Source organism: Trinickia sp. Z7, from assembly GCF_056498045.1.
Window position 1 is genome coordinate 57672 of record NZ_JAUEQW010000013.1, and the last position, 57352, is coordinate 115023.

At 63.1% G+C, this 57352-nt stretch carries 52 protein-coding genes (2 of these 52 only partly in view); 26 read left to right on the forward strand and 26 right to left on the reverse strand.

The window, feature by feature from the left end; genetic code table 11:
- The 3 genes from QQS38_RS20140 to QQS38_RS20150 form a co-directional block, all read right to left on the reverse strand.
- Positions 1–148, reverse strand: the 5' end (the start) of a protein-coding gene (locus QQS38_RS20140) for a hypothetical protein (RefSeq protein WP_479647115.1). Its footprint begins 392 nt before the window's first position; the window shows 148 of its 540 coding nt (coding positions 1–148); the start codon lies at positions 146–148; its stop codon lies beyond the left edge, outside the window.
- 214 nt (positions 149–362) lie between these two features.
- Positions 363–848, reverse strand: coding sequence for a nuclear transport factor 2 family protein (locus QQS38_RS20145; protein ID WP_479647116.1), 486 nt, complete (start codon positions 846–848; stop codon positions 363–365).
- 38 nt (positions 849–886) lie between these two features.
- Entirely contained in the window at positions 887–1567 is a 681-nt protein-coding gene (locus tag QQS38_RS20150) for a TetR/AcrR family transcriptional regulator (RefSeq protein WP_479647117.1), read from the reverse strand.
- Positions 1568–1709: 142 nt separating this feature from the next.
- On the opposite strand from QQS38_RS20150, the gene QQS38_RS20155 reads away from it, so the two are divergent.
- Positions 1710–2375, forward strand: a complete 666-nt coding sequence (locus QQS38_RS20155) for a YceI family protein (RefSeq protein WP_479647118.1) — start codon at positions 1710–1712, stop codon at positions 2373–2375.
- Between the two features lie 111 nt (positions 2376–2486).
- Here the strand turns inward: QQS38_RS20155 and tdh are convergent, their stop codons facing one another.
- Positions 2487–3515, reverse strand: a complete 1029-nt coding sequence (tdh, locus tag QQS38_RS20160; protein ID WP_479647119.1) for an L-threonine 3-dehydrogenase — start codon at positions 3513–3515, stop codon at positions 2487–2489.
- Between the two features lie 13 nt (positions 3516–3528).
- On the reverse strand, positions 3529–4728 hold the full coding sequence (locus tag QQS38_RS20165) for a glycine C-acetyltransferase (RefSeq protein WP_479647120.1): 1200 nt from the start codon (positions 4726–4728) through the stop codon (positions 3529–3531).
- A 158-nt stretch (positions 4729–4886) separates the two neighbouring features.
- On the opposite strand from QQS38_RS20165, the gene QQS38_RS20170 reads away from it, so the two are divergent.
- Together QQS38_RS20170 and QQS38_RS20175 are read left to right on the forward strand one after the other, a co-directional pair.
- Positions 4887–5501, forward strand: a complete 615-nt coding sequence (locus tag QQS38_RS20170; protein ID WP_479647121.1) for a helix-turn-helix domain-containing protein — start codon at positions 4887–4889, stop codon at positions 5499–5501.
- 84 nt (positions 5502–5585) lie between these two features.
- A complete protein-coding gene (locus tag QQS38_RS20175; protein WP_479647122.1) occupies positions 5586–5960 on the forward strand; it encodes a DUF2471 family protein in 375 nt (124 codons plus the stop codon).
- A gap of 103 nt (positions 5961–6063) precedes the next feature.
- Here QQS38_RS20175 and QQS38_RS20180 read toward each other — a convergent pair whose 3' ends face one another.
- Positions 6064–7269, reverse strand: a complete 1206-nt coding sequence (locus QQS38_RS20180; RefSeq protein ID WP_479647123.1) for a DNA-binding protein — start codon at positions 7267–7269, stop codon at positions 6064–6066.
- Between the two features lie 1820 nt (positions 7270–9089).
- Here QQS38_RS20180 and QQS38_RS20185 point away from each other — a divergent pair.
- Complete coding sequence (locus tag QQS38_RS20185) at positions 9090–10448, forward strand: RepB family plasmid replication initiator protein (RefSeq protein ID WP_479647124.1); 1359 nt, start codon at positions 9090–9092, stop codon at positions 10446–10448.
- A 63-nt stretch (positions 10449–10511) separates the two neighbouring features.
- Here QQS38_RS20185 and QQS38_RS20190 read toward each other — a convergent pair whose 3' ends face one another.
- A complete protein-coding gene (locus QQS38_RS20190; RefSeq protein ID WP_479647125.1) occupies positions 10512–11573 on the reverse strand; it encodes a ParB/RepB/Spo0J family partition protein in 1062 nt (353 codons plus the stop codon).
- Between the two features lie 24 nt (positions 11574–11597).
- The gene (gene parA, locus QQS38_RS20195) at positions 11598–12260 is read right to left on the reverse strand and encodes a ParA family partition ATPase (protein ID WP_479647126.1); all 663 of its coding nucleotides are present in this window, start codon (positions 12258–12260) and stop codon (positions 11598–11600) included.
- Between the two features lie 962 nt (positions 12261–13222).
- Here parA and arsC point away from each other — a divergent pair.
- Positions 13223–13582, forward strand: a complete 360-nt coding sequence (gene arsC, locus QQS38_RS20200) for an arsenate reductase (glutaredoxin) (protein WP_479647127.1) — start codon at positions 13223–13225, stop codon at positions 13580–13582.
- A gap of 175 nt (positions 13583–13757) precedes the next feature.
- On the opposite strand, the gene QQS38_RS20205 is transcribed toward arsC, so the two are convergent.
- The 4 genes from QQS38_RS20205 to QQS38_RS20220 form a co-directional block, all read right to left on the reverse strand.
- Positions 13758–14117: a DoxX family protein gene (locus tag QQS38_RS20205; protein WP_479647128.1), complete on the reverse strand. Its 360-nt coding sequence runs from the start codon at positions 14115–14117 to the stop codon at positions 13758–13760.
- Between the two features lie 88 nt (positions 14118–14205).
- Positions 14206–14967 (reverse strand): HvfC/BufC family peptide modification chaperone, encoded by a 762-nt coding sequence (locus tag QQS38_RS20210; RefSeq protein WP_479647129.1) that lies wholly within the window; start codon positions 14965–14967, stop codon positions 14206–14208.
- Positions 14961–15827 (reverse strand): MNIO family bufferin maturase, encoded by an 867-nt coding sequence (gene bufB, locus QQS38_RS20215; protein WP_479647130.1) that lies wholly within the window; start codon positions 15825–15827, stop codon positions 14961–14963. Before bufB ends, QQS38_RS20210 begins: the two co-directional genes overlap by 7 nt.
- Before the next feature lie 101 nt (positions 15828–15928).
- Complete coding sequence (locus tag QQS38_RS20220) at positions 15929–16174, reverse strand: BufA1 family periplasmic bufferin-type metallophore (protein WP_479647131.1); 246 nt, start codon at positions 16172–16174, stop codon at positions 15929–15931.
- 471 nt (positions 16175–16645) lie between these two features.
- Between QQS38_RS20220 and QQS38_RS20225 the strand changes: the two genes are divergently transcribed.
- The gene (locus tag QQS38_RS20225) at positions 16646–17203 is read left to right on the forward strand and encodes an NADPH-dependent FMN reductase (protein ID WP_479647132.1); all 558 of its coding nucleotides are present in this window, start codon (positions 16646–16648) and stop codon (positions 17201–17203) included.
- Between the two features lie 4 nt (positions 17204–17207).
- Here the strand turns inward: QQS38_RS20225 and QQS38_RS20230 are convergent, their stop codons facing one another.
- From QQS38_RS20230 to QQS38_RS20240, 3 genes are all read right to left on the reverse strand, one after another.
- Complete coding sequence (locus QQS38_RS20230) at positions 17208–17963, reverse strand: hypothetical protein (protein WP_479647133.1); 756 nt, start codon at positions 17961–17963, stop codon at positions 17208–17210.
- A 56-nt stretch (positions 17964–18019) separates the two neighbouring features.
- A complete protein-coding gene (locus tag QQS38_RS20235) occupies positions 18020–20284 on the reverse strand; it encodes an ATP-binding protein (protein ID WP_479647134.1) in 2265 nt (754 codons plus the stop codon).
- A 199-nt stretch (positions 20285–20483) separates the two neighbouring features.
- Positions 20484–20771: a hypothetical protein gene (locus QQS38_RS20240; RefSeq protein ID WP_479647135.1), complete on the reverse strand. Its 288-nt coding sequence runs from the start codon at positions 20769–20771 to the stop codon at positions 20484–20486.
- 10 nt (positions 20772–20781) lie between these two features.
- On the opposite strand from QQS38_RS20240, the gene QQS38_RS20245 reads away from it, so the two are divergent.
- The 6 genes from QQS38_RS20245 (at position 20782) to QQS38_RS20270 (ending at position 26659) form a co-directional block, all read left to right on the forward strand.
- Positions 20782–21150: a response regulator gene (locus tag QQS38_RS20245; protein WP_479647136.1), complete on the forward strand. Its 369-nt coding sequence runs from the start codon at positions 20782–20784 to the stop codon at positions 21148–21150.
- Complete coding sequence (locus tag QQS38_RS20250; RefSeq protein WP_479647137.1) at positions 21143–21766, forward strand: chemotaxis protein CheC; 624 nt, start codon at positions 21143–21145, stop codon at positions 21764–21766. The genes QQS38_RS20245 and QQS38_RS20250 overlap by 8 nt, the downstream gene beginning before the upstream one ends.
- 8 nt (positions 21767–21774) lie before the next feature.
- Positions 21775–22704: a sensor domain-containing diguanylate cyclase gene (locus QQS38_RS20255; RefSeq protein WP_479647138.1), complete on the forward strand. Its 930-nt coding sequence runs from the start codon at positions 21775–21777 to the stop codon at positions 22702–22704.
- 277 nt (positions 22705–22981) lie between these two features.
- Positions 22982–23830 (forward strand): presqualene diphosphate synthase HpnD, encoded by an 849-nt coding sequence (hpnD, locus tag QQS38_RS20260; protein WP_479647139.1) that lies wholly within the window; start codon positions 22982–22984, stop codon positions 23828–23830.
- 136 nt (positions 23831–23966) lie between these two features.
- A complete protein-coding gene (gene shc / locus QQS38_RS20265) occupies positions 23967–25961 on the forward strand; it encodes a squalene--hopene cyclase (protein ID WP_479647140.1) in 1995 nt (664 codons plus the stop codon).
- Positions 25961–26659 (forward strand): phosphorylase, encoded by a 699-nt coding sequence (locus QQS38_RS20270; RefSeq protein ID WP_479647141.1) that lies wholly within the window; start codon positions 25961–25963, stop codon positions 26657–26659. The genes shc and QQS38_RS20270 overlap by 1 nt, the downstream gene beginning before the upstream one ends.
- Before the next feature lie 54 nt (positions 26660–26713).
- Here the strand turns inward: QQS38_RS20270 and QQS38_RS20275 are convergent, their stop codons facing one another.
- From QQS38_RS20275 to QQS38_RS20290, 4 genes are all read right to left on the reverse strand, one after another.
- Entirely contained in the window at positions 26714–26977 is a 264-nt protein-coding gene (locus QQS38_RS20275; RefSeq protein ID WP_479647142.1) for a PAAR domain-containing protein, read from the reverse strand.
- Positions 26978–27080: 103 nt separating this feature from the next.
- On the reverse strand, positions 27081–27458 hold the full coding sequence (locus QQS38_RS20280; RefSeq protein ID WP_479647143.1) for a lysozyme inhibitor LprI family protein: 378 nt from the start codon (positions 27456–27458) through the stop codon (positions 27081–27083).
- A gap of 51 nt (positions 27459–27509) precedes the next feature.
- Positions 27510–28199 (reverse strand): N-acetylmuramoyl-L-alanine amidase family protein, encoded by a 690-nt coding sequence (locus tag QQS38_RS20285; RefSeq protein ID WP_479647144.1) that lies wholly within the window; start codon positions 28197–28199, stop codon positions 27510–27512.
- A 284-nt stretch (positions 28200–28483) separates the two neighbouring features.
- Positions 28484–29701, reverse strand: a complete 1218-nt coding sequence (locus QQS38_RS20290; RefSeq protein ID WP_479647145.1) for a branched-chain amino acid ABC transporter substrate-binding protein — start codon at positions 29699–29701, stop codon at positions 28484–28486.
- 989 nt (positions 29702–30690) lie between these two features.
- On the opposite strand from QQS38_RS20290, the gene QQS38_RS20295 reads away from it, so the two are divergent.
- From QQS38_RS20295 to QQS38_RS20325, 7 genes are all read left to right on the forward strand, one after another.
- A complete protein-coding gene (locus QQS38_RS20295) occupies positions 30691–32883 on the forward strand; it encodes a beta-glucosidase (RefSeq protein ID WP_479647146.1) in 2193 nt (730 codons plus the stop codon).
- A gap of 328 nt (positions 32884–33211) precedes the next feature.
- Complete coding sequence (locus QQS38_RS20300; RefSeq protein WP_277429438.1) at positions 33212–33634, forward strand: rubrerythrin family protein; 423 nt, start codon at positions 33212–33214, stop codon at positions 33632–33634.
- A 127-nt stretch (positions 33635–33761) separates the two neighbouring features.
- A complete protein-coding gene (locus QQS38_RS20305; RefSeq protein ID WP_479647147.1) occupies positions 33762–35099 on the forward strand; it encodes a heterodisulfide reductase-related iron-sulfur binding cluster in 1338 nt (445 codons plus the stop codon).
- 33 nt (positions 35100–35132) lie between these two features.
- Positions 35133–35714, forward strand: coding sequence for a DUF3501 family protein (locus tag QQS38_RS20310; protein ID WP_479647148.1), 582 nt, complete (start codon positions 35133–35135; stop codon positions 35712–35714).
- 455 nt (positions 35715–36169) lie between these two features.
- Positions 36170–37210, forward strand: coding sequence for a transposase (locus tag QQS38_RS20315; protein ID WP_479647149.1), 1041 nt, complete (start codon positions 36170–36172; stop codon positions 37208–37210).
- A 569-nt stretch (positions 37211–37779) separates the two neighbouring features.
- On the forward strand, positions 37780–39207 hold the full coding sequence (locus QQS38_RS20320) for a UDP-glucose dehydrogenase family protein (protein ID WP_479647150.1): 1428 nt from the start codon (positions 37780–37782) through the stop codon (positions 39205–39207).
- Positions 39208–39345: 138 nt separating this feature from the next.
- Positions 39346–40947, forward strand: a complete 1602-nt coding sequence (locus QQS38_RS20325) for a peptide chain release factor 3 (RefSeq protein ID WP_479647151.1) — start codon at positions 39346–39348, stop codon at positions 40945–40947.
- Positions 40948–40993: 46 nt separating this feature from the next.
- Here the strand turns inward: QQS38_RS20325 and QQS38_RS20330 are convergent, their stop codons facing one another.
- A complete protein-coding gene (locus QQS38_RS20330; protein WP_479647152.1) occupies positions 40994–41893 on the reverse strand; it encodes a LysR family transcriptional regulator in 900 nt (299 codons plus the stop codon).
- 103 nt (positions 41894–41996) lie between these two features.
- Here QQS38_RS20330 and QQS38_RS20335 point away from each other — a divergent pair, with 103 nt between their 5' ends.
- Positions 41997–42986 (forward strand): zinc-dependent alcohol dehydrogenase family protein, encoded by a 990-nt coding sequence (locus tag QQS38_RS20335; protein ID WP_479647153.1) that lies wholly within the window; start codon positions 41997–41999, stop codon positions 42984–42986.
- 54 nt (positions 42987–43040) lie between these two features.
- Here the strand turns inward: QQS38_RS20335 and QQS38_RS20340 are convergent, their stop codons facing one another.
- From QQS38_RS20340 to QQS38_RS20350, 3 genes are read right to left on the reverse strand one after another with little or no spacing between them, the layout of a single operon-like run.
- On the reverse strand, positions 43041–44585 hold the full coding sequence (locus tag QQS38_RS20340) for an efflux transporter outer membrane subunit (RefSeq protein WP_479647154.1): 1545 nt from the start codon (positions 44583–44585) through the stop codon (positions 43041–43043).
- On the reverse strand, positions 44578–46755 hold the full coding sequence (locus QQS38_RS20345; RefSeq protein ID WP_479647155.1) for an ABC transporter permease: 2178 nt from the start codon (positions 46753–46755) through the stop codon (positions 44578–44580). The genes QQS38_RS20340 and QQS38_RS20345 overlap by 8 nt, the downstream gene beginning before the upstream one ends.
- A 16-nt stretch (positions 46756–46771) precedes the next feature.
- The gene (locus tag QQS38_RS20350) at positions 46772–47983 is read right to left on the reverse strand and encodes an efflux RND transporter periplasmic adaptor subunit (RefSeq protein WP_479647156.1); all 1212 of its coding nucleotides are present in this window, start codon (positions 47981–47983) and stop codon (positions 46772–46774) included.
- Positions 47984–48139: 156 nt separating this feature from the next.
- Here QQS38_RS20350 and QQS38_RS20355 point away from each other — a divergent pair, with 156 nt between their 5' ends.
- The 6 genes from QQS38_RS20355 to QQS38_RS20380 all read left to right on the forward strand — a co-directional run bounded on the left by QQS38_RS20355 (position 48140) and on the right by QQS38_RS20380 (position 55967).
- Positions 48140–49174: an HlyD family secretion protein gene (locus tag QQS38_RS20355; RefSeq protein ID WP_479647157.1), complete on the forward strand. Its 1035-nt coding sequence runs from the start codon at positions 48140–48142 to the stop codon at positions 49172–49174.
- Complete coding sequence (locus QQS38_RS20360) at positions 49171–50097, forward strand: ABC transporter ATP-binding protein (protein ID WP_479647158.1); 927 nt, start codon at positions 49171–49173, stop codon at positions 50095–50097. Before QQS38_RS20355 ends, QQS38_RS20360 begins: the two co-directional genes overlap by 4 nt.
- Positions 50094–51155 carry an ABC transporter ATP-binding protein gene (locus QQS38_RS20365; RefSeq protein ID WP_479647159.1) on the forward strand — a complete coding sequence of 354 codons (1062 nt, stop codon included), beginning with the start codon at positions 50094–50096 and terminating at the stop codon, positions 51153–51155. Before QQS38_RS20360 ends, QQS38_RS20365 begins: the two co-directional genes overlap by 4 nt.
- Positions 51152–52288 (forward strand): ABC transporter permease, encoded by a 1137-nt coding sequence (locus QQS38_RS20370; protein ID WP_479647160.1) that lies wholly within the window; start codon positions 51152–51154, stop codon positions 52286–52288. Before QQS38_RS20365 ends, QQS38_RS20370 begins: the two co-directional genes overlap by 4 nt.
- Before the next feature lie 53 nt (positions 52289–52341).
- Complete coding sequence (locus tag QQS38_RS20375) at positions 52342–53472, forward strand: ABC transporter permease (RefSeq protein WP_479647161.1); 1131 nt, start codon at positions 52342–52344, stop codon at positions 53470–53472.
- A 104-nt stretch (positions 53473–53576) separates the two neighbouring features.
- Complete coding sequence (locus tag QQS38_RS20380) at positions 53577–55967, forward strand: bifunctional acetate--CoA ligase family protein/GNAT family N-acetyltransferase (protein WP_479647162.1); 2391 nt, start codon at positions 53577–53579, stop codon at positions 55965–55967.
- Positions 55968–56066: 99 nt separating this feature from the next.
- Here QQS38_RS20380 and QQS38_RS20385 read toward each other — a convergent pair whose 3' ends face one another.
- From QQS38_RS20385 to QQS38_RS20395, 3 genes are all read right to left on the reverse strand, one after another.
- The gene (locus QQS38_RS20385) at positions 56067–56609 is read right to left on the reverse strand and encodes a hypothetical protein (RefSeq protein WP_479647163.1); all 543 of its coding nucleotides are present in this window, start codon (positions 56607–56609) and stop codon (positions 56067–56069) included.
- Positions 56610–56718: 109 nt separating this feature from the next.
- Positions 56719–57102: a VOC family protein gene (locus QQS38_RS20390; protein WP_479647164.1), complete on the reverse strand. Its 384-nt coding sequence runs from the start codon at positions 57100–57102 to the stop codon at positions 56719–56721.
- Between the two features lie 74 nt (positions 57103–57176).
- Positions 57177–57352 carry the final stretch of a PaaI family thioesterase gene (locus tag QQS38_RS20395; protein ID WP_479647165.1) on the reverse strand. 295 nt of this gene lie beyond the right edge of the window, so 176 of the gene's 471 nt are visible here — the last part of the coding sequence; its start codon lies off the right edge, out of view — the gene reads right to left on this strand; its stop codon occupies positions 57177–57179.

The window sequence follows — 57352 nt, forward strand, 5'->3', positions numbered from 1 at the left end:
CGTCGACCCAAACGCCGCCGCCGCACCAATCGGCCGCGCGTGCTTGCGTCGACCCGATCGCCAAAGCCGCCACGCTCGTGGCAACCGCCAACGCCGCCTTAACCGTGCGCAAGCCCAGCCAGCGCACTGCCGTCATCCTCGAACGCATGCCCGCTCCGTTCGCCGGCTGCCCGCCGGCACTGGTTTTCGTTCATCTGTCACGCGGCGTTCGCCGCTCGTCGCGCACTGTACTACAGCACCTGGCGTCTGTGATGAATCGAAGAGAACTGGAGTGGAGCAGGCGGCGGCCGACGGGCATTGGGATCGGCATCTCGGTCTTTCGGCTCGATCCGGACTTGACCGAGGCGGCGGTTACGCGACAGTCAAAGCCCCAAATCCGACAGCCCCGGATGATCGTCCGGCCTGCGCCCGAGCGGCCAGCGATACAAGCGGTCGCTTTCGCGAATCGGCAAATCGTTGATGCATGCGAAGCGACGCTCCATCAGCCCATGCTCGTCGAACTCCCAATTCTCATTGCCATACGAGCGAAACCAATTGCCCGAATCGTCGTGCCACTCGTAGGCGAAGCGCACGGCAATGCGATTGCCGTCATGCGCCCAGAGCTCTTTGATGAGCCGATAGTCGAGTTCTTTCGCCCACTTGCGGCGCAAGAAGGCGACGATTTCGGCGCGGCCGGTCACGAACTCGGCGCGATTGCGCCAAACGCTCATGGGCGTATAAGCCAGCGCGACGCGCTCGGGATCGCGCGTGTTCCAGCCGTCTTCGGCGGCGCGCACTTTTTGCGCCGCAGTTTCGCGCGTGAAAGGCGGCAACGGCGGCCGCGCTTCATTGACACCGGCATCGGACATCGGATTCTCCTAGGAAGGGGCGATTCACGTTATTCACGTTACGTGGACAAAGATGCGCGCTTCACCTTGGAAGCGCGCGTTCGCTGCTGCATAGCCGCCTGTTCGAGCAAACGCTGCGCAGCCGCTTGCGCGTCGCGCGCCGCATCCGCCGAGCCGCTGACGAGCGCGACGCCGATGGCGCCATCGACGAGCACGAGCCACTGACGAGCGAGCGCGGCCGAAGAACGTGCGCTCATGCCATGCTCGGCCGCAAACGCATCGCAGCGCTGCGCGACGAATCTCAAGAGCGCCGCCTTGTGTTCGCGCGCCACCACACGGATTGGATCGTCGGGCGCGGCGATTTCGCCCGCCGCGTTGAGAAACGCACAGCCGTGAAAGCCCGGCGACGCAAACCAGGCGCGCAGCAGATCGAACATGCCGAGCAACTGTGCGCGCGGCGTCCTGCCGATACGCAGCGTGCCATCGACGAACCAGTCCATCCACCGGCCGTGCCGCCGCGAGAGCGCCGCGGCGACGAGCGCGTCTTTCGATTCGAAGTAGGAATAAAAGCTCTTGCGCGTCGCCTGCGCGGCCCGAACGATGGCGTCGACGCCAGTCGCATGGATACCGCCCGCGTAAATCAGGGCTTCAGCCGCATCGAGCAACCGCTCGCGCGGACCCGCCTGCGCCGCGTCCAAATGCTGCTCCATCGGTTCGGGACTTTGAATGCGCGTAGTCATAGCCGCAAAGGTAGAACGATCATTCTCCTTTGTCAACGAGTCGTGAAGCGCTAAGCTATCGGCCAAAGGTGAGAACTTACGGGAAGGATCGCGAAGGCGCGGCCGGAACGTTTTGGACAACGCGAGAAAGGAACCGACAACGATGAGAACGCAAGTGATGCGCACCGCGCTATGTTCGGCGCTCACGGTGCTAGCCGTTGCAGCCGGTGCGCTGTCGATCTCCGCATGCACGCCGCTGCGAGTAGTCACGCATACGGTCGCGACCAACGAGGCTCAGGTGCCCGTCGGCGCGTATGCGATGGATGCCGATCATTGGAGCATCACGTTCGACGTCGAGCATTTGCAGTACTCACGCTTCGTGATGCGGTTCGACCGCGCGCACGCGATGCTCGATTGGAAGCCCGGAGGACTCGAGGCCAGCACTGTCGACGTGACGATCGACGCGGCTAGCGTGGACACGAAGGTACCGTTGCTCGACAAGATGGTCAAAGGGCCGGACATGTTCGACGCCACGGCTTTTCCGACGCTGCATTTCGTCGGCAAACGATTTGTTCGAACGGGCTCGGCGCAGGGCAAACTCGAAGGCGAGCTCACGATTCGCAACGTGACGCGTCCGATCACGCTCGACGTCACGTTCAACGGCTACAGCCGCAATCCATTGACGAAGGCCGATACCCTCGGCTTCTCGGCGCAAGGCGTGTTCAGCCGCGCTCAGTTCGGATTGGCGACTTGGTACCCTGCCGTCGGCAACGACGTGCATGTGCACGTCGAAGCGGAATTCGAGCGTTCGGAGAAGACAGGGGGATAGCACGCGCCAACCATGTCCACCGGCGAACGGTGGACGAACATGCTTAGGCTTCCTAACGAGCGCCGCGGGCGGCTGCGCGCACTACGCATGAACGCGCGCCCAACCGTTGCATCAGACGGTCCAGTCCAAGATAACCTTGCCGCTTTCGCCCGAAAGCATCGTCGCGAAGGCTTGCTCGTAATCGTCGACGGCGAAGTGGTGGGTGAGGATCGGCGAAAGATCGAGTCCGCTTTGCAACATCGCGACCATCTTGTACCAAGTCTCGAACATCTCGCGACCATAGATGCCCTTGATCTCGAGCCCTTTGAAGATGACCTGATTCCAGTCGATCGCCGTCTGCGCCGGCGGTATCCCGAGCAGGGCCACTTTGCCGCCGTGGTTCATCGCCTCGAGCATGCCCGTGAACGCGCTGGGCACCCCGGACATTTCCAGGCCGACATCGAAGCCTTCAGTCATGTGCAGATCGCTCATCACATCTTTGAGCGACTCTTTCGAAATGTTCACCGCACGCGTGGCGCCCATCTTGCGAGCGAGGCCCAGCCGGTACTCGTTCACATCGGTGACGACGATGTTGCGAGCCCCCACGTGTCGCGCAATAGCCACCGCCATGATCCCGATCGGCCCCGCGCCGGTAATGAGCACATCCTCGCCCACCAGGTTGAACGAAAGCGCCGTATGCGTGGCATTGCCGAACGGATCGAAGATCGCGGCGAGATCGTCGGAAATCTCATCGGGAATCTTGAACGCGTTGAAGGCCGGAATCACGAGGTACTCGGCAAAGGCGCCCTCGCGATTGACGCCGACGCCCACCGTATTGCGGCACAGGTGCCTGCGTCCCGCCCGACAATTGCGGCAGAAGCCGCAGGTGATGTGGCCTTCGCCCGAGACGCGATCGCCGATTGCGAAGCCGCGCACTTCTTGCCCCATCTCGACGATTTCGCCCACGTACTCATGCCCCACATGCATCGGCACGGGAATCGTCTTTTGCGCCCAATCGTCCCACTTCCAAATGTGGATGTCGGTACCGCAGATGGCCGTGCGCTTGATGCGGATCAGGACGTCGTTGTGGCCCACTTCGGGTTTTTTCACTTGCGTCAGCGTCAAGCCCGGCGCGCGTTCGAGTTTCGCGAGCGCTTTCATTGGCGAGGTCTCCTTAAACGATGCCCAGCGAGCGGCCCACGCGCGTGAAGGCATTCACCGCGCGATCGATATGTTCGGGTGCGTGCGCCGCGCTCATCTGGGTACGGATGCGCGCGCGTCCTTTCGGAACCACGGGGTACGAGAACCCGGTTACGTAGACCCCTTCCTTCAGCAACGCATCGGCCATGCGCGATGCGACCGACGCATCGCCCAGCATGACCGGAATGATGGGATGTTGTCCCGGCACGAGCGTGAATCCGGCCGCGCTCATCGCCTCCCGAAAATGCTCACCATTGGCCCGAACCTGCCGGCGCAGACGGTCGCCTTCCTCGCTGGCCAGCAGTTCGAGCACGCGCAAAGAGGCAGCGGCGATGCTCGGCGTGAGCGTGTTCGAGAATAGGTACGGCCGCGAACGCTGCCGCAACAGTTCGACGATTTCGCGGCGGGCCGCGACATAGCCGCCCGATGCGCCGCCGAGCGCTTTGCCCAGCGTGCCGGTGATGATGTCGACGCGGCCTTCCACGCCGCAAAACTCGGGTGTGCCGCGCCCATGCTCGCCAATGAAGCCGACGGCGTGCGAATCGTCGACCATCACGAGCGCGCCGTAACGGTCAGCCAAATCGCAAATGCCCGCGAGATTGGCAATGATCCCGTCCATCGAGAATACGCCGTCGGTCGCGATGAGCTTGAAGCGCGCACCGGCGGCATCGGCCTCGCGCAGCTTCGCCTCGAGATCGACCAGATCGTTGTTCTTGTAGCGGTAGCGCTTCGCCTTCGACAATCGGATCCCGTCGATGATGCTCGCATGATTGAGTTCATCGCTGATGATCGCATCGGTCTCGTCGGTCAGCGTTTCGAACAGCCCGCCGTTGGCATCGAAACAACTCGAATACAAGATGCAGTCTTCGGTGCGCAAGAACGCGGACAACTCACGCTCGAGATCTTTATGGACCGTCTGCGTGCCGCAGATGAAGCGCACCGACGCCATGCCGAAACCGTCTTGGTCCAGCCCTTCTTTCGCCGCGGCAATGAGGCGAGCGTCGTTGGCCAGCCCCAGATAGTTGTTGGCGCAGAAATTGAGAACGTCTTCGCCTCCCGCCAGGCGCACTTGCGCCGATTGCGGGCTTGCGATGACGCGTTCGGATTTGTAAAAGCCGTCGGCGCGGATCTGATCGATCGTGCCGCGCAAATGGGCGAGAAAGGTGTCGCGCATGGGTTCGCTCCTGGCGGAAGGGGCGCCGCTCGCCCCTGATGGCGGGCGATGAGGCCGTCTATAGCTGTTATAGTCGGTTGTCCGGTCACACCGAACAAATTCCAGTTTTTCGAACTCAGGTTCGATATAGCGAACAACTTTAAGCGATCCGAATTTAAATGGCAAGCTCCGCGACCCGGCGCACGGCGTCTCCGCCTGCGTCAACCACGCCCGCGCCGGCCTTGGCGCCGCCGCGCGTCGGCGAGCAAATTCAGCGGCTACGCATGGAGCGGAAATTGACGCTCGACGACCTTTCGCGTGCGGCGGGCGTATCGAAATCGATGCTGTCTGAAATCGAGCGCGACAAAGCGAATCCGACCATTGCCGTGGCCTGGCGGCTGACCAATGCGCTCGGGGTGAGTCTCGACCAATTGTTCGCTTCTCAGCGGGCGCACGAAACGATCGCCGTCAGCGGGCCGCACGACATCCCGACGCTCGATGGGCACGATGCAAAGTATCAGCTGCGCGTTTGGGGCCCCATTGAACTGGCAGGAAGGTTCGAATGGTATGAAGTGACGTTGCAGCCCGGGGGCGCGCTCGTGTCCAATGCGCACGAGCCCGGCACCCGCGAGCATTTGACGGTGCTCGGCGGATCGATCGAAGTCGAGGCCGATGGGGAGAAAAAACGCCTCAAAGCGGGCGATACCGCGCGCTATCAAGCCGACGTGCCGCACGCCATACGCAACGCCGGCAAGAACGAGGCAAAAGCACTGTTGATCGTCATCCACGGCTAGCCGGGCAGCGGCGTACCGCCAACTGGGCGCACCGGGCAAAGTACTGTATATTTCCACAGTATCTCGATATCCCGGAGAGCGGCTATGACCGAACGCGATCTCGCCGCGCTGACCTTTCAGGGCGCGGCGCGCGACCTCGAACACATCGTCCGTCATATCGCGGCGCGCTATATCGTGCAAGGCGTGCCGCTGAGTTGGCGCTTGCTGCACGCAATCGAAGCGGAAGCGCTGGCGGACCTCGGCTTTGCGGGTCGACACGATCCTTTCGTGCTCGACCTATTCAAACGCCCAGAGCACATGATCTACCCGGAAACGGACGATCCGGCCACGTTCGGTAAATCGAACGCGTTGCCTGCCGCGTTCGCCTTCGCCGTTGCGGCTTACGAAGAAGCGCAGGCGGAACAAACGGCGCAAACGCCGCTCAGGCAAAGCCGCGGCCGAAGGCCCCGCCCGGTATGAAGGGGAAAATGCTCCCGCAAGGACTCACCTATCGCATCCCGAATTTCCTCACCATAGGCCGAATGAGGCGGGCGCATCCACGGATCGTCGGAAAATCAACCGCTTACGCGGGCGAATCGGTGCGCTGCGGGCTCATGAACTGTGTCACGGCTTCCAGGCGCGACGCCGTCGCCCCGGACGAATGCTCGCATTCCGGGCACGACAACTCGTATCCCTCGCCGTCTCGCGCCAGTTCGGGTTCGCCGTCGGCGCATTTGGGGCAATGAGACGGAAGCTCGATATAGGCGTCCAACGCAGTGCCGAGCGAAGCGAAGTCGGCGTCCGAAAAACGCCCGGCTTGCGCCCACGCGCGAATGAGGCCGGTCACTTCGGGGGAAAGCGCGCCGCGCTCTCGAACTGCCGCAAGTTCTCGCGTTAGTGCATCGATTTCGTCGGACTGCTCGCGGGTTTGGGCTTCGAGCCGGTCGCCGCGGCTTTTGGCGGCGCTCAATTGCTGAATGAAATCGAACTCTTTGCGGCTTGCGTCGCGAATGCCGGCTTGGTAGGTGCTTGCCATGCTGCGCAAGGAATCGAGCTCGACGAGCATCGGCTTGACGCGGCGCTCGGCTTCCGCGATTGCGTCCTTGATTTGGTTGGCGTAATGCTCCGTACTGTGGCGCAACTCTTGATGCAGGGCCTCGATGCGTTCGCGCAACGAGGCGTTCGTCGCCTGTTCGGTTTCGAGACGTTGCTCGAGCCGGGACTTTTCCCCTTCCAGTCGCGCGAGCGTCGCTCGCAAAACATCGTCCTCGCTCACTCGTAGCGCAGCCGACGCGTCGATCTGCGCTTCCAGTTCACGCACGCGAGCAAGCGCGGTCTCTGCGCGCGTCTCCGCGCGTTGCCAGGCATCGTGCGCGGTTTCCTGCCGAATCTGTGCTTCGCGCAATGTATTGGTGGCTCGATCGAGCGCCTCCGCTGCGTGCTGGCGTTCCTCGTCGAACGCCTGCCCGGCTGCCGACACAGCGTGTTCGTATAATGCGCCGAGCAACTCGCCGGCTTTTTCCTCCAACGACGGCGGAATGGCACCGCCTCCGACGCGCACGCGCGATGCGTCGCGAATGCGCTCCCAGAAATGATCGATATCCTTGGGGATGTCGCTGGCGCTGCCAGTTTGGGTCAGTTCACGGACAGCGGCGCTCGACGGCCGGATCCCGAGGTCGAAAAACAGCCGCTTGCAGGCGTGCAGCGACAATTCCCGGCGATGGGCGCCGGCTGCTCGCAGCGATTCGAGCTCTTGCCGGATGGCGTTGCGTTCGTCATCGATCTTCATTGGACAGCTCGCTCGGGTTGAAGGTGTACCAATAATAACGGAACACGTATTAAAAGGTACGATTTTGATCATACCAAGCGTCGCTGTGCTGATTGGCGTCGATAAGCGTCTTAGCTGGCCTGTGGGCAGTAGCCTTGCTCGGTTATTCCGTGAAACAAAGCAAGGAATATCTGCTAAGTTGTTGATATTTAATTGAATTACGGATCTTTCCCTTTATCGCGCCTTGTTTCACGGGACGGAACCGTTTTTGGAGCGACGTATGTCTCCAGGCTCACAGACATCGTCTTGAGAGTCATTGAAGTAAACACCCTTGAACCCTTGTTAAAAACGTTAACGCCACGGCAAACCCTTACCAGCAAAGGCTTTCGCGGCGGTTCAGTGAAGCTTTACGGGAGACGAGGTGAGCCGTGACGGGAGCAATCCGTGATGGGGTTCGGGGACGTGAGTGAGCCGGAGCAGGAAGCAATGTGAGGGGATTCGGGGGGTGCCGTCCAGCTCGGAATCGGGCCAGTGAGGTTTTACGGGAGGCGCCGGGCCTGCGAGTTAGGCAGGCTGGTGATGGATGCAACTCGACTCATCGAGTGAAGGTGAGACTTTTCGGGGCATGTCCAAAGGGGGAAATCGACCGCCGATTTAACCCCTGAGAGGGGGTGGGTGAGATGCTGCGGGACAAATAGCGTTCGAGAAGTGAGCCTTTACGGGAAAACCCGGCCTTTTGGACGTATGCTCGGACCAAAGGTGAGCTTTCTCGGGACCTGGCGCCGTCGTGGAGCGGTGATGGTGACCGGCAAGCGACCTCGCTGCGCCGGAAATGACATTGAGGTGAGATTTTGCGGGAGCATCGGTCGCCACGTATCGCCTCGGCCGAAGCGAAGCGCCGTCGGCCTCAGTGGTGAGCTTTTTCGGGACTGCGATATCCCGTCAAAACTCGGTGCCGCGTGAAGTTAGTCGCCACTTCGCGCGAGAGGTAGGCTGGAACTGTGTGGTGAGATAGCTCTGAATTCCTGGAAATCCGCCAAAGGTGAGTGTTTGCGGGGGTGGGTGGGACTTGCGCGCCGGCGTGTCTGCAAACGCGAGTCGAAGGATAAGGTGAGTGTCTGCGGGACCCATGCGCTACTCCTGGGGCGCGACGAGAGGCGAGGCTAAGTATCGGATCTGCATAGGAAATATCTTACCGAGTCGGTTCAGGTGAGGTTTTGCGGGAGCAGTGACGGGCCGCGGCGTTGACCGGTTTGCACGGTGCCTTATCGCCCCTTAGGTGAGCATTTTCGGGAATCGACTGCCTCCGGGGGGCGCTGGGCCACCCGCGCAATCGGCAAGTACACGGCCTTTCCGCTAGATGAAAGGTGAGCTTGTTCGGGAGCTTGCGCGCGAAGAGTTTCCCCGCAATGTCCTTCTGCTTGCGAGTTGCCTGTGCGCGCCCCGCTCTCGACGTGGGTTCGTGGCCCGAGGGAAGCCATTTGCGTGAGCCGAGCGACGCTTCAGACGCCCTTGCGCGCCGTGCAGGGAGTCGAGCCGACGATCGTCGGTCGTTCACGCAATCTCCGTCGCCAAATTACGACAATCTCGATGGTGAGCCGATACAGGATCGGTCGCTGGGTCTACCCAGCCGAGTGCCAAAGAGCCCAATTCTCGTGGATGCCTATCCGGCAAAGAACCGAAGCGCGCGCCGGATTTACTCACGGGTGAGGCGTTACGGGAGCAGAGCGAGGTGAGTCGCCGTCGAGAACGGCTTTTCACCGCGAAGGGTGAGAGTGTGGGTGTAGACGCCCATCACCGCACTCTGTATCCTGTCGGAAAATTTCCTTCACGACCGATGCATGGCAACGAAGCGCGCGAAGAAAACCGATGTGGTGAGTCCAAGCTCCGCTGAATTGCGAAAGGCCGTCGAAGCGATCGCCATTCAGCCCAAGAGCGGTAAGATCACGCTCCTTACTCGAAAGCTGTTCAACGTGTTGCTGGCCGTTGCGCAGCAGGCGGACGAATCCGGCGACACCTACCGTGCTTTGTTGTCGGACATCGTCGCCAATTCTGCTTTCGATTCCAACGATACGGCCCTGGTGAAAGAGCACCTGCGGCGGATGGTGTCCGTGCAAGTCGAGTGGAGCCAAGGGACGTCCAGCCAAAAGCCGGGCCGCAAATGGGGCATCTCGACGCTGATCGCGGATGCCGAAATTCTAGAAGATCCCGCCACGCGGCGGGTTTGGGTGGAGTTTTCGTTTGCGCCGAAGATCAAGAAAAAGCTGCTCGATCCCGTGCAGTACGCGCGCCTGAGCTTGCAGTTTCAGAGTCAGCTGCGCAGCAGCGCTGGGCTGGCGTTGTACGAGATCTGCGTGCGTTATCTCACCAATCCCAGTCACCTGACGATGCGCGAGTCGTGGGCATGGTGGCGACCGATCCTTTCAGGCACGCCGGACACCGAGGCGGGTGACGAGGCAAAGCGCGAATACAAATATTTCAAGCGAGACTATCTGCGGCCTGCCATTGCGGAAGTGAACGCCGTGACCAACATCTTCGTGGAACTCATCGAGCACCGCGAAGGCCGGCGCGTCGCGGAGATTCAATTCCGCGTGACCGAACGCAAGCAGCCGATGCTGGCGTTGGACGAGCATCCGAACGTCTTCGACAGCACGCTGATCGACCGGATGGTCAAGATCGGCATTCCGCTGAAGGAGGCGCAGACCCTGTACGCCGATAGCGAGGAGAACCGCATCCGCGCTGCTTTGCAAATGACCGAGCAGCGCATGCGCAGCGCCTCGCTGCCGCCCGTTCGCAGCGCTCCTGCGCTCTTCAAGGACGCGCTCAAGAAGGGCTATGCCCCGCCCGTGGACCTGGTCGAGCAGCCGCCTAGCGGGACGGTGAAGGGGCTGTCGGGTACCGTGCCGGCCGACGAGCTCAAAGCGCGGTTGCTGGACGAATACGCCGCGTACCGTCGGAAAGAAGCGCGTTCGCTCTACGAAGAGCAAGGCGAGTCGGAACAGGAACTCGCGAGGCAATCGTTCGAAGAGGATATGCTGCCGCAGTTGGGCTCTCACCTACGCGAAGACTGGCGTCGTCGCGGCCTGAGTTCCAAGCTCGGTGAGACGGCGTTCTTCGATTGGCTGGCACGCAAAACCTGGGGCGAACCCACCGACGGCGATCTGCTCGCCTTCACGCTCAGCCATTCGCGGGCCGCCTGAGCGCGGCATAGCCCGGGCGCCCGCCTGCGGGTCTTCGCGGTGCTTGGGCGCTATCGCCCAGGCTCAGCTCGATTGCAATATCTGTTCGATCCGCCGCAGAATGTCGTCGCGCTTGTCACGAGACAAGCCGCGCAGTCGCAACTCGAGCCTGTCGTCGCCGTAGGATTTGAGATCCCCCACCGCGACACCGTCGAGTTTGATTTCCATTCGCTGCGCGTAGCGCTGGCGCATCGCCGGCTTCGCATCGTCCTGCGGATTCGCCCGGCCCTTGACGATATCGGCGACTTGCCGTGTGCTCAAATCGTCCGCAACGATGCGGTTGATCAAGCGCAGCGTCGCATCGACCCCGCGAGCGGAGTGATAGCGGCCTACCTGATATGCCATGTTCGAGCCGAAGCGATCGGGACGCGCGACCATTTCCTGCATGATCGATTCGGGAAGCTTGGCAAGCGATAGCGCCACGGCCACCGTGGATTCGTCGAGTCCCAAGTGCTCGGCCAATTCTTTCTGACTTTGGAAGTGCTTTTCGTCCAGGAAGCGCCGCCAGACGATCGCGTTATCAAACACGGTTTGCGAATCGCGTTGAACGTTCAGATCGTAGCCGAGCTTATAGCTTTCAATTCCGACCGGAAGATCGACGACGACTGCCTTGACGGTGTCCTTGTTCGCTTCCTTCAATGCGCGCACGCGCCGGCCGCCATCGCTGACGAAATACGAGCCCGGATTGGCGTAATCGGGAATGACGTGGATAGCTTGCTGCTGGCCCTGCTTTGCGAGATTAACTGCGAGTTCGGCGATCGATGCCTTTAGATAAAAGTGCCGTGGATTGAATGGGCTGGGCTTGATCGCCCGCAAATCGAGTTCGATCACCTGCCCGGGGTTGTAGTTGTTCGAGAGACGCCATGCGCGATAGTCGTTCGATTCGTTTGCATGGTGAGCGTCGGTCGACGACGTGACGGAATGAAGAACCGCCTCGCCCCGCCCCGGCGTAGTCTTGACCGATGCCCTCGTGTCGCCCTGTACGATGTCGTCTATCGCGTTAAGCCGATCGAGGGCCGTGCGCTTCTCGCTGCTAGTGGTATCGGGGCGCGCCTGGAAGCCTTTTGCCAACTGGGAGGGTTTCATTGGGGGTCCTTTATGCGCATAAAGTCAGGGGAGCATCGAGGCGATTTCGGCCGCGCACGCTCGGATCTCGGCCGCGGCGAGTTTTGCGCCACGGTCATTCATTTGCAGCACCGTTTGACCGAGCGCCATTGCCTGTTTGTACGCTTCACGCGTCGGAATCTGGGTTTTGAGGAGAGGAAACCCGAGGTCCTCGAGCGCACGTTTGAGTTCACGGGTCAGCATGCGCTTCTCTTCGGTCTTGTTCAGTAAGAAGACCGCGCGGAGATCCTCGTTCATCACTTGGGCCTGTTGCACGAGTTTCACCAGGCCGACGCTCGACCAATAGTCCGCGGGAGACGAAGAGGTTGGGATCACGGCGATAGAAGCCGCCAAGAGGACAACGCCCGACACTTTTTCGGTAATCGAAGGCGGGCAGTCAACTACGATCACGTCGTAGTCACCGATGAATTTCTTGATCTCGCGATGAATTTGGCCGCCGGCTTCGGAAAGGTTGACGACAGGAAAAGGAATACCTGAGTCGCCGTCTGCCGAGGCACTCGCCCAGTGGATCAAGGTGTTCTGCCCATCGGCGTCGACCACGAGGACGCGCTTGCCCTTTTCATGGAAAGCAGCGCCAAGATGCATCGCGATGGTGCTCTTGCCCACCCCGCCCTTCTGTTGAGTTACCGCGACGATTTCGGCTGCCAATTTTTTTAGCTCCTTAACAGATCGACGAATTCTACCTTGTAAATTTAGGAATTCAATGTTTTCGTCGTTGGCGCGCCACGAACTGGCCATTTGGACAAGGTTTATGCGCATAAAGCGGGTGAGACCGGGTCAGCCGGTTTATGAAGTTTGTCGCCTGTTGTTAAACGGATGCGACGATAAAGGGTTTAGCTGATGGGGTTCTAGGGTTGCTTAGAGGGGTGGTCGATTTGCTGAGAAGACGTCACGCGCTGACAGATGCGACATTCGGTGAAGTGCGCCGCGTCCCTTGATCTGTCGCCCGTCTCCTATTTGACTGGTGTGTGGTTCGGTAGCGTGTCGCGAATCCCCTGGCTCGAGGAATCGGCAGCCTGCGAGCCAGCCAGCACGAGCGGAGCGTGGTGCGGCCACTCGATGGCGCGAGTAATCGGTGAGAGTGCGGTCGCCGCGAAAGGCGAAAGCGAACAGGTAAGTTGCGCTCCGCAAAGCGCTCGTTGCAGCCGGTCGGTGACGCAGCGTCGTTTGTATCCGAGGACCCACATGGCGACCGGGCCGATTGGCCCGGAAGATCGATTCTGCCCACCGCTGCCGGGATGCCAGCGGTTTATGCGCATAAACCGTGGCGCACCGCTGTCGCCGACCGACCTGGTTGGGACAGAACGTCTGTGCGAATACCGCCAATCGCGGGCAGGGAAAATGGGAGGGGCGGCCGATGCAAACAAGCACCGATCGACGCCGCCTTGCGGTCGCCCCGGGCTGCGGCGCATGTACCATCCAGTCGAGATTAGCCGCTAGGAACCTGGAAGGGTCACCGCGACCTTCTCGCGGATATCTCTCTCGCACTATCGTTTCGCGAAACCACTCGCCGATACTCGGCTTGTAGCCGCTCGCGTCCGGCGCAGTCTGGGCCCGTAACGGCCTGCGCCCGTAAAATAACGGCCTCTCAGTGAACAGGCGAATGAATCATGATCACCATCTACCACAATCCCCATTGCTCCAAATCGCGTGGCGCGTGTGAACTCGTCAAGGACCGGCTTGACCAGGCTGGCGAGCCATTAACCGTTGTCGAGTATCTGAAAGAGCCGCCGTCGGTCGAGGCGCTCAAGGCGCTGCATGGGATGCTGGGCGGCGCAGTCAGAGACATGGTTCGCGACAATGAGGCGCCCTATAAACAACTGGGCCTCGACGATCCCGCGCTGACCGACGATCAACTGTACGCAGCGATCGCCGCCCATCCGATCCTGCTGCAACGTCCTATCGTCGTCCGCAATGGACGAGCCGTGATCGCCCGCCCGCCGGAGAATGTCGCCGTCCTCTTCGAGTAACGTCGTCGTTCGTCCTCGATGCAACAGGCTCGTGGCGACGACAGAGGGTGAGTTGCCTGCAACGAGTCGAGTGACATTTCGTGATTCGAGTCCAAAGAAGGCAGCGAACGTCAACGCCACCCGGGCGCGCCACGCGTCTCTGCGCCGCCCTGTGGCCGCTTTTTTGAGCTTGTTTTCATGCCCGGTTTTGCTGCACACCGCCCATGACCTTCCCTCGATGCAGAAAGCCTTGAAGCGACCAACGCCCGGCTCCATGGAAGAACAGATAAGCGATCAAGACGGCCCACAGGATGTGGTCTTTGATCATGACGAGTTCCAACCCTGGGTAAGACAATACCGCGACGAGATTGACGAAGAAAAGTCCCGCGGCGGCGAACCGTGGCTGCAACCCGACCAACAGCAAGACCGGGAAGATCAATTCGCCGCCGGCGCCCATCACGGCCGCTACCGCGGGAGGCAGGACCGGCACGTGATATTCGTTGGAGAACAAATAAAGCGTACTGTCCCAACTACGCAATTTTGTTAAGCCCGACAAGAAAAATACGCGGAATAAATAAAGTCGTATCGCTAGCGCGAATAACGGTTGTAGTGCGACTGCAATATCATCGAGACGATGAAACCAGCTAGATAAGCGTTTCATGATGAGGTACCTCGATAGCGTGGACGAGCCGACGGCCGAATAGTTGCGCAAGCAACGAATTCGCGTTGGCGCCTATATCGGAGAGCGCTGCTTGAACCGTGGCGCCGGCCATCAACGCAGCGACCGCCTGCGCTTCTGCCATCCCCAGCGCCTGCCAATGCACGGAGAACGCTTCTCTCCAAATCAAGACGGATTGGCTTCCAGCGTCCAACCGCGCGGGGGCGCCGCCGCCGTGCATCGCCAAAATGTCGGCAATCGGCCAACGGCTCGAGCGCGCCAGCGCAACCGATGGCATGAGCCGCAGCGAGGCCGCCGCAAATTGATCAGGGCCGAGTTCGGCGAGTCTCGCGCCATCGACTGCATCAGCGTCGTCGGCGAAGTAGGCGCGATGCAGCCGCCAATCCACGTCGGCCACGTCGCCCAAGTAGGGCAGGTCGCCTGCGGGCTCGAAGCTGCGAATGAACGCGGGCAGCGCGGCGCCGTCCTCATGAAGGTTGGCGCTCGCCGCCGGCGTGCGATCGACGTAGGCGCGTGCGAGCGCATGGAAGTACTCTTTGCCGACGAGCCGAACGACGTTGACGAAGGCATCGGTGAGGGCGGCGATGCGATTGAGTCGCACATTGTTTCGATAAACGCTCAAGCGCCCTTTCGTGGCCGAGGTCACCCCGGAGGGCTCGGCATCATCGCCACTAAGCGAAGCAGCGAAAGCGCCGAGCCGCGCGGCGTAAGAGGACCGGCTCAACATGGCGCCACCTCGGGCATGGCGGTTTGAGCCGAGCGCAGGCGGGTATCGGCCGCGGCCACGCGTTCTTCCAGTAGCGCGTACTCCTCGAGCAGCGCGTCCAACGCCGGCAAGTTCGAATCTCGCTCGAGCAGCACCGGCGTCGGGCCGAACCGGTCGAACGCGGCGTCGAGCAGCGACCATACGGCGTCGCAAACCGGCGCGCCGTGTGAGTCGATCGCGATCGCGTCCAACCACTCGAATCCCGCCACGTGAATTTCGCCGACGCAGCCCCTCGGCAATCTCGCCATTTCCACTAGCGGATCGATGCCCAGGTTCAGCGCATTGACGTACAAGTTATTCACGTCGAGCAAGATGCCGCAGCCGGTGCGCGCGACGAGCTGTGCGAGCATCTCGGCTTGCGTGCACAGTTCGCCGTCGAAAGCGACATAGGCCGAGACGTTTTCGATCAGCAGCGGCCGGCCAAGCGCATTCTGAACGGCGTCGATGTGTTCGGCGACGACTTCGATCGCGCCTTCCACGCGTGGTACGGGCAGCAAGTCATTGAAATATCGGCCGCCTGCTCGATTCCACGAGAGGTGCTCGGAGACGAGCGCGGGCTCGATGCGCGCGACGAGCGCTTGCAATTGTTTTAGATGATCCGGCGCGGGCGCTTCCGCACTGCCGAGCCCTAGCCCCACTCCGTGCAGGCTCACCGGGTAGTCCTCCCGCACGCGCGAAAGCGCCGCGACGGGCTCGCCGCCCCCGAAATAGTTTTCGCTGTGCGCTTCCCACCAGCCGACGCGCGGACGTCGCGCGAGCGCGGCGGCGGCATGAGGCGCGCGCAACCCAAGACCTGCGCCCATCAGTGCCTGCGGATTCATTGCATTTTGCTCCTAGGGTCGCGACCGCTCGCGTGGACAAGCCCCGCGAGGGGCCGGTGGCGGCGCGCAATCGGCGCGCCGTCCGAGAGACATACGGTGAGTTACATCGCGGGCGAGAGCGTGCCGCCGAGTTGGCCGCATGTCCCTTTGGCGACAGCCTTGAACTCGCCTTTGTCCATGTCCTTCGTCGCCTGGCCTGCGCACGAGTGACTGTTGCCCTTGCAGTCGTTTTGGCCTGCGTGCGCGATGCCGTAGCACTTTTCCATGTCGGCAGCGAACACCGGCGTCGTAAGCGTTGCACCGAGGGCTGCGGTGAAAGCGGCGGCGGCGATCCATTGCTTGTTCATTTGATGCTCCTGATTTGAATTGAAGTGAAAAATCAGATGGCCTCTAGGTGGGCCTCGATAGCTTGAGCCGGTGTCTGCTGGACGGGACGAGAAGCCGGAATCTTTCGATTGCCTGACCGACCGTTCTTGCCGTTTCGCGACGCACGACCCTTGCTGCCTTCAATACGCCGGGGGTAAGCGAACGGATGCAAGGAAACGCAAAGATGTTCGCTCACCGTCGAATAGCCTTCCGGGACATCATGCAATCGTCATGGATGTGTCGATTCGTAAGCGCGGTGGGATATTGACGACTTATCCACAGATTCTGTGGAAAAGGTTGTGGAAAGGCGGGGTGAGAGGCCCAGCCGGCGGCGCGTTTAGTGGGTTGCCGGAAAAACGGGCCAGCGAAGCGAAGCATCGATGGCTATGATGGGTAGTTGGGCCGAACCTTCCGGCTTCGGCATTCTCGTCCTCAATCGTGGGAGTAACGCCATGGCTTACAAAATCGAAGTGGTAGTCGGCAGTCTGCGGCGGGAATCGTTCAACAAGCAGCTCGCGCACGCTCTGACCAAGCTGGCAAGCGGCGACTTCGAGTTCTCGTTCCTCGACATCGGTTCGTTGCCGCTCTACAGCCAAGACTACGACGCCGATTTCCCCGACGTCGCAAAGGAACTGAAAAAGCGCGTCGAAGCCTCGAACGGCTTGCTGTTCGTCACGCCCGAATACAACCGCTCGATGCCGGGCGTGCTGAAGAACGCAATCGACTGGGGTTCGCGGCCGTGGGGGACCAATTCATGGAAGGATAAGCCGGCGGCGGTTTGCGGAATTTCCCTAGGCGCGACCGGCACGGCGTTGTCGCAGCAGCATTTGCGCAACGTCCTTGCATATCTGGACGTTCCCACGCTCGGCCAGCCCGAGATCTTCCTCAAGCACACCGACTCGTTCTTCGACGCCAATGGTGGTATCGCCAGCGAGGACACGCGCAAGTTCCTCACGACCTTCGTGCAGCGTTTCGAAGCGTGGGTGAAGCGTCACGCTTCGCCGAAGTGACCGCTCACGTTCCGTCAGGCTTGGATTCGCCGCCACGGTAGCTTTCGGCGTCTTGCAAGAACTCGTCGGGGATGGCGGGGGCGCGCGGCTTCGACGCCTCGGGTGCGACAGGGGGCGCCGGCGGTTCGCCCGGCCCCGACGTGAACACCGCACCCATGCCGGGGGCGGAGCCGGCGGCGACGGCAGTCGCGCTTGCTTCGGTGGCCTGCTGTTGCGCAGCGCCTGCCGCCGGCAAGGAGCCGACAACGGGTTCGCCGGCGCCACTTCGCGGATAGCTCCGTACCGTGCTCGGGCGCGTTGCCGCAGCGGGCACACTCGGGCGCAAGCCCAGTTCTTCGAGCGGCGAGTGCGAACGTGTGGCGTCGTCTGCCGGAGCGTGCCAAGTTGCCGCTCGCTCCTCGATGTCGAGCGGCCCCATGGCTTCGAGCGTTGCACGGGAGAGTTGCGCGAGCGCATCGGTCGACGCGTCGACGCAGACCATCACGGCGCCGCGCCGAACCGCCTCTGCGTACTGCGCGCTCGTATGCTCAGGCGGCGCGGTGACGAACAGCGATTCGAAAAAGCGCTCGATGCTGGCGAGCAAACCCTCGTTCGCAGTGGGCGCGGCATCGACGGCCGAAGTCGCATCGCTTGCATAGGTCGGCTCGCATCTGGCCTTGAGCATCACGTCCTCATGCGCGACGCCGGCCGCAACGAGCGCATCGCGAGCGGCTTCGGCCTGGGGATAGGTATCGAAAAACGCGATAACGGTGTGCTGCATGATGACCTCCTCGAGGCTGGGTGCTCGATGAATACGCAAAACTCGCGCCGCCCCGCTCAAGTCGCCTTGCCGTGCGCTGGGGCGCCAAGCTCGCGCTCGCGCGCAATGGTCTGAAGCATCGATTCCAGCAACGCGATATCGAAAGGTTTGGACAGCACGCGCACGTTGACATTCCTCGCGCGCTCGAGCTCCTGCGCGTAACCCGTGATGAGAATGACGGGGATCGGCGCGGCCAGCGCTTGTGCCGCTTCGGCGAGGTCGATGCCGTTGTGGGCGCCGGGCATGTGGATGTCGGAGATGAGCGCGTCGAACGGATCGTCGGCTCGGGCTTTGCTGTCCGCGATGAGCCGCAAGGCTGCGTCCGCATTGAATGCGCAGGTTACGCGGTGCCCCATCATCCTTAATAACGCCTCCGTGCCGGCGGCTACTTCGTCGTTGTCTTCGACGAGCAGGACGTGCATCGCGCCGGGCGGCTCGGCGTAGGCGGCTCGCTGCGCGACGGAGGCGGCGACCGTAGGCGCGTTGACGGCGCGCGGCAAATAAAGCCGCACCGACGTTCCGACGCCCGGCGTGCTGTCGATCGTCGCCAGACCGCCCGAGCGGTCGCAGAATGCGAATACCTGCGGCAGGCCGAGGCCGGTGCCCATCCCCTTGGGCTTGGTCGTAAAGAGCGGTTCGAACGCATGAGCAAGGACATCGGGCGCCATGCCCGCGCCGGTGTCTTCGAGCGAAATCTGGACGAACTCGCCCGTGAGCGCGAACCCGCCTTCGCGTTCGAGCCTCACGTTGGTGGCGCGAACGGTGAATCGGCCTCCGTTGGGCATCGCATCGCGAGCGTTGACTGCGACGTTGATGAGGGCGAGTTCTAGTTCCGCACTGTCGACTTCGATCGGCCAGATGTCGCGGCCGATATCGACGACGAGCGAGGCCTTGGCGCCGAGCGAGGCGCGCAGCAATTCGCAACTGGCTGCCAGCCAGCGCGACAAGTCGATGACTTCGTTGCGCAGAGGCTGCTTGCGCGCGACGCCGAGCAGTTGGCGCGTGAGCGACTGCCCGCTTTTCAACGCACGCTCGATGGCGCTCAGTTCGCGGTCGAGACCGGCGGCGTCGCGCCTGCGCGCGATTTGGACATTCGTTGCGACGATCGTCAGTAGGTTGTTGAAGTCGTGCGCGACCGTGCCGACCAGGTTGCCGAGCGCTTCCATCTTGCGTGACTGCCGATACGCCGATTCGATCGAGCGTCGCATCGATGCTTCGGCCTGCCAACGCTCCCATGCTTGCTTTTCGGCTGCGAGGCGCTTGAGCGAGAGGGCGAGCACGAACCAGAGCACGATCGACGGCACGAATATGGAAGTTGCCGAAATCAAGGCTCTGTTGGACCACGCCGTCCAAATGGCCGCCTCGCTATAAGCGCAGGACACATAGACGGGATAGGAGCCGACCTGTCGATAGGCGAGAATTTTGCCGCCGCGCGGCTCGCGCTGGCCACCCTCGCCGGCAATGCGCAGTACCCCTGAGCGGCTGCCGGCGGCGAGCGCCGTTTCCAACTGCGGCGCGACCACGGCCGATTCGGGACGCGGCGGATACGCGGCGAGCACCGCGCCGTCGCTGCGCGCGAGCGTCATCGACATCGCGCCGCGTTCATTGCCGAGCAGTTCGCGGTAAAACGATTCGAAGTACGAACGGCGCAGCGCGACCGAGACGAGCCCTGCGAACGCACCGTCGGCGGCGCGCCGTGCGATGCCCGTATTGAAGACGGCATCGCCGCTACCCGCATGCCACACCATGACTTTCGAAACATGCTCGAGAATGCGTCCGCCGCGAATTCCGACGAAGTCGTCGCGCGTGGCGATCGACGCGTGCGGCGCCGGGTAGTAGCGGCTGTTTGCGAGCAAGACGCCTTCCGGGCCGAAGATCGACACCGAAGCGACCTGCGGATAGCCGCCGCCGATCTTTTGCAGCTTGCTGTGGATGTCGGCTTCGCTCGCGCGAATCGCCTCGTTGGTGAGCCCGCGTACCAGATCGTCGACGCGCGCATCGAGCGTTTCGTTCAGATCGAATACTTTTAGCGCGTGTTCTTCGGCGATGCGCACGGTTCTAACCGTCGCATCGGTCGCAGATGCGACGCGGGCGCGGAAATCGGAGTAAGCGATAGCTCCGGCATAGACGCACGGCAAGACGATCGCCGCGGCGAGCAGCACGATGAGGGTCACGCGCCGGGCGCGGAAGTCCGGTACGGGCATGGCCTGCACGGGCGAGCCGTCTTGCCAATCGCCGGGCAGGGCGTTCGTCGTCGAAGCTGCGGGCCGTCGGCGGTTCATGTTCTTGGGCTGTTCAATTAGCGAGCGGTTACCTTTCAATCATCATAAGCGACTTATCCTCGCCCGAGCTTTTTCGCGCTCCCGCGATGCACGAGGAGGTCCGAACGTTCGCCCTAAAACAGCGACGAAATTCGAAGCGCAAACGTACACAAAAGAAAAATTACCGCATATTCTGCCAGAAATGCCCCGCTTTATTTCTTCATACAGGAGAAATCGATAAGCTTGGTTGATCGATTCTGAAATTGAAGAGTTGATTTTCCGCCGGTTTGCTCCGAGAATTTCGCTTCATTTTATGAAGGCATGATGCGCTCAATGTAGCAGGCGCACGCCGAAGCACGGTTTGCGCCGCTCTCTCGCGGCGCATTTTCGCCCCGCCGCCGGCCGCATCGCGATCGCTTGCGCGCGCCGCCCGTCGCCGCGCTTCGTTTTCCGCTAAAGAAGAGTGCCGAGCCGCCGTTAACGCGATATAGACCGTTTTCGTTTCCATCACGCTTGCCATGCCTTTGCCGATTGTGATCGCCGATGATTCCCTGCTTGCCCGTAAGGTTCTGACGAAAGCTTTGCCGGCCGACTGGGACGTCGACATCGCATACGCATCGAACGGCCGTGAGGCTCTCACGCTCTATCGCGCGGGAAAGGCCTCGGTGATGTTTCTGGACCTGACGATGCCGGACATGACCGGCTATCAAGTCCTCGAAGCGCTGCAACATGAAGACCTGAATACGTTCGTCATCGTCGTATCCGCCGACGTGCAGCCGCTCGCTCAGGAACGCGTGCGCGCGTTGGGGGCGGCCGCCTTCGTCGCCAAGCCCGTGACGCCCGAGGCAATATTGCCCATCCTCAAGGAGTACGGGTTGTATGCGTGAAAACGTGTTCACCGAAGAGCAGCGCGACGCCTTGCAGGAAATCGCCAACTTGGCGATGGGACAGGCGGCGACGCGGCTCGCGCGTCTGCTAGACACTTTCATCGAGTTGTCGGTGCCTCGCGTTCGCGTCGTGCGCGCCGAAGACGCCGCTCGCACGCTGCGGGATATGACCGGCATCGAGGAGAGCGTCACAGCCGTGCGGCAAGGGTTTCGCTCCGACCTCAAGGGCGAGGCGCTCGTCATCTGCCGCAGCAGCGGGGTCGGCCAATTGTGCGCGCTGGTGAACGATCCGTACGTCAATTCCGCCTACGATTCCGTGAGCCAAACCGAGCTGATGTTCGACGTGGCCAACGTGCTGACGGGAGCGTGCGTCTCGTGCATCCTCAATCAGCTCGACCGCACACCGATTTTTTCGGCGCCCGGCTTGCTCGGCGAAAAAATCTCGCTCGACGATGTCTTTCAATCGGACGTGCTCGCATGGAAGACGGCGTTGCTGCTCGAGGTGAACTTCGCGCTCGAAGACCAGACGTTTCGTGCTCACCTCGTGATGCTCATGGCCGAGGATTCTATTCGTCGGATGAATGAGGCGCTCGACGCGCTCCTATCCAGCCTATGACCGAAGCGATGGAGCAATCTCTCAGCGACCTGGTGATCGAACGCGTGGGCTTCGGCATTTTCGTGCTCGACCGCGACATGACGGTGCTGATGTGGAACCGGTTCATGCAGGATCACAGCGGCCAGCCTGCCGAAACGGTCGTGGGCAAATCCATTTTCGACACGTTTCCCGAATTGCCGCGCGTATGGCTGTCGCGCAAGATCGAAAGTGTGTTTCAGCTCGGCAGCTTCGCGTTCAGTTCGTGGGAGCAACGGCCCTATCTGTTCAGGTTCGATCACGACCGGCCGATTACCGGCGGCGTGGACTTCATGCAGCAAGACTGTACGTTCATGCCGCTCACGCGCGGGCGCGAAGTCGAGGCCGTCTGCGTGACGATCTCCGACGTAACGCACGTCAGCGTGGTTCAGCGCGAACGTGAGGAAGCCGTCGAAAAGCTGCAGGAATACGCCAATCGCGATGGCTTGACCGGCATCGCGAACCGGCGTTTCTTCGAGAGCCGCCTGCGCGACGAATTTCTACGCTGGCAGCGTTATGGAGGCGAGCTCTCGGTGCTGTTGTTCGACCTGGACCATTTCAAGGACATCAACGATCGCTTCGGTCATGCCGTCGGCGATACGGTACTGCGCGTGATGGCTCAACGCGTGGCAGATGCGGTGCGCGTGCAAGACACCTTCGGTCGGTTCGGCGGCGAGGAATTCGCGCTGCTGCTGCCGTGCACGCCGCTTGCCGATGCGATGATCGTCGCCGAAAAGGTTCGCATGACGATCTGCGATACACCGGTCGAAGCCGAGGGCGTGCGCGTGCCCGTCACGGCGAGCGTGGGCGGCGCGGCGGCGCGCCCGGGACTGCCCAGCTACGAGGTGCTCATCAACGAAGCCGACGCCGCGCTTTACAGCGCCAAGCGTCAGGGACGCAACCGCTCGATCGCGCTTGGCTAGCGCGCAGCGCGTTCGACGAACGAGCGTGCGCAAGCTCACGCGGGCGCGCGCATTTGCCGCCCCGGTATGCCGGGACCGAGCGGCCGCCGCGCTCGCGTCTGTGGCTCCTCAATGAAACGTTGGTATACTTTTGTCCGTTTCCGGCCCCCTTTGCCGGCGCCGCGTGCCGGTTGCCGAACTTAGCGCGTTGCGTCAATGTGGCGCGCAGTGTCCGTGGCGCGCGGCAAATCAGCATCGATTTTCATTCGCCCCGCAGGGGCGCATAGCGGAGTTCGCCTTGGCCGTTTCCAATCTCGTCGCGGACGAACCAGCAACCGACGCCGCAACCGTCACGTCGAGCAGCTCGTTCTACCTCGCAATGCGCATTCTGCCCGCGGCGCAGCGCGATGCGATGTTTCAGATCTACGCGTTTTGCCGCGCGGTCGACGATATAGCCGACAGCAGCGCGCCGCGTGCCGAACGCAGCGCCGGGCTTGCACGTTGGCGTGCGGATATCGATGCGTGCTACGACGGCGAACCCCGCCCCGCGCTGTCGGCGCTAGCGCGCCAGATTCGCGCGTTCGGCCTGCGTCGCGAGGATTTCCACGCGATGATCGACGGCATGGCGATGGATGCCGCGCAGGATATCTGCGCGCCCGATGAAGCGACGCTCGACCTATATTGTGACCGTGTCGCGAGCGCAGCGGGCCGTTTGTCGGTGAGGGTTTTCGGGATGACGGATGATGCCGGGCATGCGCTGTCGCATCATCTGGGGCGTGCGTTGCAGTTGACCAACATCTTGCGTGACATCGACGAAGATGCGGCGATCAACCGGTGTTACTTGCCGCGTGAATTGCTCGCTCGCGAAGGTATCGCTGCGACCAACCCCGTTGCGATCGCCGACGATCCATCGCTGCCGCGCGTCTGCGCGACGTTGGCGCAGCGAGCGCTTGGGCATTTTGCGCAAGCCGACGCGATCATGGACACCGCGCCGCGCAATGCGGTGCGCGCGCCGCGCATCATGTCGGGCGTCTACCGGTGCTTGCTCGAGCGGACGCTCGATCGCGGTTTCGACGTGCCGCGCACGCCGGTGACGAAGCCCCGTCTGCGCCTGTTGTGGATCGTCTTGCGCTACGCGCTCTTTTGAGCGGACGCATCGCTCGCAGTGTCGTGCGTATCGGAGTGCTGCGGCGTGCAGCGCCGGCCCTGGCCAAGGCCGAACGTAAAACCCAAATATTCGACTGCGAAGCCGCTGGCTTCGCCTGCTACCCATTGAGATGCCGATGAACGACATTTCCGCCCCTTCCGCCGTGATGGCGGCCTCGAGCGCTTCAGGCGCCGCTCAGTCGCGCGCTGCGCTCGAGACTTCGATCGCGCGCGCGACGGATGCCATCCTCGCCGATCAGCGCCCCGACGGGCATTGGGTCTACGAACTCGAAGCCGACGCGACGATTCCCGCGGAATATCTCCTGCTCGTCCACTACCTGGGCGAAGCGCCGAATGTCGAGCTCGAACGCAAGATCGTGCGGTACTTGCGCCGCATTCAACTGGCCGACGGCGGTTGGCCCCTGTTCACCGACGGCGCCATGGACGTGAGCGCGAGCGTGAAGGCCTATTTCGCGCTGAAGATGGCCGGCGAGTGCGAAGACGCCGAGCACATGCGGCGCGCGCGCGCGGCCATTCTCGGGGCGGGCGGCGCCGAGGCGGTGAACGTGTTTACGCGGATCTTGCTGGCGTTGTTCGCCATGGTGCCGTGGAGCGCCGTGCCGATGATGCCTGTGGAGATCACACTCTTGCCGCAGTGGTTTCCGTTTCATCTATCGAAGGTGTCGTATTGGGCGCGCACGGTCATCGTGCCCCTGCTCGTGCTCAATGCGCGGCGCCCGGTCGCAAAAAATCCGCTTGGCGTGCGGATCGACGAGCTCTTTCTGGGCAATCCGTCGGCGACGGGCCTATTGCCGCGCGCAGGGCATCAGAGCCGCGGGTGGTTTGCTTTCTTCCGCGTCGTGGATTCGATCCTGCGCGCGGTCGACGGGTGGTTTCCCAAGCGAACGCGCGAGCGCGCGGTGCAAAGCGCGGTGGCGTTCGTGGACGAGCGCTTGAATGGCGAGGACGGCTTGGGTGCGATTTTCCCCGCGATGGCCAATGCCGTGATGATGTACGACGCGCTGGGCTATGGACCGGACTATCCGAACCGAGCCATTGCGCGCGCCTCGCTCGACAAGCTGCTCGTGATCGGTGACGAAGAAGCGTACTGCCAGCCTTGCTTGTCGCCCGTTTGGGACACGTCGCTCGTCGCACATGCGCTGCTCGAAGTCGAGGCGCCGCGTGCGCAAGAGGCGGCGCTGCGCGGCCTGCAGTGGCTGCGCCCGCTGCAAGTGCTCGACGTGCGCGGCGACTGGATCTCGCGCCGCCCCCACGTTCGTCCCGGCGGGTGGGCGTTCCAGTACGCGAACCCGCATTATCCGGACGTCGACGACACTGCCGTCGTCGCGATGGCCATGCACCGCGCGGCCGCGCTGACGCGCTCCAATGTCGATCGCGAAGCGATCGCGCGCGCGCGTGAATGGATCGTCGGCATGCAGAGCAGCGACGGCGGATGGGGCGCTTTCGAGCCCGAGAATACGCAGTACTACCTGAACAACATTCCATTCTCGGATCATGGCGCCTTGCTCGACCCGCCGACAGCCGACGTTTCGGGCCGATGCTTGTCGATGTTGGCGCAGTTGGGCGAGCTGCCGGGCAATAGCGAGCCTGCGCGGCGCGCGTACGACTACTTGCTTGCCGAGCAAGAAGACGACGGCAGTTGGTACGGCCGCTGGGGCATGAACTACATCTACGGCACGTGGACCGCGCTAAGTGCGCTGAACGCCGCGGGCATCGCGCACGACGACGCGCGGATCAAGCGCGCGGCGCAGTGGCTCATCGCCATCCAGAACGACGATGGCGGCTGGGGGGAGGGCGGCGAGAGCTACAAGCTCGACTATCGCGGCTACGAACCGGCCGCGAGCACGGCTTCGCAAACGGCATGGGCGCTGCTGGGATTGATGGCTGCGGGCATCATCGATCATCCGGCCGTCACGCGCGGCATCGATTACCTCGTTCGGACGCAGCGCGAGCACGGCTTGTGGGACGAGACGCGCTTCACGGCCACCGGCTTTCCGCGAGTGTTCTATTTGCGCTATCACGGTTACCGCAAATTCTTCCCGCTGTGGGCGTTGGCGCGCTACCGCAATCTCACGCGTGACCGCCGCGCGCGCGTCGCGGTGGGCATGTAATGGCGATCGACGCGGCATTGCCGTTGATCGTAGTGACAGGGATGGCGTTCGAAGCGCGTATCGCGCGCGGGCCGGGCGTCGAGGTCGTGTATGCGGCGCGTGCGGATCGGCTCGAACGTGCATTGGAGCAGGCATTGGCGCGCGGTGCGCGTGGCGTGATGAGCTTCGGCACCGCGGGCGGGCTCGCACCAAACTTGGCGCCGGGTACGGTGATCGTCGCCGATGCGATCGATGGGCCGTCGGGCCGAGTGCCTGCCGATTCGGCGTGGAGCGAGCGCATCGCCTCGGCATTGCGCGCCGCGCTGCCCGGGACGCCTCTTGCGCGCGGCCTGCTGGCGGCGGTGGCCGCGCCCGTGGTGACGCAGCAGCAGAAGGCGGCGCTGCATGCCCGTACGGGTGCGCTGGCCGTCGATATGGAATCGCACATCGCGGCGGCACAGGCGGGCGCGCGTGGGCTGCCGTTTGCCGTGTGCAGAGCGATCGTCGACCCGGCGGGGCAGACCTTGCCGCCTGCGGCGACGGTGGGGCTGCGCGACGATGGCACGACTGCCCTGGGGCCGATTTTGCGTGAACTCGCGCGAGCGCCTGCGCAATTGCCCGCGATGATCCGTTTGGCCTTCGATGCGCGTGCCGCGCGAGCTTCGCTCGTTGCGGCACGGCGGGCAATGCAACATGCCGGCGCATTGAGCCCCGTGTGAAGGGGCTACGAAACGCCGGCTCTGGCAGCGCTAGCGTGATCGATCAAACGGGCGTTAGCTGCCGCCAAAACCTTGCGCCGTGGATTGAAGTACGGCGCCGCAGCTCGTCTTGTGTCCATCGAACGCTACGGCTCGGCCATCGACGATGAACTCCGTATCCCCTTCGACGATGGTGCAGTTTTGATGACCGTCCATCGGACAGGTGCAGGTGTCCCCCACACAGGCGACGGGGATGCCGTCGACCTCGAAATCCGACGCACCGGTCACGACCTTGCCGCCGTGGCTAGTTGGGTCGCCGACGCGAATCACGTTCTTCATGAGAAGGCCCTCTCGGAAATCTTATGGCCCACATTATACGAAGGATGGATATCGCAAATTGCGGGCAGCTTATCCTGCCGCCCGCGCTCGGTGCGACGCGCTGCTACTGCCCGAGCTTGTCGCTGGCGCAGCCCGTGCTGTTGCACTCGCGCTCACGTTCTTGGAGGAATGCGAGGCGTTGCTGCGTCATGTTCACGGCGCAATCCAAATTGACGAAATAGCCGCTGGGCTTTTCTTCGCTGCATTGCTGGTCGCGTTGCTTGAGCCACTGCAACTGCCCGTTCTTCAACGACGTTTGTTGGTCCGGATTCAAGTGGGTGCGCAAACGCGAGTATTGCTGATTCAAGTCGCGATCGGCCTGGGAGAAGACCGTGCTCGCGCAATAGACCTGATCGAATGCGTTACGCGGCTTGCCGCAGCCGGCGGCATGCGCCGCCAGCGGGAGGAGTGAAGCGGCTACGACAACGGCGAATTTCTTCATGATTTTTCCTTTTTATTGACACACGAAAACAGAAAGCAACCGTTCATTGCTTCACGGACGGCAATCCATGACGCCTCTGGAGATTGCGTCGGCCAGCTTGTCGATCGTGGCCGGCTGCGCCAATCGCCTTTCTTCGTCGGGATTGACGATGACGCCCGCTTCGACCAACACCGCGGGCATGCGAGCCGTTTTCAGCACGACTAAATCGTCGAATTTGTGAATACCGAGGCGCCGATCAATCAGCGGGCGGTTTTCCCCCTTGACCGGCGTCGCATGGTAAAGCGACGGCGTTTCTCCGGCAGCCTGCAAGCGCTCGCCTATCGCCTTCGCGCAAGCAAGACTTCGCTCGTAATGCGGATTGAGCTCGGAGACGAAGATCGCGTAGCCTTTGAGCGCTTTGTTGCGTCCCGAGTCGATCCACGCCTGCTGCATCGAATCGTGGTGAATGGAGATGAAGAAATCGGCTTTCGGTGCGGTGTTCGGGCGATCGGCCAAGGCGATGTCAGACCCATCCGCGCCGGTGCGGGTGACGCGATCGCCCGCCGCTTTGAGGTCGTCGGCTACGGCTTTGCTGAGGTCGAGGTTATACAAGTGCTCGACGCGGCCGCTCGCAGCCGTCGCGCCGGGATGGGCCGGCGTGTGTCCCGCATCGACGATGACCCACGCCGCGTGGCACGTGGTCGCGACGCAGGACAAACCGAAAGCGAGCGCGGCAAGGCGGTGAACGAAGGTTCTCGACATCGTATGGATTGAAGGCGAAATTAAAATCGTGATGGTGACGGGCGGGATCCGAAAGATAACGCGACGCTCTTCTCGGTCGATGTGTGCCAAGCGCATCTTTACTTCTCCGCATACGCTGCGGAGACCGCCTTGCGACGAAGCGGCATTCTAATGGATATCCACCCTTGCAGCGAGCGCGCTAATTTCTTATTCGATATTTCGCATCGTCGTAGCAAGTGCCTTTCGGTTTGTAATATGCGCGTTTCAAATGCGGACGGGCTGCGCTTTATTGTGTGACTCGCATCTCACCGCCCCCACTGGCCGTTCCCGTCAAGCCGCGCATACGGTTCGAACTTACCGTCGCGCACCGTCACGGCCATGAACGCCGCATCGACGCGATCTCCCTTCTCATCGAACGCGATGTCGCCCGTCGCTCCGTCGTACCTCTTCAGTGCATGCAACGCCGCCTCGATATCCGCGGGCTGGCTCGATTTCGCGTGCTTGATCGCTTCCGCGGTAACGCCCACCGCGTCGTACTCATACACGGAATACGGGCCCGGTTCGCGGCCATATGCTTTCCGGTAAGCTTTCACGAACTGGCGCGCGCGTGGGTTGTCGAGAAATTGCGGCAATGGGGAAGTCGTCACGATCATGCCTTCGACAGCCTCGCCACCCTTTTCGATGAGCGAGCGATCCGCCGCGCCGTTGCCCATGAAATACCCGACACCCGACTTGGCCTCACGCAAATTTCTCGCAAGCACCGCCGCCTCGGTGTAATACCCCGTGAAGTAAAGCACGTCAGGGTTCTTCTCGGCCACCGCTTTCACCGTGGCGAGGTAGTCCTTCTGTCCGGGCGAGATCGCGTCGTCATACACCACGTCGACACCGCCGCGTTTGAGCGCGCCGACCGCGCTTTGGGCGAGTCCCTGCGAGTAAGTGCTACCGTCGTTCATGACGGCCGCTCGCTTGGCATGCAATGCCCCCTTCATGAGGCTCGCCGCGAGCGCACCTTGCGCGTCGGTGCGCCCGATGGTGCGGAACGCGTTGTGCCAACCGTGTTCGGTCAGTTGCGGAAACGTCGAAGCATCCAGTACGTATGGGACATGCCGATCATGCAATACACGCAGCTCCGGCAAGGCGGCGCTCGAGCAGTACCCGCCCGCGACGGCCACTACGCCGGAAGCCGCAAGCTTGCTCGCCGCTTGCGCCGCCTGATCGGGGTCGCAAGCATCGTCTTGCGAGACCAATTCGAGCTTCTTGCCCTGTACGCCGCCGGCTGCATTGATCCGTTCCACCGCGAGCTTCGCACCATCGACGATATCGACGCCCGCGTCTTTATAGCTGCCGGACAAGGGTGCGAGAACCCCGACCTTGATCGCTTGGGCCTCTGCACCGGCGAACGCGGCCCGGGGCGGCCATCCCGCCGCCAATGCCACCGCTAGTGACGCGACAGCGTAACGAGCGAACCGGGAGCGACGCGGGACCCAACGCGCCGCGATACTACGACTTGCCTCGATCGTCATGTGTCCTCTCCTGGATGGATGTGCGCGAGACCCACGCAAGTCAACCGTACGATCGCTCCCGCCGGCGACTGCGACGCCCCATTAGCTTGCATTGTAGGCATGCGATTGGGAACTTTCGCGGCTAGCCATCGCATTCGGCAAACGCGGGCTTCATTTCAGGGGCCGGGCGAGGCTGCTCGACGCGGCAGCACCACGTGAGAAATCGAACGGCAGCAAGGTAAAGAGCCACTGCAGCACGCCGTGGTCGAATCGATGTCGGCTTCGTTCGGTCGCGCTCAAAGGCATTCGATCCAAATCGCATCGGCGCGATGTGACGAATTCCGATAAGTCAATTGACAGTCGATGAAACTATATAAGTGGATACGTTTCGCGAAAACACCGGGATCGTCGGCGCTCGGGCAAAAAATGCAAGATCAAAAGATCTCGACCGTTCGCTGACGAGCCAATAAAGATATTCAGTAACAACATAAAGTCCGACGATATAAAGCGACTACTAAAGAAGTGAAGCCGGCCCGCTCTCCTCGGCCGACTCCTGTACCGCGCTTGCGTGCCGCGCTCCGTGGCCTCACTCAGTGCGGCCGGGCCTATTGCAGGTCGCGAGCCATGCCGCGGCGCACGCCCATCTTTCTCCATCGCATCATTTTTTCCGGTGACGCTTTATGCGTCTCACATAGTCGGCGACGATAAGTAACATATGCCTATTTCCGGGTCGATATCGGAACCGATTCGAAATAGTTTCAATGGGACCTTGTAGTAAGGCTACTTATGCGCTATTACTAGTTCCGAAGTTTGGCTACATCCACGCGTCCGGCTATTTCTGCCGAAAGTCCTCATCGGCTTGAATCGCCGCTGCGCCGCATGACTCAGTTTCATCCGTAAGACGCTTTGTGCCGGGACCTCAGTCCCGCGCGTTTGCTCGCCCATGCGCGGCGTATTGCGCCCGTTGCGAAGCGGTGCATCACCAAGCCATCAATCACGGAGACAAGCCCATGCAGGCAAAACGTTTATCCCTCGCAATCGCTTCCGCTGCACTGTGTCTGTTCGCTCAATCCGCGGCGCACGCGGTCGAGCCGGTGGCCGACAGTGCGTTCATGGACGACATGGCGCATCGCCGCGCCGATATGCTGGTGCGGCAGTTGACGCTCGACGAGAAGTTGCAACTGATCCACTCGAAATACCAGATGAGCGATGTGCCGGGCGGCGGCGCAGGCTATATCCAAGGGGTGCCGCGCCTTCACATTCCCGATATCAACATGGTCGACTCGGCCACGGGCTCGGGCAGCACGGTGCAGCCGAGCACGACGTTTCCCGCGACGATCGCGCTCGCGGCCAGTTGGGATCGGTTCCTGGCTTATCGTTTCGGCGGCACCATCGCCGATCAATTGCGCGAGGAAGGCTTCTCGATGGGGCTAGGCGGGGGCACGAACCTCGCGCGCGATCCGCGCGGCGGTCGTTTGTTCGAGTATCTCGGCGAAGATCCCGTGCTTGCGGGCGAGATGCTGGCGGCGCGCACGCGCGCGACCCAGGATCATCGCGTCATCGCCACGGTCAAACACTATGTCGGCAACGAGCAGGAAACGAATCGGTTCGGCGGCAACGATACGATCGACGAGCGCACGCTGCGCGAGCTCTATCTGTTGCCCTTCGAGATTGCCGTGAAGCAGGGCCGGCCCGGCAGCGTAATGTGCAGTTACAACAAGATCAACGGCGATTACGCGTGTGAAAACTCGCACGTGCTCAACGACGTCTTGAAGGGCGATTGGCGCTTCCCGGGCCAGGTGCAATCGGATTGGGGCGCCGCTCACAGCACGGCCAAGGCCATCAACGCAGGGCTGGACGAGGAAGAAGATGTCGGCCCGACCGTATTTCTGACTCCTGATCTCGTCAAGCAGGCGCTGACCGGCAATCAGATCACGCAAGCACGCCTGGACGACATGGTGCGGCGCAAGCTCTATGTCATGATTCGCACGGGTGTGATGGACGACCCGGCCAAAGGCGGCCAGCCGATCGATTTCGACGCCGCTCGACGTTTCGCGCAGCACGCGGAAGAGCAATCGATCGTGCTCCTAAAGAATCAAGATCGGCAGTTGCCGCTCGATGCGGCCAGCGTGAAGAAGATCGCGGTCATCGGCGGGCACGCCGACGTCGGTGTCATCACCGGCGGCGGCTCGGGCGATACGCGCGATCCCGTGACCGGCGCATTCCCCGGTTGCGGCGGGCTCACCTTCCCGACGTCGACGGGTTGCAGCTGGTGGCCGAACCCATGGATCAAGGTGCCCACGCCCCTCACGGCGGCCATCAAGAATCTCGCTCCGGGGGCGACGGTCACGTTCGCCGGCAGTGAAGACATGCAATCGCCGTTCAGGGCGTACACGCAACAGGAAATCGATGCGGCCGTGAACTTGGCGCGGCAGTCCGATGTCGCGATCGTCGTCGTCACGCAACCTTCCGGCGAGGACTTCGGCGAGTTGTACAGCCTGGCGCTTTCCAATCCGTCGAATCAGGACGCCCTTGTCCAGGCCGTGGCGCAGGCCAACCCTCACGTGATCGTCGTGCTCGAAAATGGAAACCCGGTTCTGATGCCCTGGAAGGATCAAGTGTCTTCCATCGTCGAAGCCTGGTACCCGGGCGAAGGCGGCGGCAATGCGATCGCCAACGTGCTGTTCGGCAAGGTCAATCCTTCGGGCAAGCTGCCGGTCACGTTCCCCTTGCGCGATGCGGATACGCCTACCTGGAACAACGGCACGCCTGCACAAAACCCGGTCTACGCCGAAGGCCTCAAGATGGGCTATCGCTGGTACGACGCGCAAAACATCCAGCCGATGTTCCCGTTCGGGCATGGTCTGTCGTACACGCACTTCGCTTATTCGGATCTGCGCGTTCATCCCAACTTCGACGGTTCGACGACGGTCTCGTTCTCGCTGCGCAACGATGGTCCCGTGGCCGGCGCCGAAGTCCCGCAGGTCTACCTGGCAGGTTTGAGCGATCCGGTCGAACCGCCGAAGCGCCTGGTCGGATGGGAGAAGGTTAGCCTGAACCCGGGTGAGATGCGCCGTGTGCGCGTGACGGTGCCCGCACAAATGCGGCGTATCTGGGACACGAGCAAAAACGGTTGGAAGATCGCCAATGGCGGGCGGTTCTACGTAGGCGCTTCGTCGCGTGACATCCGTCTCGAGCAATAGCGATCGGAGGAACAGTTAGGAGCGCTAATCGACGCCTGCGCCAGCCGCAGCCTGTGACGGTCGATCGAGCACGCCTCGGTCGGCCGTTTCCGCTATTCGGGTCCGCACGCTGTCGCGCTGCGATGAGAATCGAGCGATGTCCCGACGGGACGAGCAAGCACTATCGCCCGCATAGAAATTGCCAATTGGGGAACGGTTTGCGTTCATCCTAGATTCAATATGCGACGCGCTGCCTCGCGCCCGATGTTGCGCGCGCGCTCCCCATACCGCAGAGGATGATCGGCCGCCAGAGCCGACGCGCGGGTCCTGTCCATGAAGGAGGCTCACAATGGCTCAGTTGAAAGGCTCCAAGACGGAAGACAATCTCAAGGCTGCGTTTGCCGGCGAATCGCAAGCGAATCGCCGTTACCTCTATTTCGCGGCGAAAGCCGATGTCGAGGGTCAAAACGACGTGGCGGCGCTGTTTCGCTCCACGGCCGAAGGCGAGACGGGACATGCTCACGGTCACCTGGAATATCTCGAAGCGGTAGGCGATCCGGCCACGGGACTGCCGTTCGGCACCTCGCGGCAAAACCTGCAAGCGGCCATCGCGGGAGAAACGCACGAATACACCGACATGTATCCGGGCATGGCGAAAACCGCGCGCGAGGAAGGCTTCGACGAGATCGCCAATTGGTTCGAGACGCTTGCCAAGGCGGAGCGAAGCCACGCGAATCGCTACACGAAAGCGCTGGAAGCCTTGTCCGATTGATCGCGGGTTGCACTGTCGTCCATCGTTCGCCACGGGGCGGCCTGCGTCGCGCGAATAAGGCGCGGTTCGGACCGGCCGGCGTCGAGCGCTGCTTGCGGCAGCCACAGGACAGTCAGGGAGCGCAGCCATGCCCCACAAAGAAGGCAGTCTCGAGGCGCCTACGCGCCATCCGCTCGATTGGCGCTCCCCGGACTTCTACGATCAAGCCGCGATCGATACGGAGCTCGCTCGCGTTTTCGATATCTGCGCCGGCTGCCGGCGCTGCGTGTCGTTATGCGGCGCATTTCCTACGCTGTTCGACCTCGTCGACGCAACCGACAGCGGCGAGGCTCATGATGTCGAACGCAGCGCGTTCCCGAAGGTGGTCGATCAGTGCTACCTCTGCGACCTTTGCTACATGACGAAGTGCCCCTACGTCCCCCCGCACCCGTGGGGCGTGGATTTTCCACATCTCATGCTGCGTGCCAAGGCGGCGCGTTATCGACGCGGCGAAGTGGCACTGCGCGACAGACTGATTTCCAACACCGATGCGCTAGGCCATTTGGCGGGCATTCCCGTGGTCACGCAGGCCGTGAATGCGATCAATGACACCAAGCCCGCGCGTGCCGCAATGGAGCGTACGCTGGGTGTCGATCGCAACGCCTGGCTGCCATCGTACGCGGTGCGAAAGTTTCGCCCGCATGCGAAGCCTTCGCCCGAACGCACGGTGCGCGACGGCGAGCGTACGCCGGGGAAGGTAGCCATCTACGCGACTTGCTACGTCAACTTCAACGAGCCGGGCATCGGCCACGATTTGCTTGCCGTGCTCGAACACAACGAGATCGCGTACGTGCTCGTCGATAAGGAGGCGTGTTGCGGCATGCCGTTGCTCGAACAAGGCAACTTAGAGGGCGTGGCGGCCAAAAAGGAAAAGAACATCCCTGTGCTCGCCCGTTATGCCGATCAAGGCTTCGCGCTACTCGCGGCGATCCCGAGCTGCGTGTTGATGTACAAGCAGGAGTTGCCGTTGATGTTTCCTGACGACGCGCAGGTGCGTGCCGTGGCCGAAGCGTTCTGGGATCCGTTCGAGTACTTCGTCGCGCGTCATAAGGACGGCCTGTTGAAGACAGATTTCGTGCATGCGTTGGGCGCCGTGTCGTATCACGTGCCCTGTCACGGGCGCGTGCAGAACCTGGGCCGAAAAACGTACGACATGCTTTCCTTGATACCGGGAACCGAGCTGAAGGTGGTCGAGCGCTGCTCGGGACATGCGGGCACGTTCGGTGTGAAGAAGGCATTTCATGCGACCGCGATGCAAATCGGTAAGCCCGTTTTCAAGGCGATGTCCGAACCGCTGCCTGCCTACATTGCGTCGGACTGCCAACTCGCGGGCCATCATATCGCCCAAGGTATCGAAGCGCAGGGAGTGGAAGGGCCGCAGCTCGCCCATCCATTGACGCTTCTGCGCAAAGCATACGGAATTTAGGGCGCCGGTTTATGCAGTTGCGAGGAAATGTAAATGACCATCTCACGCAATTCCTTATTGACGCTCGAAGCCTACGCAAAGATTCGTGACCGCGTGCGCGCCGAAGTGATCGAGCATAAGAAAAGGCGGTACGTTCAACTCGGCAATCATCTGACTTTTCTGTTCGAAGATGAAACGACCATCCGCTATCAGATACAAGAAATGCTGCATATAGAAAAAATTTTCGACGAAGAGGGAATTGCTGCCGAGTTGGCGGCGTATTTACCGCTCGTACCGGACGGTAACAATTTCAAAGCCACCATGCAAATCGAGTACGAGAACGAAGCCGAACGGCGCGCGGCACTGGCGCGCCTAATCGGCATAGAGCGCCGGGTGTTCGTGCGGATTGGGAACGAGGCGCCGGTCTACGCAATCGCGGACGAAGATTTGCCGCGAGACAATAGTGAAAAAACTTCCGCTGTTCATTTTCTTCGTTTCGAATTGACCGATTCGCAAAGGCGTGCCGCTCGGGCCGGTGCACCGCTGGCGTTGGGCTGCGATCACGCCCATTACCCCGTGGCGGCGTGCGAAATCAAGCCGGATGTCGCGAGATCGCTGGTGGCCGATCTGCATTGAAATTGGGGCACGCTTGCATCGCGCAAACGGTTGCGCGTTCGATTTATTGCGCGAGATGACAGACTTGCTCGTCATTATGATCGCTGAAATCGTTTTGGAATCACTTCGTTACATATCGCCCGATTGCCGTCCGCAAAAAATATTCTAATATTGACACCTCTCACAGGAATTCACACCGAGCAGGGTGCCTCGCTCGGATGATTGGCTATGCGCAATATTTAGCGTGGCATGATTTTTGTTACACCGTGTCGATGGTATGCTTTCTGCGTTATTTCCCATGCACGAGCGAGAACGCCTTTTGTGCGTCAACCGAGGGCAAAACCGCACAGACCATGTGCGATTTTGATTCGCAGTAACACCAGAACAAAACAATGTGTGCAACCTGGCGGTCGTCGGGAGTAGGCCATTTTCGTCGACCAAGTGTCGCAGCCGGGCCAGGCTGCGTGGAGAAAAACATGTTCTTTGAGGAATTGACCGACGACGAGTGGGCTCGTCTAGCGCCGCTGGCGGCCGACGAGCCTGTGCATCCGCATCGCCGCGGCCGGCCTCGGGCCGAACCGCGCGTCGTGGCGAACGCGGTGCTTTGGATATTGACTACAGGCGAGCGGTGGTCCAAATTGCCGGCTCGCTATCCCTCCGGCCCGACCTGCCGGCGCCGGTTCGACGACTGGTTGGCCGATGGCACCTTAAGCAAGATCATCAAGGTGCTATCGGAGTTCGGCCGTACGTTCGCCTATGTGCCGCAGCCCGAGGCGGCCGCACAGACCGTGGCGCCCAAGGCCGCCGCGCCCGTACCGGCGCCCCAGTCGCCGCGCTTGCGCGGCGTGTTCTGGACGAATCCGGAATCGTGGCAATCGACGAACGGCGAGGTCGACGGGCACGAGGCGAACGAGCGGGGCGCCGCAATGAACGCCTGCGCCCATACCGCGCGCGGCGAGGCTCCGGTCGCTTCGTCTCGGCGCGCGCCCACGCCCGGCGTGCAGTTGCGCGCGAGCGACGAGCGTTCGCACGACACACAGGTCGTCGATTCGACGGTAGTGACCAAGCGTTCCGAGGAATACCGGCATCACATGATTCACGCGTCGGCTCAACCCGTCGCGAAGCAGTTTCAACTCAGTTTTCGGGCGTCGGCCGAAATCGTCAAGGACGGCCGGCGCGTCGAACGCTCCGGCTTGATCGGCCCGCGGTTCACCGATCGCGACAGCGCCGAGCGCTACGCCCTGGATTGGGCCCGGGATTGGATCGATCGACACGAAGCTGCCGCTCAGCCGCGCCTCGAAGTCGTCGCCAATGCCAGCGCGGCGCCGCAACCCAATGCGCAAGCGATGCCCGAGGCCGAGACCGACGCCCCCGCGACTGTGGCTGCTTCGCAAGCCGCGCCAGCGACGATCGAGCCAAGCTTGATCCGCAGCAACCGTACGCCCGATTGGCTGCGGCACGCCCACGCGGATGGCCGCGGCGATGCGAAGCCGCCCGAGGTGCTGTACCACGCCTGAGCGGAGCGCGCGAGGCTGCTCGCGCTCGTGATACCTGCCCTGCGGCTCGGCCGTGCGCGCTGAATGCAAGCGCGTGCGGCCTTCGGCATGCGCGGCGCTCCTAACGGAACTTGCCCCGCAACAAGCGCGACCGGCGCTCGTCCCCCTATGGCAGGACCGGCTCACCATCGCGTGCCGGTACCCTCGGCATGGGCCCCATTGGGCGATTGCGTCGACATCGCGCGGGCCTTCAGCGCATTCGCCCTCGCGGGGACAACTAGACATCGAGAAGGTCACATCATCACCTGGCGTTGACACCATCAAAGTGTGACAGGAAGTAAATCGACAAAAAAACCGTAACCGACTTTCGCCGGTGCATAGAACCGATTGCTTGCGTGTGCCACAAAAAAATCCGAAAAGATTATCGGCTCGTGCGAAGTTCGAAATTTTGACGGTATTTTTCTGGCCTTGCTGTCAGCTTTTTGTTAGTGCCTGATAACCGCTCTGCCGGTGGGCCGCGCGCATACGCGCAGCGCCCCGCCATGATCCATTGCACCCCGTTTCTCGTTGTTTCTTGAAGGGCCACCACCATGAATGTGACCATCATCGGCTGCGGCTACGTCGGCCTCGTGACGGCGGCTTGCCTTGCCGACGTCGGCAACGACGTCTGTTGCTTCGACGTCGATCGGGACAAGATCGATTTGCTCGAGTCGGGGGGCATTCCGATTCACGAACCTGGCTTGCACGAAATCGTCGCACGCAACAAGACAGCAGGGCGGCTGTCGTTCACCACCGATCCGCATCGCGCGATGACGCAGCGCGAAGCGATCTTCATCGCCGTCGGTACGCCAAGCGGCGAAGACGGCTCTGCCGATCTGCAATACGTGCTGGCCGCGGCCAGCGAAATCGGTCGCTACATCGAGGGCTTCACTGTCGTCGTCGACAAATCGACAGTGCCGGTGGGGACCGCCCGCCGCGTGCGCGACGCCATTGCCGAGCAATTGGCGCAGCGCGGCGTGGACTGCATGTTCTCGGTCGTTTCGAACCCCGAGTTCCTGAAGGAAGGGGCGGCGATCGAAGACTTCACGCGGCCGGAGCGGATCGTCGTGGGATGCGATGAAGACGTTCCAGGGGAGCGTGCGAGAGAGACGATGAAGCGCCTCTATGCACCGTTCAACCGCAATCGCGAACGCATGCTGTTCATGGACGTGCGCTCGGCGGAGTTCACGAAGTACGCCGCTAACGCCATGCTGGCCACACGCATCTCCTTCATGAACGAGCTTGCGAATTTGGCCGAGCGCGTGGGCGCCGACATCGAGTCCGTGCGTCGCGGCATCGGGTCCGATCCGCGCATCGGCTATCACTTCCTCTATGCGGGCTGCGGTTACGGCGGGTCGTGCTTTCCGAAGGATGTGCGCGCGCTGATGCAGACTGCGCACGACTACGGACATTCGCTGCGCATTCTTGACGCGGTATCGTCGGTTAACGCCGCGCAGAAGCAAGTGCTCGTCAACAAAATCGTGGCGCGCTTCGGCGAAGACTTGAGCGACTGCGTATTCGGCGTGTGGGGCCTCGCATTCAAGCCGGGCACCGACGATATGCGCGAAGCGCCGAGCCGGGTCGTGATTGCAGCGTTGCTCGAGCGTGGCGCCCGTGTCGTCGCGTTCGATCCGGTCTCGATGAAAGAAGCCAAGCGGGCATTCGCTGCCGATCTACGAAGCGAACCCGCCGCACTCGCCCGGCTGACGTTCGTCGAAGATCAAATGGACGTAGCGGCCGCCGCCGATGCGCTCGTCGTGCTGACCGAGTGGAAAGCGTTCAAGAGCCCGGATTTCGACAGTCTCAAAGCGCGGCTCAAGCAGCCCATCGTGTTCGACGGGCGCAATCTGTACGAGCCGAGCGCGATGGAGGAGATCGGCATCGAGTATTACTCGATCGGCCGCCCGTGCAGCGGCGCGCCGCTGCACGAGGAAGCGGTTGATCCTCGGGGCGCCCCGGTCGCCGCATTCGGACGGTGAGGGTTTCCGGGAAGCATTGATCGGCGGCGGTTTCGTTTCGGCGCGAAATCGTGCGCCGGCGCCGGTTCGAGCGCGCGGGTGGGCGAGCGTGTATCATCGCCCCCGCGCCGCTCAAATCCCGAATATCCCCCGATCACGATGTCAGTTGCCGAACTCAAGCGCCGCCGCACGTTTGCGGTCATTTCCCACCCCGATGCGGGTAAAACCACGCTCACCGAAAAGCTTCTGCTGTTTTCGGGTGCGATCCAGATCGCGGGCACCGTTAAGGGTCGGAAGAGCAATCGCTATGCGACTTCCGATTGGATGGAGATCGAAAAGCAGCGCGGCATCTCGGTGGCGAGTTCGGTCATGCAGTTCGAATACGGCGACGCCGTCATCAATCTGCTCGATACCCCGGGCCACGAAGATTTCTCTGAAGATACGTATCGCGTTCTGACCGCGGTCGACGCCGCGGTCATGGTGATCGACGGCGCCAACGGCGTCGAAGCGCAAACCCTGAAGCTGCTCGAGGTCTGCCGCAGCCGCCGCACGCCGATCGTCACGTTCATCAACAAGCTCGATCGGGAAGTGCGCGCGCCGCTCGATCTGCTCGACGAAATCGAGCAGCATCTCGGCGTGTCCGCCGTGCCGTTCACCTGGCCTATCGGCATGGGCAAGGAATTCCAAGGTGTGTACGACATTACTCGCGATCAGGTGCGGGTTTTCCGTGCGGGGCAGGACACGGCCGGCGGCGCCGTCGAGACGTTGTCGAGCCCGAGCGATGAAGAAGGCGAACGGCGTTTCGGCTTTGCCTGGAAGAAGGCGAAGGAAGAAATCGACCTCATTTGCGCGGCGACACCCGCGTTCGATCGTGAAGCGTTTCTGGCGGGTCAGCAATCGCCCGTGCTGTTCGGTTCGGCGATCAACAACTTCGGCGTCAAGGAAATTCTCGACGCGCTGGTCGAACTCGCGCCGCCGCCGTCGATGCGCATGGCCGTGCAGCGACCGGTCCAGCCCGACGAGACGAAGTTCACCGGCGTCGTATTCAAGGTGCAAGCCAACATGGATCTGGCGCACCGCGACCGCGTCGCGTTCATCCGGGTGTGCTCGGGGCGTTTCGAGCGCGGCATGGCGCTCAAAGTGACGCGCTCGGGCAAGACGTTCCGCGCCAACAACGTGGTGACGTTTCTGTCGCAGCGGCGCGAAACCGTGAGCGAGGCGTACCCCGGAGACATCATCGGCATTCCCAACCATGGCACGCTGAGCCTGGGCGATACGCTCACCGAAGGCGAAATGCTGCAATTCGTCGGTTTGCCGTTCTTCGCGCCGGAGATTTTCCAAACCGTCGAAGTCGTCGATCCGATGCGCGCGAAGCAATTGGGCGAGGCGCTCAAGCAACTCGGTGAAGAAGGTGCGATTCAGGTCTTTCGTCCCGCCCATGGCGGCTCGATCATTCTCGGGGCCGTGGGGCAATTGCAGTTCGAGGTCGTCTCGCACCGGCTATCGGCCGAATACAAGGTCGACGTGCGCATCATGCCCGCTCGCTATCGGATGTCGCGCTGGGTAACCTGCAGCGACCCCGCGGAGTTGCGGCGGTTCACCGATGCCTACGCCGCCCGCATGGCGCTGGACGCTGCTAACGCGCCCACGTACCTGGCTTCGCATATCTCCGAGATCGAAGTCGCGCAAAAAGCGTGGCCGAACATTGTCTTCAACGAGTTGCGCGAGCATTCGGGTGCGCCGTTCAAGAAGAACATGTAAGAGGCGGGTAGAACGCGTTCAGGCTCCCGGGTCCGCCGCGGCCCGGCTAGTCCATGAGAGCGGGCAGTTGCGCGACGAGCGCATCGACGGCGAGCCGCACGCGCAACGGTAGATGCGGCGTCTGCATCCACAGCGCATAGGCGTCGTAAAGAAATTCGCGTCGATCAGGCAGCAGTTGCACGAGCGTACCCGCACGGATTCGTTCGCGCACGAGCCAGTGCGGCACCCAGGCGAAGCCCATCCCATCGGCCGCCGCATCGGCGATGGCATCGAGATCGTCGAGCCGAATCCGGTTCGATGGCATGACTTCGTCGACGATGCCGTCCTCGCGCGGAAATAGCCACGGGCGAATGCGCCCCGAGCGGCGGTAGATCACGGCCTGATGTCGCGCTAGCGCTGCGAGGTCGCGAGGCCGCCCATGCGCTTTCAAATATCGCGGCGCGGCGCATACCACCATGCGCTGTCGCGCCACACGCCGGGCCACGACGCCGGCGTGGTCTTCGAGATCCCCCGTTCGTATCGCGAGCTCGTAGTCGCCCTCGGCCAAATCGACGAAGCGGTCGTTGAACGACAGATCGAGTTCCAGTGACGGATGCCGTTTCGCCAGTTCGTAAAGGATCGGCGCGACGCAGCGCCGGCCGAAATGCACGGGCATCGTCACGCGCAGCTTGCCGCGCGGCTCCGACAGTTGATCCGCGGCGAGTGCATCGGCGGCTTGAGCTTCTGCGAGCACGATGCGGCAGCGCTCGTAATAGGCGCGCCCGAACTCCGTCAGGGCTTGCCTGCGTGTCGTGCGCGTCAGCAAGCGCACACCGAGCCGCTCTTCGAGAAACCGGACATGCTTGCCGACCATCGGCCCCGATAGCTCGAGGGCATCGGCCGCGGCGGCGAAGGAGCCGAGATCGACGGCCTTGACGAACACCTCCATGCTGGTAAGACGATCCATGATTCGAAACCAATGGTTATTACTGTTTTAGTCGATGGAGCTTTTTTGCCAAAACGACTGCGCTCATAGTGTATTCAATCCATTTACTTTCGAGTGATTCGATATGACACGCGTCGTTCGTTTTCATCTTCACGGTGGCCCTGAAGTGCTGCGCATCGAAGAGATCGATCTGCCGAGCCCAGCGGGCGGTGAAGTGCAAATTCGCGTCAAGGCGCTCGGGCTCAATCGCGCCGAGACGCTGCTGCGCAAAGGGACATACATCGAGCCGGCTACGTTCCCGTCCGGGCTCGGCTTGGAGGCTGCGGGCATCGTCGAGACGGTTGGGGATGGCGTGGAGGGTTTCGCGCCCGGCGATGCGGTGAACATCGTGCCGCCGTTGTCGATGGTGCGGTGGCCGGCCTACGGCGAGCGGGCCAATTTTCCGGCCGAGCTCGTCGTCAAGCATCCGCCGGCGCTCGGGTGGGAAGAGGCTGCCGCCGTCTGGATGTCCTATTTGACCGCCTATGGCGCGCTGATCGATATCGCGGCGCTCGCCCAGGAGGAGTTCGTCGTCGTGACGGCCGCGTCGAGCAGCGTCGGCCTGGCGGCGATTCAGATCGCCAATGCGGTTGGCGCGGTCCCTATCGCCGTGACGCGCAGTTCCGCCAAACGGCAAGCATTGTTGGAACAGGGCGCCGCTCATGTGCTCGCGTCGGCCGAAGAGGACCTCGGGGCCCGCTTGAGCGACATTGCGGGGGCGGCAGGCATTCGCGTCGTATTCGATGCGGTGGGCGGTCCCATCTTCGAACCGTTGACGGCCGCGATGGCACGCGGCGGCATCCTGATCGAGTACGGCGGCCTCAGCGCACAGCCGACGCCGTTCCCGCTATTCGCGGTCCTGAGTAAGACGCTGACCTTGCGCGGTTATCTCGTGCATGAGGTCGTTAGCAGTCCTAAGCGATTGTGCGCGGCGAAAGCGTTCATTACGCGCGGACTCGAATCGGGCGCGTTGCGGCCGGTGATCGCGAGGACGTTCGCCTTCGAGGATATCGTCGCGGCGCATCGCTTCTTGGAGTCGAACGAGCAGATGGGCAAGATCGTCGTTACGGTGTAAGCCGCTTTATGCGCATAAATCATGTTGTATGTTGGCGCGCAATGGTGCGGCGCATCAATGCGTGACGGCGCTTCGGCTTTCGTGCACGGCAGCGTCGTCATCCGCCCAGGCTTGCGCCGATCCGCCCATGGCCGCATACCACTGCGCGGTGTCCACATAGCGTTGGCCCTTGGCTCTCGCATAGCCGAGGCGCGCCTGCGAATAGAGCCGTTGGGCCTGCAACACGTCGATCAGGCTTGCCGTTCCGACGCGGTAGCTTTGCTGCAACAAGTCGAGCGAGCGCTGCGCCGCATCCAACGCCGCCCGTTGCGCGGCCAATTCTTCGGCGTCGTGTTGCAGCGCGCGCAAAGTGTCGGCGACTTGCCCGAATGCTTGCAGAACCGTTTGCCGGTAGACGCCGAGCTGCGCCTGGAATGCATCGACGGCCGCCTGCTTCTGCGCTTGCAATGCGCCGCCGTGGAACAGCGGCGCCGTCAGCTGGGCCGCGACGGCCCATAAGCCGTTAGCCGAATCGAAGAGCGGGCCCATCGAAGCGGCGCTTTGCGTCCACGCGGCGCTGAGCGTGACATGCGGATAGAGCTGCGCGGTCGCGACGCCGATCGCGGCGCTTGCCGCATGAAGCTGGGCTTCTGCCGCCCGCACATCGGGGCGTTGCGCCAGCCATGCCGACGGCAGCGCAACGGGGACGTCGGCCGGCAGCGTCAGCATGCCGAAGTCGAATGACGGCGGCTGCCATTGCGCCGGGGTCGTGCCGACCAGGATCGCCAGCGCATGCTCTGCGGCGCTCAACTGTTGCGCGAGCGGCGGCGACAGGGCGAGATCGGCTGCGAGCTGGGCTCGCGCGGCGAGCAGGTCGGCCAATGCGGCTTTGCCGACGCCGCGCTCTATCGAGACGAGTTCGACGTTGCGGCGGTCGATGGCGATGATGTCGTCGACTGCGCGCAACTGTTCGCGCGCACCCGCCGCGATCAACGCTTGCGTCACGGTGTTGCCGGTCAAGGTCAAGTAGGCCGCGGCGAGTTGGTCGCGCTGGTACTCGGCCAGCGCCGTTTGCGCTTCGATTTCGCGGCGGGTGCCGCCGAATAGATCGAGCGCGTAGCTGACGCTCGGGCCGACGCTCAGGAGGTTGCTCGTGGTCGTGCCTGCGCTGCCTGCGCGCAGGGAACGCGCCCGGTCACGCTCGGCGCTCGCGTCGACGTCGACCTGCGGATACAGTCCCCCGCGCGCGACGCGGATGGCTTGCTGGGCTTGCGCGAGCGTCGCGCGCGCCGTGTCGAGCGTCGGGCTGCCGGCGATGGCGCGGGCCACGGTGTCGTCGAGCGGCGGCGAGTCGAACGCCGTCCACCAGCGTCGATCGAGATTGGCGCCCCATTGCAGACGTTGAGCGGCGTCGGCCGGGCCGGCGCTCGGCAGCGCGATGGGCTCGGCGAGGTATCCGGCTACTGCCGGCTTCGCGGGCCGCGCGAAGTCGGGGCCGACGGCGCACCCCGCGAGCGAGGCGAGTGTCAGGGCCAGCGCCAGCGCGACGCAGGTTGTCTGGGCATAGCGCATCGTATTTTCTACGGCGCGACCTGTGACGGACACGGTGCGGTCATTCATAGCGGAGCGCCTCGATGGGATTGAGCCGCGAAGCCTTCTTGGCCGGGTAATAGCCGAAGAAGACGCCGACGGCAGCGGAAAACACGAAGCCGCCGACGATGGCGGGGAGCGAGAGCAGTGTGGGCCAATGGGCGATGACGCTGACGAGTTCCGAGGCGGCGACGCCGAAGACGATGCCCCCGATGCCGCCGCTCACGCTCAAAAAGATGGCTTCGACGAGAAACTGGAGCAGCACGTGCAACCTGCGGGCGCCGACGGCCATGCGCAAGCCGATTTCGCGAGTCCGCTCGGTGACCGAGACGAGCAAGATGTTCATGATGCCGATGCCCCCCACCAGCAGAGAGATCGACGCGATCGCGGCCAGCAACAGCGCCATGATGCGGCTGCTGCCCTCGGCCGTCTGCGCGATCTGGCTCAGGTTGCGCACGGCGAAGTCGTTATCGTCGGACGGGCGCAGGCGGTGACGGCGCCGCAGCGTGTCGGTCACTTGCGCGATGGCCGTTTGCACGAGTTGCGGGCTTGCCGCTTCGACGTAGATCTGGTTGACGTAGCCGGTGAGGCGCGGCGGGGTGCCATAGGGATTGGGAACCGGTGGAAAGTAGGGATTCGCGCTCGACTGCACCTGGCTCGGTACGGCAACCCCGAGCACTTTGCGCTCGGCGCTGCTGAACGGGATGATGACGACGTCGTCCTGATCCTGTCCGAACGCCGTTTGGCCTTTGGGGGCGAGCAGCCCTACCACACGCAGCGCCGCGCCTTTGACGAGGATCGTCGCGCCGATCGGATTTTCGCCCGCGGCGAATAGCTGCTGATAAACCGTTTGTCCGATGAGCGCGACCATGGCGGCATCGCGCTCGTCTTCTTCGTTCACGGCGCGGCCCGATGCGACGTGCCAGCCCGTCGCGTCGAGGTAGGCGGGTGCAATGCCTTGGATGCTCGTCGACCAATTGCGCCCGGCATATCCGATTTGGCCCAATTGCCGAATCAAGTAGCTGACCGCGCCGACTGCCGCATCTTCGCGCTTGAGCGCGCGTGCATCGTCGACGGTCAGCGTCGAAGCGCTGCCCGAGCCGGCGCGCACGCCCGTCGAGGTCGTCGCACCGGGAACGATGACGAGCAAGTTGGTGCCCAGGCTCTCGATCTGCTTGCGCACCGCCTCGTTTGCGCCTTGGCCGATCGCCACCATCGCGATCAGCGCGGCGACGCCGATGAACACGCCGAGCACGGTCAGCGACGAGCGCATCTTGTTGCGCCACAGGGCGAGCGCGGCAGCCGATAGCGTCATCTTTGCGAAGCCGGAGTGGGTCGCGGCGGTGGGACGCAGCGGCGCGAGCACACGCTCGCTGACATGGGGCGATGCGGCCGCGGCTTCGGGCGGCGTCTCGCGGTTCGAGCCCAAAGGCCCGTCCGACCCGCTCGAACCAACCGCCCCGGTTGCTTCGCTTGCTTCGTTTGCTGCATTCGGCGCGCTCGCGCGGCGCTCGTCGGAGACGATGCGGCCGTCGCGCATCGTCACGACGCGATCCATGTACTGCGCGATATCGGGCTCATGCGTCACGACCACGATGGTGACGCCTTGCTCGCGATTTAGCGTGCGCAGCATCACCATGATCTCGTGCGAGGTCCGAGAATCCAGGTTGCCGGTGGGTTCATCGGCAAGCACGATGCTCGGGCGCCCGATCAAGGCGCGTGCAATCGCCACACGCTGCTGCTGCCCGCCCGAGAGCTGGCTCGGCCAGTTGCGCTCGCGTGCGGCGAGGCCGACGAAGTCGAGCGCCTCGCGCGCGCGTGCGAGCCGCTCGGCGTGGCTCGCCGGCCCTTCGGTGGAATAGAACAGCGGCAGGGCGACGTTTTCCAGAGCGCTGGTTCGCGCGAGCAGATTGAAGCTTTGGAAGACGAAGCCGATGCGGCCGCTTCGAATGCGCGCCAACTCCGGTTCGGTAAGGCTTGCCGTGTCCGCGCCTTCGAGCAGATAGCGCCCGGAGCTCGGCCGGTCGAGGCAGCCGAGCACGTTCATCAAAGTCGACTTGCCCGACCCGGAGGAACCCATGATGGCGATGAATTCGCCGCGTTCGATGGTCAGGCTCACATCGTCGAGCGCGTGCAACTCGGTGCCGCCCGCGGCATAGATCTTGGTCGCGTGGGTGAGTTCGACAACGGTATCGCGCATCGCCGGCCTCGCTGCGTCACATACGCAGGCGCGGCGCGGCGACCGGGGCCTGCGCCGCCGTCCCCGTCCCCGAGCGGGCGCGCGTTTCGCCGACGATCACGGCGTCACCCTCGCGCAGATCGCCGCTCGTTATTTCGGAGTACGAATCATCGTCGAGACCGGTTGCAACTTTGATCGCGACGGGTCGCCGGTTGCGCAGCACCCACACGTGTGCGCCGCCGAGGGTGCGCTCTTGCGTTGCCGCCTGCGAGGGCGTGAAGCGCAGCGCTTGATCGGGCACGCGCAGCACCTGCCGGCGCGTTTCGATGACGATCCGCGCAGTCGCCGTCATGCCGGGCTTGAGGCTCAAGTCCGGGTTCGACGCGCCGATCACGACGTCGTATGTGACGACGTTCTGCACGGTTTGCGGCGCTTGCCGCACTTGCATCACGCGGCCCGTGAATTGCCGCTTCGGAAACGCTTCGACGGTAAACGTCGCCGCAGCGCTTTCATGCAAGTCGCCGATGTCGCTTTCGCTGACGTTCGTGTCCACTTGCATCTGGGTCAAATCGGTGGTGATTAGAAACAGTGTCGGCGTCTGAAAGCTGGCCGCGACCGTTTGGCCGATCGTCACGTTGCGCGACACGACGGTGCCGTCCACGGGCGACACGATGTTCGTGTAATCGAGGTTCACCTGAGCCGTTCGCAACGCGGCGCTGCGTTGCTCGATGGCCGCGGCGTCGACGGCTACCTGCGCACGCGCTTGGTCGTAGGCGCTGCGCGCATTGTCGGCTGCATCTTGCGAGACGATACCGTGCTCGAGCAACTGCGTCGCGCGCGCAAACGCACTCTTTGCATACGCGAGCAGTGCGCGATCCTTCGCCAGCTGAGCGCGCGCGTTGTCGAGCTCGGCCCGCGCCTGGTCGACGAGGGTTTGATAGGGCCGGGGATCGATCTTGGCGCAGAGCTGTCCCTTGCGCACTCGTGTATTGAAGTCGCAATACTGCTGCTGAATGACGCCCGAGACATAGCTACCGACGATGATCGTGAGCACCGGGTTCACGGTGCCCGTGGCGTTGACCGAATGCACGATGTCGCCGCGCGTGACCGGCAGCGTCAGGTAATGCGGTGCAGCGGGTCGCGAGTGAAACCACCATGCGGCGATTAGGGCTCCCACGACAGCCGCGAAAGCAGCGGCGGCGGCCACATAAGCCGAGGGGCCAGCCTTGGCCGATTGCAGCTTCGTCACGCGTGTTCTCCTTCTTTGCGGGAGTGCCGGCGCGGCAGGAAGCGGTATCGCCGTTTCGCGTCGAGCGTCCCGATGCGATCATCATCGCGGCGCCTACGCCCACGCAGCTTGACGCTTGTCAAACGATTGGCGTTCTCATCTGGGTAGAGTGCTGACATGGCCCCGAAACCTTCCACGCCCTGGCGCGCTCGTCTGGGAGCGTATTCGAAGCGCGTCTCGATACCCGTCGCGCTAGCGCTCGCTTTTGCGCTCGCGGCGAGCGCCTATGGCGCATGGCGTTGGTCTGCGATCTTCAAACCCGCAGGCTCGTCAACGCGCATCGTCGTGTCGGGCAATATCGAGGCGCACGAGAGCGTATTGAGCGTGACGCAAGTGCAAGCGCCGATCGTTTTCCTTCCGTTCGACGAAGGCGCGCGCGTGGCGCGCGGCACGGTGCTCGCGCGATTGGACGACCGGCTCTATCGGCGTCAGGTCGAAATCGATCGCGCCAATCTCGACGTGCAGGCAGCGCAGGTGAACGCCAATCGCAGCACGCTCGACGCCGCGTCGCGCAGCGTCGAGAGCGACCGGTTCGACCTCGCGCAAAAGCAACTCGATTTCACGCGCGCCGATACGCTCGCCAAGCACGACGCCGTTTCGCAGCAAGCGCGCGACCTTGCGCTCACGGCGAAAAACCAATCGGCCGCGTTGCTGGCGCATGACCGCGCCTTGGTCGAGGTGGCGCGTAACGCCGTCTCGCTGGCGATGGCCAACGTCGAGGCGGCACGCGCGAAGCTGGCGCTCGATGAGACGACGCTCTCGTACACCGAGTTGCGTGCGCCGTTCGACGGCGTGATCGCCGTGCGTCAGGCCGAGCTCGGGCAACTGGCCGGTCCGGGCGTGGCCGTCTTTACGCTCGACGAACTCGATCACGTTTGGCTGCGCGCCTACGTGAACGAGCCCGACATCGGTCGTATTCGGCTTGGCGATAGCGTCGAACTCAGCACCGATGCCTACCCATCCAAGGTCTATCGCGGCCGCATCAGTTTCGTTTCGCCGCAGGCAGAGTTCACGCCGAAGACCGTCGAAACGCACGCGCAGCGCGTGACGCTCGTCTATCGCATTCGCATCGACATCGATAACCCGACACACGAATTGCTGCCGGGCATGCCGGCCGATGCGACCATCGTTGCGCGCGCGAGCGGGCAATGAGCGCGCCGGCCGTCGTCGCCGAGCAGGTCGGGCGGCGCTTCGGCGCGGTCCAAGCCGTGCGCGAGGTCACGCTCGCGATCGAGCGCGGCGAGATCTTCGGGCTCGTGGGGCCGGACGGCGCGGGCAAGACGACGCTCATGCGTATGCTGGCCGGTGTGCTGCGTCCCGACGCGGGGCGAATCATGCTCGAAGGGATCGACGTGGCGGCAGACCCGGAACGCGCCAAGACGGTGCTTGGCTACATGCCGCAGCGGTTCGGTTTGTACGAGGATTTGACCGTCGATGAGAATGCATTCTTTTACGGCGAGATTTTCGACGTTCCGCGCGAGCGCTATCGCGAGCGCGTCGCGCAGTTGCTCGAGGCGGCCGGGCTCGCGCCTTTCAAACGCCGTTTGGCCGGGCAACTGTCCGGCGGCATGAAGCAGAAGCTGGGGCTCGTGTGCGCGCTCATCCATACGCCGAAGGTGTTGCTGCTCGACGAGCCGACCACCGGCGTCGACCCCGTTTCCCGGCGCGATTTCTGGGAGATCTTGTACCGTCTGCGCGATGAAGGCGTGACGATCGTCATGTCGACGGCCTACATGGACGAGGCACAACGCTGCGGGCGGCTTGCCCTGTTGCACGAGGGGCAGGTGCGCGAGTGCGCGACGCCGGCCGCGCTCAAGCGCGCGTTGAGCGGCGCGCTGCTTGCGATCGCCGGCAGCGATCCGCGTGCGATCCGCGCGGCGCTGACGTCCGCGCCGGGTGTGCTCGGCATCCTGCTCATGGGCGATCGTGTGCATGTTCACGTCGATGATCGCGCGTTGCGCATGGCCGAATTGGAAGCGCGGCTGAATGCGGGCGCAGTCGCGCATGCGCCGATCGAGACGGTGGAAGCCAGCATCGAGGACGTGTTCGTCGCGCTCGTGGGGGAGGTGATATGAGCGCGCCTTCGCCGCCCGAGCCCTCTTCGACGAGACCCCCGGCGCCGCAGCCGTCGTCCCCGGCGACGCCGCCCCCGCGCGAGAGCGTCGTCGTCGCGCGCGGCCTAACCAAGCGCTTCGGAAAATTCACCGCCGTCGACCGGCTCGATCTGACGATCGGAAAGGGAGAAGTCGTCGGCTTCATCGGGCCCAACGGCGCCGGCAAGTCGACCACGATCCGCATGCTCTGCGCATTGCTGACGCCGAGCGCCGGGACCGCTTCTGTGGCAGGGTTCGACGTGGCGAGCGAGCCGGAATCCGTGCGGGCCCACATCGGCTATATGTCGCAGAAGTTTTCGCTGTACGACGATCTGACCTGCCGCGAGAATTTGCGCTTCTTTGCGGGCATTTATCGTGTGCCGCGCGCTTTGATCGGCGAGCGCATGCGTTTTGCCATGGCCATGGCGGGCATCGAAGGCCGCGAAGACGCGCTCGTGAGAACGCTCGCGGGCGGTTGGCGTCAACGGCTCGCGCTCGGGTGCGCCATTTTGCATCGCCCGCCCGTGCTGTTTCTCGACGAACCGACTTCGGGCGTCGAGCCGCAGGCGCGCCGCCGTTTTTGGGACCTCATTCATCAGCTGGCCGGAGAGGGGGTGACCGTGCTCGTCTCGACGCACTACATGGACGAGGCCGAGTATTGCAATCGGATCGCATTGATCGACGCGGGACGATTGATCACGGTCGGCAGCCCGAGCGAACTACGCGGCGAGCGATTGGGCGGCCGATTGTTCGAGCTCGGCTGTGCCTCGCTCGGCGAGGCCCTTGCCATTGTGCGCACCGTGCCGGCCGTGCAGGACGCCGCCATCTTCGGCGACAAGCTGCACGTGCTCGTAGCGGACACGCGCGACGCACCTGCGGCTTCGGTCGCTGCTTCGTTGCCGGCCCGGCTGGCGCAAGCAGGCATCGAGGCCTCCACGCCGCAGCCGATCAGGCCCGGCCTCGAAGATGTGTTCGTGCAACTCGTGTCGCGTGAGAATCGGCGTGCGGCGAGTGGGCGTGTGGCCGGAGGCGCCGCATGAAGCTACGCCGTCTACTCGCTGTTGCGCGCAAGGAAACGCTGCAGATCTGGCGCGATCCGCGAAGCCTCGCCATCGCTTTGCTGATGCCGTTGATGCAAATGCTTCTGCTCGGCTATGGCGTCAGCCTCGACATCCGGCACGTGCCGCTGTGCTTGCGCGACGAGGCGCACACCCAGGCTAGCCGAGAACTCGTCGCGCGGTTCGTCGCGTCGGGCTGGTTTGCGCCGCAGCGTGCACTCGAAAGCGAGCGGGCGGTGCCCGCGGCGATCGACCAAGGACGATGCGCCGGCGTCGTGACCATCCCGGTCGACTTCTCGCGCGTGCTGGCGACGACAGGCGTCGCGCAATTGCAGACCGTATTCGACGCCACCGATACGAACACGACGAACATCGCAATCGGCTATGCGCAAGGCGTGATCGCGCAAACAACGGCTGCGTTCGAGGCGCGCTGGGCTGCCGATCACGGCTTGCCTCCGCCTGCCGTGGGCGCCGTCGATTTCCGGCCGCGCGTTTGGTACAACGAAGGTTTGGACAGCCGCAACTTCATCATTCCCGGTGTGGTCGCGGTGATCCTCGCGCTCGTCGGCGCGCAGCTCACGTCGCTGACGGTCGCGCGCGAATGGGAGCGCGGCACGATGGAGCAATTGATTTCGACGCCGGTCACCGCGCTCGAACTCATGCTCGGCAAGCTGATTCCGTACTTTGCGATCGGTTTCGTCGACGCCGTCTTTTGTCTCGTGGGCACGATCTATTGGTTTCATGTGCCGTTTCGCGGGAACTTGCTGACGCTCGCGGTGACGACGGGGATGTTCACGCTCGTCGTGCTCGGCATCGGCTATCTGATGTCGGTGCGCATTCGCAGCCAGCTCGGCGCCAGCCAAGTGGCCTTGCTCTTGACGATGCTGCCCACGACGATGCTCTCGGGCTATACGTTTGCGATCGAGCAGATGCCCGCGCCGATCCGCGCGCTGACGCTGCTCGTATATGCGCGCTATTACGTGACGATCTTGCGCTCCGTATTTCTCAAAGGCAGCACCTTGGCCGACCTCGCGATTCCATTCGCCGCGTTGGCCTGTTATGCATGCGTGATCGGCTGGCTTAGCGTTCGCGCGTTTCGTAAGCACCTCGATTGAGGCCCGGGTTCAATCGTTCGTTTAGGATAACTAAGTCAAGGTCGGAGCCGGCGATGTTCGAACGCGTGCATGCGATGCTCGTCAAAGAGTTTCTCGAATTGAAACGAGACCGCTGGGCGTTGTTTCGACTCGTCGTGCCGCTCGTGCTGCAAGTGTTCATCTACGGCTATGCGGCGACGTTCACGGTGAGCCATGTGTCGACCGCGGTGCTCGACCTGGACGGCAGCCAGGCCAGTCGCGATCTCATCGCACGCATCACCGCCAACGGCCGCTTCGAGATCGTCGATTTCCCGCGCTCGCAAAAGGACATCGCGCATGAATTGGATGCGGGGCGCGCGCAAGTGGCCGTGGTCATCCAAGCGGGCTTTGCTCGGGCACTGGGGCAAGGAAGGGGGGCGCCGCTGCAGGTGCTCGTCGACGGCACGAATTCCAACACGGCGTTGATTGCGCTTGGCTACTTGAGCAAGATCGTCGCGCAGTATCAAGGCGACTGGCTCGCAACGGGATGGCGTCCGCGCGCCGGCGCGGCGCCGCCCGAGATCACCGTTGCGCTGCAAGAGAGGCCGTGGTTCAACGAAGGGCTCGACGACAGATGGTTCTTCATTCCCGGCGTGATCGGCACGCTCACGCTGCTGCAGGTGGTCAGCCTCACCGCGTTCGCGGTCGTGCGCGAACGGGAAGTCGGCACGCTCGAGCAAATCATGGTGAGCCCGATCCGCCCCGTGGAGTTCATTCTCGGAAAAACCGTGCCGTCGTTTTTGATCGGTCTCGGCGATGTTGCGATCGTCGCCACGCTCGGCGTGGCATGGTTCGATGTGCCCTTCGTCGGCAGCGTCTTGGTCATGATGGTCGGTGTCATGCTGTTCTTGGTCGCGGTCATCGGCCTCGGCTTGCTGCTGTCGACGTTTTCCCGCACGCAACAACAAGCCTTTGCGCTCAATTTCATCCTCGTCAATCCCATCTTCATCTTGTCGGGCTTCGCGTTTCCGATCTCTGCAATGCCGCGCGTGCTGCAATGGCTGACCTATTTGAATCCGTTGCGCTACTTTCTCGTGGTATTGCGCGCGGTCTTTCTGAAGGGCGTCGGCTTCGGCGTCCTTTGGCCGCAGCTCGCGGCCATGACGGCGCTCGGGCTCGCGATGCTGGGCGTGAGCGTGTTGCGCTTCAGGAAGTCGCTCGATTGATGGGCGCGCAACGCGGGCGGGCATCGCCTATGCTTACGGAATTGGCATTGCGCGCCGCGTGCGGCGCCTTCTTCCATCCTCTCCACCCTCGTTAGACGCGCGCTATGACCGTCCGCAATCTCGATGCGCTGTTCCAACCGAAATCCGTCGCCGTCATCGGTGCGTCGCTTCGCCCGGACAGCGTCGGCGCGAAAGTCTGGCGGCGGGTACGTGAAGCCGGATTCAACGGCCCCGTGTGGCCCGTCAATCCGAAATACGCCGACCTGGACGGCTGCGCCGTGTTTGCCGATGCGGCCGATTTGCTCGAGGCGCCGAGCGTCGCGCTCATTTGTACGCCGAGCGAGACCTGGGTCGATGTCGTCGGCAAGCTCGGCCGCCTCGGCACGCGTGCGGCCGTGATCGTCAGCGATACCGATGATTGGGGCTCGCCGCTCGTATCGCGCGTGCTCGCGGCGGCCAAACCCCACTTGCTGCGCATCGTTGGGCCGGGCAGCCTCGGCGTCGTGACGCCTGCGGTCAACGCACACTTCGGCGCGCCTTCGGCGATGGTGAAGACAGGGGGCGTGGCGTGGGTCTCGCAATCGAATGCGCTGACGAACGCCGTGCTCGGCTGGGCGGCGGCGCGTGGGCTCGGGTTTTCCCATGCCATCGCACTGGGTGGGGAAGCTGATGTCGATGCGGGCGATGTGCTCGACTATCTCGCGAGCGATCCCGCCACGCGGGCCATCTTGCTCGAACTGTCGGTCGTACGCGCCGCGCGCAAGTTCATGTCGGCCGCGCGCGCAGCGGCGCGCAACAAGCCCGTGCTCGTGCTGCGCACCGGCCGCTCGGATCCTTCCGATGCGCTGTACGGCGCGGCGTTTCGGCGCGCCGGCATGGTGCGCGTCGATTCGCTCGACGATTTGATCGACGAAATCGAAACGCTCGGCGTGGGGCGGATTGCCGCGAGTTCGTCGGCGACGCTCGTCACGAGCGACCGTGGCGTCGCTGCGCTCGCCACCGATGCGTTCGCCGCCGCCAACACGACGCTCGCTCACTGGCCCGATGCGGCGCTGGCAGCCGTGGCTTCGGCTTTACCGCGCGTTGCGGGTGGCAATCCGCTCGTGCTCGGCAACGACGCCAAGCCCGAGCATTTCGGGCTCGCATTGGAGGCGCTCGCGCCGCATCGCGAAACCGGCACGGCGTTCGTGGTTCATGCATCGACGCTGGGCGCCCCCGTGGCCGAGGTCGCGCGCGTGTTGATCGAGCGCCAGCGTTTCGCCTACCGCGGCGTGCTCGCTTGTTTCTTCGGGGGCGTCGACGACGAGACGCGCGATGCGCTGCGCGCGCACGGCATCGCCTTGCATTCGACGCCGCACCGGCTTGCCCGGGCCTTCGCGCGTCTCGTCGATTATCGGCTCGGCCGTGAACTGCTGATGCAAACGCCGCATGGGTTGCCCGCGCAGGTGCCCGTCGCGATCGAAGCCGCGCAGGCGAGCGCGAAGGCGGCGCTGGCGGCGGGGCGGACCCTGCTCGAAGGCGCCGATGCGGCCTCGCTCCTGGGCGGCTTCGGGCTCGCGGTTTCGAGCGATGCTGACTCGGTTGCCGCCACCGAAGGCCCGCACGACGACGATGAGCACATCGTCGATGTGACCGTGACGTTGCGCGACGACGCCGATTTCGGACCCGTGTTCGAATTCACTGCGCCACCGGCCGATGGGACGTCAGCGCCGTTCTCCGTTTATGGCTTGCCGCCGCTGAACCCGATCCTCGCGAGCGAGATTGTTTCGCGCTCGCCCTACGCGCAGCGTGCGCCGGTCGCGCCCGTGCTCGATGCGCTGACGGCATTGTCCGAAGCCGTCTGCTGCGTGGAGCAGATCGTCGGCTTGACGGCGGTGCTGCGGGTTACGCGCACGCGTGCGCGGCTCGTCGGACCGCGGCTCGCGCTCGGACAACAACGTGGGCGCCTTGCGATCGTGCCGTATCCGCGCCAGCTCGAAGAAGCGCTCGATTGGCGCGGGCGGCGGCTGACGATCCGCCCGATCCGCCCCGAAGACGAGCCGGCTCACAGCGACTTCATCGGGGGGATGACCCCCAACGATTTGCGCATGCGGTTTTTCGGCGCCGTGAGCGGCTTCGATCACTCGCAGCTCGCCCGCATGACGCAGATCGATTACGACCGCGAGATGGCGCTGATCGCCACGACCGAGGAAGGCGGTCGCGCGCGCACGCTCGGCGTCGTGCGCACGATCACCGATCCCGACAACGAGAATGCGGAGTTCGCCGTGGCCGTGCGCTCGGACCTGAAAGGAATGGGCCTCGGCCGAATGCTGATGGAGCGGATGATGGCTTACGTGCGCGGGCGCGGCACGCGTTGGATCGTCGGTGAGGTGCTGCGCGAGAACGGACCGATGCTCGGTCTCGTCAAGGCATGCGGCTTTACGATGAGCCCCACGGCAGACCCTGCGGTCGTCGAAGTGAAGATGCCGCTGCAAAGCGACATGCGCGCACCTTAGTACGATCGGTAGGGTTCGGTTCACGGCCCGGCGAGCCTTCATGCATCGCGCGCCTGGCCGCTGATCGAACGCCAGCCCGTGGGTTCGCCGCCCAGACCGTCACGCGGCCAGTTTCGCGGCGGCCTCCTCCACTTGCGTGCGGGAAATAGAAAGCTCTTCGAGCCATGCATCGGCATACACGGCGCCTGTTTCGCGCTCGAGCCGCGCGATCGTTGCGGCGTTACGCACCGCATCCTTCGGTGTCGCGAGGAACGGCTTGACCGATTGGCCTGCTTTGAAGGCGTCGAACAGCGGCACGCGGATATCGTCGGGCAACGCGCGCGTCCATTGATAGGTCTTGCCGCCGAGCGTCAGGGCGGGCGGTAACGCACGCTCCTTCTTCGCCGCGGCGATCAGGCCGTAAGCGCGCGCCGCTTCGCCGATCTGCTCGGGCGAAAACAGCTCGTCGGGCGTAATTTCGAATTGAGCGATGTGAGTTTCGATCGCTTGCATTGCGGCCGCGCGGTCGTCGCGCTTTTGCTGCGCGCGCTCGACGATGGTGCGCAGCTCATCAGCTTCTTCGCTCGTGATGGTGAAGCTGGCTTGCTTTTGCTGGAGTTCGGAAAAGCGTTGGAATTCGAGATCGGTCAGAAGTTTTGCCATAGGGTCGAACGACGGCGCGCCACGCACGGGTGCGTCGCGCGCTTTTTTGAAGGGTCGCCATTCTAGCGCCCCTTGCGGCTGCGATCCAGCGTGGCACATGTTTTATACGTCAGCCCTCGTGGCACACCGCTTCGATGTTGTGGCCGTCGGGATCGAGCACGAACGCACCGTAGTACCCCGCGTGGTACTGGGGCCGCAGGCCGGGCTCGCCGTTGTCGCGGCCCCCGGCTTCGATCGCGGCGCGATGAAACGCATCGACGACGCCTCGGTCGGCCGCATGAAACGCGATATGAACGGGCGGATGGTTCGGCGTGCCGCGGCTGATCCAAAAATCCGCCACGCCACCGGCGCCGAAGCCTGCCACGTCCGTATGACGCGTCACGGCTGCGGTGAACTCGCGCAGCAACTCATAGCCGAGCGGGGCGAGCGCCTGCTGATAGAAGCGCTTGCTTTGCTCGAAATCGCTTACCAGTATGCCCGTATGGTCGATCATGTCTTGCTCCTTACAAGGGATGGAACGGTGGCCGCGGTGCTCGAACGTGACGCCCGGCTTTTCCGCCTATCGGTTCATGCGCCTTCGTCGCCGTGCGGTGCATCGTGCTCGTGATGGAGCGACGACACGTTCGGGCCGTCGCCGACGCGATTGATCGTCCCTTGCGCCAAGGCGACGAGCGTTTCCTTCTCGCCATCGATGACATACACGCTGCATTGGCAGATCGCATGGCCGCGCCCCGCGTAGATGA

Bases quoted from the DNA above. Each gene is read 5' to 3' on its own strand.
- QQS38_RS20145 (WP_479647116.1), bottom strand. From the start codon at position 848: ATGTCCGATGCCGGTGTCAATGAAGCGCGGCCGCCGTTGCCGCCTTTC.
- QQS38_RS20150 (WP_479647117.1), bottom strand. From the start codon at position 1,567: ATGACTACGCGCATTCAAAGTCCCGAACCGATGGAGCAGCATTTGGAC.
- QQS38_RS20155 (WP_479647118.1), top strand. From the start codon at position 1,710: ATGAGAACGCAAGTGATGCGCACCGCGCTATGTTCGGCGCTCACGGTG.
- tdh (WP_479647119.1), bottom strand. From the start codon at position 3,515: ATGAAAGCGCTCGCGAAACTCGAACGCGCGCCGGGCTTGACGCTGACG.
- QQS38_RS20165 (WP_479647120.1), bottom strand. From the start codon at position 4,728: ATGCGCGACACCTTTCTCGCCCATTTGCGCGGCACGATCGATCAGATC.
- QQS38_RS20170 (WP_479647121.1), top strand. From the start codon at position 4,887: ATGGCAAGCTCCGCGACCCGGCGCACGGCGTCTCCGCCTGCGTCAACC.
- QQS38_RS20175 (WP_479647122.1), top strand. From the start codon at position 5,586: ATGACCGAACGCGATCTCGCCGCGCTGACCTTTCAGGGCGCGGCGCGC.
- QQS38_RS20180 (WP_479647123.1), bottom strand. From the start codon at position 7,269: ATGAAGATCGATGACGAACGCAACGCCATCCGGCAAGAGCTCGAATCG.
- QQS38_RS20185 (WP_479647124.1), top strand. From the start codon at position 9,090: ATGGCAACGAAGCGCGCGAAGAAAACCGATGTGGTGAGTCCAAGCTCC.
- QQS38_RS20190 (WP_479647125.1), bottom strand. From the start codon at position 11,573: ATGAAACCCTCCCAGTTGGCAAAAGGCTTCCAGGCGCGCCCCGATACC.
- arsC (WP_479647127.1), top strand. From the start codon at position 13,223: ATGATCACCATCTACCACAATCCCCATTGCTCCAAATCGCGTGGCGCG.
- QQS38_RS20210 (WP_479647129.1), bottom strand. From the start codon at position 14,967: ATGTTGAGCCGGTCCTCTTACGCCGCGCGGCTCGGCGCTTTCGCTGCT.
- bufB (WP_479647130.1), bottom strand. From the start codon at position 15,827: ATGAATCCGCAGGCACTGATGGGCGCAGGTCTTGGGTTGCGCGCGCCT.
- QQS38_RS20220 (WP_479647131.1), bottom strand. From the start codon at position 16,174: ATGAACAAGCAATGGATCGCCGCCGCCGCTTTCACCGCAGCCCTCGGT.
- QQS38_RS20225 (WP_479647132.1), top strand. From the start codon at position 16,646: ATGGCTTACAAAATCGAAGTGGTAGTCGGCAGTCTGCGGCGGGAATCG.
- QQS38_RS20230 (WP_479647133.1), bottom strand. From the start codon at position 17,963: ATGCAGCACACCGTTATCGCGTTTTTCGATACCTATCCCCAGGCCGAA.
- QQS38_RS20235 (WP_479647134.1), bottom strand. From the start codon at position 20,284: ATGAACCGCCGACGGCCCGCAGCTTCGACGACGAACGCCCTGCCCGGC.
- QQS38_RS20240 (WP_479647135.1), bottom strand. From the start codon at position 20,771: ATGGAAACGAAAACGGTCTATATCGCGTTAACGGCGGCTCGGCACTCT.
- QQS38_RS20245 (WP_479647136.1), top strand. From the start codon at position 20,782: ATGCCTTTGCCGATTGTGATCGCCGATGATTCCCTGCTTGCCCGTAAG.
- QQS38_RS20250 (WP_479647137.1), top strand. From the start codon at position 21,143: ATGCGTGAAAACGTGTTCACCGAAGAGCAGCGCGACGCCTTGCAGGAA.
- QQS38_RS20255 (WP_479647138.1), top strand. From the start codon at position 21,775: ATGGAGCAATCTCTCAGCGACCTGGTGATCGAACGCGTGGGCTTCGGC.
- shc (WP_479647140.1), top strand. From the start codon at position 23,967: ATGAACGACATTTCCGCCCCTTCCGCCGTGATGGCGGCCTCGAGCGCT.
- QQS38_RS20270 (WP_479647141.1), top strand. From the start codon at position 25,961: ATGGCGATCGACGCGGCATTGCCGTTGATCGTAGTGACAGGGATGGCG.
- QQS38_RS20275 (WP_479647142.1), bottom strand. From the start codon at position 26,977: ATGAAGAACGTGATTCGCGTCGGCGACCCAACTAGCCACGGCGGCAAG.
- QQS38_RS20280 (WP_479647143.1), bottom strand. From the start codon at position 27,458: ATGAAGAAATTCGCCGTTGTCGTAGCCGCTTCACTCCTCCCGCTGGCG.
- QQS38_RS20285 (WP_479647144.1), bottom strand. From the start codon at position 28,199: ATGTCGAGAACCTTCGTTCACCGCCTTGCCGCGCTCGCTTTCGGTTTG.
- QQS38_RS20290 (WP_479647145.1), bottom strand. From the start codon at position 29,701: ATGACGATCGAGGCAAGTCGTAGTATCGCGGCGCGTTGGGTCCCGCGT.
- QQS38_RS20295 (WP_479647146.1), top strand. From the start codon at position 30,691: ATGCAGGCAAAACGTTTATCCCTCGCAATCGCTTCCGCTGCACTGTGT.
- QQS38_RS20300 (WP_277429438.1), top strand. From the start codon at position 33,212: ATGGCTCAGTTGAAAGGCTCCAAGACGGAAGACAATCTCAAGGCTGCG.
- QQS38_RS20305 (WP_479647147.1), top strand. From the start codon at position 33,762: ATGCCCCACAAAGAAGGCAGTCTCGAGGCGCCTACGCGCCATCCGCTC.
- QQS38_RS20310 (WP_479647148.1), top strand. From the start codon at position 35,133: ATGACCATCTCACGCAATTCCTTATTGACGCTCGAAGCCTACGCAAAG.
- QQS38_RS20315 (WP_479647149.1), top strand. From the start codon at position 36,170: ATGTTCTTTGAGGAATTGACCGACGACGAGTGGGCTCGTCTAGCGCCG.
- QQS38_RS20320 (WP_479647150.1), top strand. From the start codon at position 37,780: ATGAATGTGACCATCATCGGCTGCGGCTACGTCGGCCTCGTGACGGCG.
- QQS38_RS20325 (WP_479647151.1), top strand. From the start codon at position 39,346: ATGTCAGTTGCCGAACTCAAGCGCCGCCGCACGTTTGCGGTCATTTCC.
- QQS38_RS20330 (WP_479647152.1), bottom strand. From the start codon at position 41,893: ATGGATCGTCTTACCAGCATGGAGGTGTTCGTCAAGGCCGTCGATCTC.
- QQS38_RS20335 (WP_479647153.1), top strand. From the start codon at position 41,997: ATGACACGCGTCGTTCGTTTTCATCTTCACGGTGGCCCTGAAGTGCTG.
- QQS38_RS20340 (WP_479647154.1), bottom strand. From the start codon at position 44,585: ATGAATGACCGCACCGTGTCCGTCACAGGTCGCGCCGTAGAAAATACG.
- QQS38_RS20345 (WP_479647155.1), bottom strand. From the start codon at position 46,755: ATGCGCGATACCGTTGTCGAACTCACCCACGCGACCAAGATCTATGCC.
- QQS38_RS20355 (WP_479647157.1), top strand. From the start codon at position 48,140: ATGGCCCCGAAACCTTCCACGCCCTGGCGCGCTCGTCTGGGAGCGTAT.
- QQS38_RS20360 (WP_479647158.1), top strand. From the start codon at position 49,171: ATGAGCGCGCCGGCCGTCGTCGCCGAGCAGGTCGGGCGGCGCTTCGGC.
- QQS38_RS20365 (WP_479647159.1), top strand. From the start codon at position 50,094: ATGAGCGCGCCTTCGCCGCCCGAGCCCTCTTCGACGAGACCCCCGGCG.
- QQS38_RS20370 (WP_479647160.1), top strand. From the start codon at position 51,152: ATGAAGCTACGCCGTCTACTCGCTGTTGCGCGCAAGGAAACGCTGCAG.
- QQS38_RS20375 (WP_479647161.1), top strand. From the start codon at position 52,342: ATGTTCGAACGCGTGCATGCGATGCTCGTCAAAGAGTTTCTCGAATTG.
- QQS38_RS20380 (WP_479647162.1), top strand. From the start codon at position 53,577: ATGACCGTCCGCAATCTCGATGCGCTGTTCCAACCGAAATCCGTCGCC.
- QQS38_RS20385 (WP_479647163.1), bottom strand. From the start codon at position 56,609: ATGGCAAAACTTCTGACCGATCTCGAATTCCAACGCTTTTCCGAACTC.
- QQS38_RS20390 (WP_479647164.1), bottom strand. From the start codon at position 57,102: ATGATCGACCATACGGGCATACTGGTAAGCGATTTCGAGCAAAGCAAG.